This window comes from Paucilactobacillus kaifaensis (assembly GCF_005405145.1).
Lineage (GTDB): Bacteria > Bacillota > Bacilli > Lactobacillales > Lactobacillaceae > Paucilactobacillus > Paucilactobacillus kaifaensis.
Genome location: NZ_BJDM01000007.1, coordinates 1 through 57671 on the forward strand (window position 1 = coordinate 1; position 57671 = coordinate 57671).

Genomic DNA, 57671 nt, shown 5'->3' on the forward strand with positions numbered 1-57671 from the left:
TTAATTGTAAAATAAAAGAACACCCAAAAGGGTGTTCCGATATCGAGATATTCACCAATACTATTTGACGAAGACCCACTTAAATTACCTTAAAGGAGTTCTGCAAATACATCTTCTTGTTGATTCAAGAATTCTTCTCCAGCTTTAATTTCGCTAACTTTCACTCCATCTAACGCTCGTCGCATGAGGCCTTCAATATCTAGTCGTGCTTCATAGTTTCGAGTCCGCTCTAGGTTGGGCTTAGTTTTAGGACTAGGCGGCGCAAAGATAGTACAACAATCCTCAAATGGTAGGATTGATAATTCATAGGTATCAATGTCCTTAGCAATTTTAATGATTTCAGTTTTGTCTAATGACACAACCGGTCGCAAGATTGGCATCGTAGTGACATCATTAATAGCTAACATACTTTCCATGGTCTGTGATGCCACCTGTCCCAGTGACTCACCATTAAAAATAGCTAAACCGTGACGTTTAATTGCCAATGCAGCAGTTAACCGCAGCATGAGTCGTCGTTGAACAGTCATTAGATACCCCTCTGGAACTTGTTCTTTGATTGTCTCTTGAATTTCCGTAAAGGGAACTTGTAAGAATTGAATGCTGCCGCTGTAACGTGCTAGTTTTCCGGTTAGTTCTTTTGCCTTAGCTAGTGCTTGAATACTGGTATATGGTGGACTAAAGAAATGCACCATCTCCATCGAAACACCGCGTTTCATACCCAAATAGCCGGCTACCGGCGAATCAATGCCCCCAGAGAGCATTAACATTCCTTTGCCACCGGTTCCGACCGGTAAACCACCCGCACCCTGGATAACCTGACTGGTCAAAAAGATGCCGTTACCTCGAATCTCGACACGAATAACCAAGTCTGGTTGATGAACATCCACGGTTAAATCAGGAAATTTGTCTAATATATAGCCGCCTAAACGAGTATTCATTTCATTAGTGTCAATCGGAAAATCATGATCGGAACGCCGTGTATTAATTTTAAAAGTCATATTCGGTTTGATCTGTTCACGGATCATTTGTTCAGCAGTTTGCGCTGTTGCTTCAAAAGTTCGATCAACTTTAACGGACGGTGAAAAATTTTGAATTCCAAATACCATTTTCAATCTGTCCATCACAGCATCGCTATCTTCTCCGTTTAAACTTACATGAAGTCGATCACGGTTAGCCTGAATTTTAACAGCATTAAATTCATGTAGTGCCTTACGCACATTGGAACCAAGTCGGTCAATAAACCCTTTTCTATTTTTACCCTTTGTCGACAACTCACCATACCGAACCATAATTTCACTGTATTTCATTATTTTTCCTCCTTCCTAGATTAATCTGTAATTTTTTTAAACTCAGCATAAAGCTGATCAAACACTTGATTAAATCGCTGTGCTTCTTCAAGCGTATTTTGATCACCTAAACTGACTCGGACAGCACTCGTCGCCACATTCTCAGGGACATTCATTGCTGTTAATGTACTTGAGGCCAAATGCTTTTTGGATGAGCAGGCACTCGTCGTAGAGATATAGATGTCATGCTGCTCAAAGGCATGCACAATTGTCTCACCGCGTACCCCAACAATTGCAAAACACAAAATATGCGGTGCAAATTGATCATTATCTTCAGAAAAAATCGTTACGTGATTAAAATTCTTAATATGTTCTGAAATAATATGCTTTATCTTTTGCTCATTAGCGATACTGGTAGCTTCTTTATCCAGTAAAATTCTCAATGCCTTCGCCATTGCAGCAATAGCAGGTAAGTTTTCCGTACCACTTCGTAAGTTTCGTTCTTGGCCACCCCCAGTTAGCAACGGCGCAATTTTTCTACCTTGTTTAGCGTAGATAAAGCCAATGCCACGAGGCGCATGAAACTTATGCCCTGAAAAAGTAACAAAATCAACCCGACCGTTAAAAATCATGGATTGAATTCCCTTACCAATTCCCTGGACCGCATCAATATGAAAATGAATCTTAGGATAGTCTCGTAAAACATCCGCCACTTTAGTTAAAGGTTGAATTGTTCCAACTTCATTATTCACAGCCATTACAGACACGAGAATTGTATCTGGCCTAATAGCGGCTTTCAGATCATCAATCGAAATTTGACCATGTTCATCAACCGGTAAATAGGTGATATCGAATCCCAGTTGTTCTAATTGTTCCATCGAGTTTCTAATCGCTGGGTGTTCAACTGCAGTAGTAATCAAATGCTTACCAAATGCATGTTTTTCCATTGCGGTACCTTTTAGCACCCAGTTATCACCTTCAGTACCACCACTCGTAAACAATATTTCACTGGGCATAACGCCAAGTAATTTGGCAATTTGTGCTCGTGATTGCTCTAGTAAATGCCAAGCAGATTCACCAAAATTATGCAAACTGGAAGGATTACCCCAAAATTGATCACTAACCGTTCTGTAAGTATCGAGCACTTCTGGTAGTGCTTGTGTCGTGGCGCTATTATCAAAATATATCATTTGTCCATCCCTCGTATAGGCATGCATTCCACAAATGAGTAGTTTGACATGCAAGATATGGTTACCAATGGGGATAGACCATCAGTAGCCTAGTTCGACTCGCTTAAAACAGCGCTCCAATTATACCAAATAACTGTGCTAGATGATAGTACGAAGCATAAGATTAATTGTCTTACTCATGCAAATGGACCCATAACAATAATGTTAGATATAAAAAAAGGCAACAGCATTTCATTGCCATTACCAATCTAAGTTAAATCTGCTTTTTGTTCAACATCATCTGAGCTCTTATAATAGCTGTCTTCTAAACGTTTGTAGGCTCCTGGTTCAACCTTATCCAAAACAGTTGCTATCGTCTCTAAACTAGCTGCGTAATCATTTGATTCATTGAACAATTTTTGTGCTTTTGTCGCCGCGGCATCAATCTCCGAATTTTGTTCCCGCAAACGGTTAGCGTACTGCAACAACCGTTCCGCTAACCGAGCGCTATCCTTAATATCATTAGTTTTTTCTTGTAAAGTTTCCAAATCTGCTTGAACAATTAATAATTGCTTGGTAATCTCTTCCATATTAATTTTAATTCGATTAATATCAGCATCTAACTTTTTAATTTCATCGCTCACTACAAAAAAATAATCTAAATAGGACTTAGGTAATCCTGGTAAATTCAGAGATTCAACTTGCCGCTTAATAGCATGAATTTCATTTGCAAATCGTTGTAATGTTTTTTTGGCTCGACGTTCATCATTTTGCAATCCAGCCACGTCATCATTAATTTGAGTTTGTTGTTTTTCAATCTGGGTCAATGTCGTTTGTGCACTTTGTTCTTGCTCTAGAACCTGACTATCCACGGCAGTGCGCTGATGTACGGCAGTTAAGTCATTTTGATAGTTTTTTTCAATCTGCTTAATTTGCTCCCCTAGCCCACGGGCAGTCTCTAGTTCGCCGTGGTCTAGTGTGTAATTTTGACTAAGCCGATCAAGTTCAATTAATAGTTCATGATTTTGATTTTGGGCATGAGTAATAAACTGACCCATTTCATCCATCAACTTTTTAACCACCGGCCGAGCATCAATTTCTTTTTGCATCACAGCATACAGATGATCAATTTGTCGTTGAATATTTTCATTAGCCTTTTGAACTGTTTCAATTTCCAATTGAGCCAGTTTATCCAAAGTCTCCGTTCTTTGTTTATCAACATTTGCAATTTCAGTGGCAATATCTGCATCACTAAACTGGTAACCTTGATTATTAAGCTTGGTATATCCAGCCTGCAATTCTTGCAATTGCTCCGGATACATTACGTCTAAGCTTTGGTATAAATCTGGAATGAGACTAATTGTATTTTCTAATTGATTAGTATTTTTTTCTAGACCACCAAGCACATCTTGTGCTTTAGCGTGATCACCTTCTGAGGTTAATGTACTAAATCGATCAAACTCATCTTCTAGCGTTGATAGCTGCTCTTCTAGCTGATCAATACTAGCACCAAATTTAAAGTTTTCAGATAATAACCGTTTCCGTAAATTTTGATACTTCTTTTCCAGCTTAGAAACCGCTTGACGATGTTGCTGATCAATTTTCTGTAGCTCACTTAATGCATCACGGGTGTGATTAACAATTTTTTCAGTCCCAGAAACTCGCTCACGTAGCTGATTAACCTCTTGACGCACTTTGACAAAGTTAACGCCCCGCACATCTCGTCTAATGTCGTCAGCCAACTCATCAATTTCTTTAAACCGATGATCATTTACTTCCTTATAATCAGCCTGCAATTGTTGAAATTGGTTTAACGACTCACCCGTTAGACTGAGGGTAGCTCCATCACGTAAATTTGCGTCAACATGTAATCCTACTAGTCGCTGTTTCGCAGCCTGCAGGTCATTAATTTGATTAATTGTAATTCGTTGAAAAAGATATAATCCGCCAACAATAATTGCTGCGACAATCACAATCCCAATTAGCACTTGCAGCATTAAAAAATCCCACCTTTTATTTAAGGAAACTTTATCGTTGATTTTTAGTGGCAAGACCGCTAAAATCAATCTTATTTAAAATTATAACATACACCAAATATACCAGCACACTGAATTTTAGTTATGGATATAATCACAACTAGCTAAGGGAGAATATAATTATGAGTGAGCTTTCATTAATGACCCAACAATTGGACGCACTACTATATGATGAGCAAGATCAAACCGCAAATTTGGCCAATGCATCGGCACTATTGATGCAAACCATCGCTGATATTAATTGGGCTGGATTTTATTTATATCAATCAACCAACGATGAATTGGTTTTAGGACCATTTCAAGGCAAGGTAGCCTGTATGCATATTAAGAATGGGTCTGGTGTATGTGGCCATGCATTACAAACAAAGGAAGTTCAACGTGTCGCAAACGTACATGAATTTCCCGGTCACATCGCCTGTGATAGTGACTCCAACGCTGAAATTGTAGTACCTTTGTATGGCAAAAGCGGTCAGGCAATTGGTGTAATGGACCTTGATTCAACGACTTTAGATCGTTTTTCAATAGCCGATGAAGAACAATTAATCGAATTCGCCAATGTTTTAATCCAACATATTGACTCTCACTAGCAAATCGAGGTATACTACTCCTTGTGTAAAATAATGCAGCAGTGAATGGTAAGCTCGTCAACAGATTGGTGCCCAATGGTTCAACTAGTAACCGCGGCTGCAAAGGTGAACGTTGCAGACCAATCTGCACGAATACCGAATTCATAATCGGATTATTTTACTCCAAATAAATTTATTGGAGGATCTCTTATGTCTCGTTATACAGGTCCAAGTTGGCGAATTTCTCGTCGCCTTGGTGTTTCATTATCCGGAACCGGAAAAGAATTAGCTCGTCGTCCTTACGCTCCTGGTGATCATGGAAATGATCGTCGTTCAAAATTATCAGAATATGGTACTCAACTTCGTGAAAAACAAAAGTTGCGTATGACATACGGTATGACAGAACGTCAATTTGCTAACTTATTCGTTCGCGCAGGTAAAATTCAAGAAGGTACTCATGGTACTAACTTCATGGCTTTGCTAGAACGTCGTTTGGATAACATGGTTTACCGTCTAGGATTGGCTACTACTCGTCGTCAAGCTCGTCAATTGGTTAACCATGGTCACATCACTGTTGATGGTAAACGTGTTGATATTCCTTCTTATGAAGTTGAAATCGGCCAAGTCATTGGTGTCCGTGAAAAGTCAAAGAATCTTGTTATTATCCAAAATGCTGTTGAAGCAGTTGTTGGCCGTCCTTCATACGTTGAATTTGATGCTGATAAGCTTGAAGGCTCATTAGTTCGTATTCCTGAACGTGAAGATATGGATGCAGAAATCGACGAAGCATTGATCGTTGAATACTACAACAAACTATAATTTTCAAAGTAAAAAGGTTCGCGAATGCGAACCTTTTTTTGTTACAACCATTTTTGATATATTGGCAATAATTCACCAATCACTGCATTAATCTTTTTCAATTGATTATTGGTATTGTCCTGAAAGAAAATGTCATTGCTATGCCAAACTTGCCCAATTAAAAATTCATCTTTTTTCACTCGTTTATAACGATCAATTGCTGTGTCAATTGTTGCAGCAGTTGCCAATTCAATTTGTCTATCTGTATGATCTTGACAAATGTAGAAGCCATCGCTCAAATTTAACAGTGCAACTTGACTATGTTGCAACCGATCAACGTTTTGGCTGTTGGCTTTAGATTCTCCCAATAATGCTAACCATACAAACATACGATCACGCCATAATCCGACTTCAAAGTGCGGATTTTTTTTATAGCCCCGCTTTTCTGGCCCAAACGCAATCCAAGTGTTAATTGGTGGATTAATTGTTCGCCGCATGTGTTTAGCAATATGAGGATATAAGGTAACATTAGCATGTTCAAACTTTGGCTGTAAGAATTCATTCAACCTTTCAAACTGTGGATCGATTATTGTTCTTATTTTCTCCATTCTGCCAGCTAAAGTTGGTTCCAAAAAAACATCGAAATCTACTCGTGAAAACATTTAACCACCAGTCCCCTTTGTTAAAATTGTCGTTGCATTAATGTTATAATAATTATTAATAGAAAGAAAGGATGTTTTCTTAAATGCCTGATAATAATATTCCGACAGATCAACATCTTCAAAGTGCACTGTATGGTACACCCAAAGTTAATCCTGACGAACAGAGAAAATATTTAGGCACTTTTCGGGAGCGCGTCAGTCTGACAATTAGTGTTGCCCAATTAGAGCAATCGAATTGGGTCCACGCTTTTACCCAAGAAATCACTCAACCGCAGGCAGAAATTATTTTTTTCAATGGTAATATTGAGCAGTCCCAACTAAAGCCATATATTCTTGCTGCCTCAAAAGTGGGCACCAATTTTACCATTAAAACCAATCCTGATTACCATGTTAATGATCAAAACTTAGCTATTGTGGTAGCTGCAAAAAAAGCAATTCATATTAACCCAATCGATGTAGCAAAAAAATATTCTTATGATCAACCTAAGCAAGATCAACAAACAAAAAAAATATCTTTCTGGCAAAAATTATTCAACAAATAGCAATAGTTAAGGAGGAACCGTACATGCAACAACCATTGGCCTATCGTATGCGACCAACTAAATTAGAAGAAGTGGTTGGCCAGCAACATCTTGTGGGCCCTGGAAAAATAATCAATCGGATGGTGAGCGCCAAAATGCTCTCATCAATGATTTTATATGGCCCACCTGGTACGGGTAAAACCAGCATTGCTAGTGCTATTGCTGGTTCAACTAAATATGCTTTTAGGACACTCAACGCAGCAACGGATTCAAAAAAAGATCTTCAAATTGTCGCTGAGGAAGCCAAAATGAGCGGGACAGTAATCCTATTGCTTGATGAAATTCATCGCTTGGATAAGACTAAACAAGATTTTTTATTACCACACCTTGAAAGTGGTCGGATCATTTTAATTGGTGCCACTACTGAAAATCCATATATCACAATTAATCCAGCAATTCGTAGCCGAACGCAAATCTTTCAAGTGTTCCCTTTGACGGAAGAACAGATGGAGACAGCCGTTTCACGAGCATTAACTGACAAAGAACGTGGACTGGGTAATTTACCGATCGATCTTAAACCAGAAGCACTTCAACAATTAGTTCGTGCCACCAATGGTGACTTGCGAAGCGCACTAAATGGATTGGAACTTGCTGCAAAATCAACTCCTAAAAATAAAACTGGTCGAATTGAATTAACCCTGCCAATTATCGAAGAAAGTGTCCAACATAAAGCCCTTTCGTCAGATAAGGATGGTGATGCCCATTATGATGTTATCTCAGCTTTGCAAAAATCAATTCGCGGTAGTGATGTCAATGCGGCACTCCACTACTTGGCTCGTTTAATTGAAGCTGGTGATTTACCAATCATTGCACGTCGATTAATGGTGATTGCCTATGAAGATATTGGCTTAGCTAATCCGCCTGCTGCTAGTAGGACTGTCACTGCAGTTGAAGCCGCGCAAAAATTAGGTTTCCCTGAGGCCCGAATTCCGTTAGCAGATGCCGTCATTGAACTAAGTATTTCACCAAAATCAAATTCCGGAATTACCGCAATTGATCGTGCACTTGACCAGGTTAGCGCAGGCGGTTTTGGTGATGTTCCTGATCATTTAAAGGATGCCCACTATAAAGGCGCTGAAAAGCTGGGGCATGGGACTGAATATAAGTATCCTCACGCATTCAAAAATGACTGGGTTCAGCAACAATATTTACCCGATAAAATTAAACATGCTAAATATTATGAACCAAAACAAAATGGACGGTTCGAGCAAGCATTAGGGCAACAGTATGACCAACTCTTGGCTGCCCAAGAAAATTCGACTCTTGATCAAAAACCGAAACCAAATTAATTGCGCTTCCAGTGACAAAATGCTAACATATAACTAGAAATTCTAAGGTGTACGCGTTGTTCATATTACAGTTTTGCCTTACAGTCTTACTACATTGGGACTAGTGCTAGTCATATGGATAACATGCCTTAACTCTTGGTAGTTAGAAGTATGGCGGTCATGTCCCACCTGTCTTGAACACAGGTCAACACTGAAGAACGATTAACGGCACCACTAGAATTTCCTTAATTTGATTATCTGTGGCAATTGCAAACTTAGTTTTGCGATTGCTTTTTTATTGGAGGATATTATGTTGATCACCGTTTTAATTCTTGCATTTGCACTAATCGCTCTCTATCTTGGTTCATACTTATTGCGCCACAGAAATCGTCCATTCCTAATTTTCGATGCCAATAATAATTCTAGCCTCTCTCATGCACTTTCTTTTTGGGGCACTGAATTGGTTTTAGTAGGTTTAATCAGCCTGGCAGCTGCGTTCATCGGAAGTTTGACCTTAATAATTATTATTCTGATAATTGGCTGTTTTTCTGGAACTTTTATGGCACTAACGTTGATGACTTATCTGCATTAAATCAAGTTTGTAACCGGCAACAATATTTTAGTGTTTCCCTTTTATTTTGGCGTCAAATAACGTAGAATGAAGATAGAAACAAAGTAAGGGGGAATAAAAATGTTACAACAATATCAACATATTCTTGTTCCAGTCGATGGTTCCAAAGAGGCAGAAGTAGCTTTCAAAAAGGCGGTCGCCGTTGCTAATCGTAACGGGAGTGAAACTGAATTACGTTTACTACACGTTGTTGATACACGTGCGTTTCAAAATATTTCCAGCTTTGACACTTCAATGGTTGAACAGGTAACGGAAACTGCTAAGAAGACACTTGATAAGTATGTAGAAGAAGCCAAGCAACAAGGCCTAACAAATGTAAACTACACAATCGAATATGGGGCTCCCAAAACCATTATCGCTCGGGATGTTCCTAATGAAATGAACGCAGACCTAATTATGATTGGTGCAACTGGTTTAAATGCAGTTGAACGTTTATTAATTGGTTCAGTGACTGAATATGTAACTCGGACTGCTGTCTGTGATGTATTAGTCGTTAGAACTGACTTAAATAACAAGCCAATCAAAGATGAAAAGTAACTTAAACTCTTAAAACAAAAAAATAGTCACCAGCTAATTTTACTTTTAGCTGGTGACCATTTTTTATTTTCAAAAATAAACACATTCGCTTTATTAGAAAATCTTACCTACCACCAAGCTTACGAAACTGCTTTATTAACCGTTCACGTAATTCTGCATGCTGCATCACTTTAGTTAAACTAATTGCAATTTGAGAATTTTCTTTCGCATCATCTAGCTGACCCATTGTAAAGTAACTACTTGCTAAAATAGCATAAACATCATCAAGTAGGAATAAGACATTCTGCTTACGACACAATAACAGTGCCTGTTGCGCCAATTCAATTGCTGTTGCCGGTTGTTCAATTTGTTGATTTAACTGTGCTAATGAAACATTCGCCGCAATCATTTGTTGTACACTAGCAGTTGTATTAACAATTTGTAATGATTGTGCTCCCTTTTTGGCAAACAACTTAGCCTGTTCATAGTCACCCTTATAAAACCATGCAGTTCCCGTGGCGATTGTTGTCATTACTTGATAGATATCATCATTATCAACAGCAAACTGCTTCAAAACTAGTTCAAAATTGAAAAGTGCTTCATCATAATCTTTACTTTGATCCAATTGCAGCATTCCAAGAAAATAATAATAACGCTCTTTATCATATTGTCCTTGCAACTGTTTGATACCTACATTGTTCAGCAGTATGGTAGCAGCATCATATTTTTTTTGTAACATCAAATCGTTAATCTCAGTAAAGATATCCGTCAATACTTGATTGTCATCAACTAAAATTTCATCAATTGAAATTCCTAATCTGGCACACAGCTGTGACAAAATTGTCATCCCAGGAATTTTGTTATTTTTCTCAATCAAACTAATCGTTGCCTGCGTACAAATTCCCTGAGCCAATTGTTTTTGAGAAAGGCCCTTACTTTTTCGAAATTTTTTTAATTGATCACCACGTAGTTTCATGTGCATTCCTTACTTTCAACCTCAGATTAACTGCCATAATATATTTTTAACTCTGGTAACAACTTGATTATGTGATCCCATTTTAGCACGAATCAAACTTATTCGATTGGTGATAATTCCATCAACGCCCAATTGTACCATTCGATTTGCAACATCAGGATTATTAACCGTCCAAACATATACTTTCTGGTGCCGTTGATGCAATTGATTAACGATTTGCTGATTAACAGTACGATAATCTAACGAATAAAAATTTACATTTTGGTTTGTTAACCGACTGACTACAAATGGTCGAATTAAACCCAGAGACAATTTAGGATCCTCATGATAAAGTTCTTTGATAATATTGTCATCAACTGAATGAATTTTAGCTTTTTGCTGAATCAGTTGAGCAGCATATTTTGAATCAAATAAGTGCGCCACTTTTTCTGGACTAATACTTTGCGGCTTAATTTCTACTATTAAGGATTGATGATGCTGAATTGAAAACCGTAGATACTGGTTAAAGGTAGTCATCAAGGTGGTAGATCCATTCTCGCTTAATTTAGTATGCCGTAGCTGACTAACCTTTAACTTAGCTACTGTGGTCCGTTGGTGTGCTAAATGATCTAAGTTTGCATCGTGAAAACAGACAAACGAATTATCACGCGTTGCTTGAACGTCCATCTCAATGACTGCTGGATGTGCGGTAACAGTCTTACTTAAGCTTTGCATTGTGTTTTGCACACCGTTACTACCATCGACTCCGCGATGAGATATTATCGTCGGAGTAGTGAGATTATCAACATAATTTAGCTTACTTGTCCAACCTAAAACTAAAAGTATGCCAACCAACATTAAACCGATATCAATCATCAAATGTGATTTTGAATCTAATGGGAGCTTAAAATAAATCATTGTCAACATACTAAGCCAGCAAGCTAATAATAACGTTCCTAAAAACAATAGTACAAAGCCAGCCAACCCATCATTAATGTCAGCTAGTTTGGTACTACATACGTACATCAAGATTAAGCCAACCACACTTGTTAAAATTAACCGGCTGACATTGCGTCCTAGTTGAATGGTTACTAAATTATTGTCATCCTTTGGATGAGCCAGTTGCAGCATTTTTTTTCGGATTAGCTGCCACCACAATAATATTAAAGCACCATAAAAAACTACCAAGATTGGAACAATTACGATTCGGTGCAAGTACATTAATCGTAATAACCATTGTGGTAAAACTACCAAACTAATTAGATAGCTGGTAATTCCAAGTCCACCTAAAGGGAGTAGTATGATCCAGCCAACCAACAGATTGATCCCCACAGTCAACATTACCCGACTGTTATTCTGATGCCAATCTAATTGTGTGCTGATCCACCAAGTAACAATCAAAAAGCCTAAAACTATACCACTCACTTTTACCCAATTTTCAATTTGTCCACTAGCCAATAACCAATTATTGGCAACTAGCAATCCCCATAATATTGCGGTCAATTCAACTCGTTTTGTCATTTCAATCCCCATTATGTAAAAATGGTGCTCAGTTTCTTATAAGAGGTTGAGCACCATTTTTAAATCTTATTTATCGATATTATATTCTTTTTTTCCAACGTGTTCAGTACCTAATTCTTCAAAATCATATTTGATTTCACTATTTCGATTATATTCGGCCAAACCGTATTCAATGATTTGATCAATTAAGTCTGAATACTTAATACCGGAAACTTCCCACATTTGCGGATAAAGACTAATATTAGTAAACCCTGGCAATGTATTTGGTTCACTAAGATATGGAACTCCGTCTTGATCAACCAAAAAGTCAATTCTAGAAAGTCCCTTCATCCCCAAAGCAACATAAGCAGTCAGTGCCATTTCAGTAATTTCTTGTGCGAGCTTTTCTGGCAATATCACTGGTAGTTCAAATACAACTCCACTGGCATCAACAAATTTATTCTGATAATCATAAAAAGGATCACTATCTGGCACTTTAACGGCACCTAGCTTTGATGCTCGCGGTGCTTCATTACCTAAAATTGAAATTTCAATTTCTTTAGGACCATTAATTGCTTCTTCCACCAAAATTTTGAAGTCATACTTAAATGCATCCGCAAGACCATCAACATACTCTTGCTCATTAGTTGCTCTGTGAATTCCAACCGACGATCCCTGATTAGCTGGCTTAATGAAAACTGTCTCACCAAGTTTACTGCTAATTTTTGACCATGTCATCGTTGCTCGATTTTCCGGCGTTACTAGTAAATAGTTTGTATTCCGAACACCAGCCTGATTTAGTATCCGCTTGGTCATGTCCTTATCGAAGGACAGGGCAGATGCCAAGACGCCAGAACCAATATAAGGCTTCTTTAACAGCTTAAATAATCCCTGAACTGTCCCATCTTCTCCTAAATTACCATGGATTACTGGATAAAAAAGATCAATATCTTGGACTTCCTGTAATGCAAGCAACGGTGCTAATGGGTTATGAGTATCGATTTTAAGATATTCATCCGCAACTACCTTATCTTCTGGTTCACCATTAAAAATACGCTGTGAAGCATCGTTACCCAGTAAGATGCCATCCTTGGTAAACATGAATAAACTGACGTCATATTTTTGTTTATCCATTGCATCATAAATGTTATGTGCGGAACGTTTTGAGACGTCATGCTCCGATGAATTACCCCCAAAAAGTAGTGCTACATGAAGTTTTTTATTTGTCTGCATTTTCTATCACACCATTCTTCCGATTTTCTAGAATCTTAAGTTTACCATGATTGGCAAACTTTCGGCATTATTTTAGCGAAAATCTTATTAATCTTTAATTTTTAACCCAAATATTGTTGACCACTAGCAATATACTTGATGATCTCTTGATTGAAATCACCCCGAACTAAAATTGCTTGCATCAAACGAGTATGGTTCAATAGCTGATTCCATTCACCTTCAGTATGCGGTTCAAAATGGTTCATCAACTGACTCCGCCAGGCTTTCAATTGTAATAAAAAGTAATTACGATACAACTCGTTTTTGTTGGTCAGACGAGCTAAATATGCTGCAATTCGTTGTGGCTCGCCAAAAATTAAAGGTGTCTGTAACTGTTTATATCGTTCGATCATAACCGTCATTAAAAATAGTTTATCAGCTCGTGATAATTCATCACGTTGTGACAATTCATCAAGCATATTACCAATATGTGTATAAGCATGACCCCACCCATTTTTTTTAATAAATCCGCGAGTATCAGTTTCCATAATTGTATATAATGCCAACTGATTAACTGCATGGTTAATTAACTCAGGGGTCAAAAAAAAGTACCCAGCCTGGTCACTATAGGTCAGAGTCGACAACAGTAGTACGGCAAATGACCGTTGATAAATAGCGTTGTTTTGCGGTTCTAAAATATGATCAAATAATACTTCATCAGATAATAAATATTTATAAGCCAATGTTAATTGGCGCTTCGAGAAAATCTGAGCTTCCAAAAATTCATTAAATAAGAAGTAAATGCCATGATCCCGTACTTCTGGATTGGGAGAGCCAATGTGTCCAAGTAACAATAATAGATCTTGATCAGATATTTCGGTTAAATTATTATCAGTGTGTTGCTGACGTAGCTGCTTGATTAAATCCAAAACTTCGTCATCATCGCGTGGTAAGTAAACCTTAGTTAATCTAGTTTTTTTAACTGATGCCACCAGCTTGCCAATCTCTGTTCCTAGCGATTGAAAAATTTGGCCTTGATTAATTTGTTTTTTTAGAACACTGAGTTGTGTTATCAATTGTGCTTGCTGACTCACCGTAAATCCCTCTTTTCACTAAAGCTAATAAGTTAATGATAGCACATCATTGTCCTGCAAAGAAACCGTAAGCACATCACCATTATTATCTAATAAAAAAACGAAACAGCCAAGTAAGACTGTTTCATTTGATTTATAAATAATGGTACATTAGCTGTTAGTCACGCCTTAACCGCAACTTTTGACTAACCAAATATGAAATTCCTAAACATACTAAAATCCAAACAATCATAATAAGCGATCCATTTAACAGATTGACCGTGCCATTTTGATTGGAATAGCCGAGAACCACTTTGATAAAGTTAATCACTCCATTCCAATCAACTCTTGCCCTAACTAATGCCCGTGCCAGATATGTCAATGCCACAATCATCACGACTGGAACACCAATTATTACAACTGCTTTACCACGCTTACTTAATAACGCCATCATATAGCCAACGACCAATCCCGTTACTGACACCATTAAAAACGCGATATATAACTGAATAACATTAGCTACGTTAGCGCCAAATGAATGCCCAGCGAGTCCAAACAAATTAGTCAATTGTTCCCCACGTGCAAAGGTCTCAACTATATCGATCACAACAATTACTGCAGTTAGTAAAAGTGTTCCACCAATTTTACCCCACCAGGCGGTGTGCCTGGAAATGCCATTTTGAATGGTCCATTTGAAATAGTCATATTTAAAAATTGCCGCATCAGCGAATAAGAAAAACACTGAAACAATAGTAAAATCCAGACTAGCCAAGTTGAATCTCAAATTACTTAACCCATTAATCGTTAATGAAAATAAATTGGGTAATAAAATTGTGATCCCAATAAACCAGACAAAGGTCCACATTAGTCGAATAATTGATTCCCTAAAATTATACAACACCAAACGGCTAACTTTACCCTTCAACATGCTTGCCACCCCCGTTAGTCAAATAAACAAATAATTTTTGTAAATCAACATGTTCTAACTTTACCGTATCTGGAATGATTCGATTATCATCCAATTGACCATAGACATAGCTCGTTTGCAGTCCTCCTAATAAATTGTGTCCAATTACATTAAGACCAGCCGTATATTCTTCTACCGTCTTCTTAGGACCCGTGACGGCGTAGGAATTAGCAACAATAGACTCTGTTTCACCATCAATTACAATTTTGCCTTTATCTATCATAAAAACATGTTCGACGATGTGAGCAATCTCTTCGATTAGATGGGTTGAAATTAAAAACGTTCGTGGTCGTTCTTCATAAGTTTGCAATAGCTCTTGATAAAATAATTCACGATGGTTAGCGTCTAATCCAAGCACTGGTTCATCAAAAAACACAAAGTTCACGGGCACACTTAGTCCAATAATTAATTTAACAATTGAGTGATAACCGGTTGAAAGGCCACCAAATTTAGCATCTAATTTAAGATCAAATTTTTGGGCTAACTTTCTTGCCAGGCCCCAATCAAACGAACCATAACATAATTCTGTTTGTTTAAATATTTTCTCAATTTTCATTCGTTCAGAATACATATCAATTTCACTCATCAAAAACATATTAGCCAGTGCTCGATCGTTTTCAATTGCGGATTGATTATCCATTTCAACCGCTCCACCAGAAGGAAAAATACGATTAGCAATAATGTTTAGTAGGGTACTCTTTCCAGCACCGTTACGACCAAATAGACCGTAGATGGTATTCGGTTGTAGTGTTAGTGACACATCTTGTAATACATTGTGATGGCCAAATTTTTTCGAGATATTGCTAATTTGAATTTGCGTCATCTTGATACCCCCGTTCGATTAATTGGATTAGTTTTTCTTGTGATAGTCCTAGTTTCTGAGCCTCTGTGACCAGATTCAATATATAATCGGTATAAAAGCTCTCTCTTCTTTGCTGCTCAATTGTTGCCACAGCCCCTACTTTGACAAACATTCCAATTCCCCGCCTTTTTTCAATTAACTCTTTTGCCACCAATAAATTCATTCCCTTTAAAACTGTCGCCGGATTAATGTGAAACTGCTTTGAGATCTCCGTAGTTGATGGAATCTGTTCATTTTCTGCAAAACTACCAGAAAAAATTGCTTCCGTTAGCTGTTCTGCCACCTGCTGGTAGATTGGCTCGGTGCTATTAAAGTTAAACTCCAAGTTTGTCACCTCCAGGATTTCTTGTCTTTATTACTAGTCGTTGATATAACTTAACTGTTAATAGATAATACACACCGTAACAAGCAGTAAACCCGAGTACTGCCCACCACCATTGATCATATGGATCAACCATCAATTTTTTAAACATTTGGAGTCCAAGGGCAACATACACAATTCCGGCTACCCCAGGGATCACAAATAGCACACCAATTTCGTAAGCAATTGCTCGTTTTAATTTTTTATCAGAAACTCCAATTTTAAGTAACATCTGATAGCGAATTCGATCCATCTTAGTTCCTGACAAAACTTTAAACATCAAACATGATGCCAGCATTGTTAAAAAGGCAATTCCTAAAAATAAACCAATAAATTCTAAACCACCAAATAGTGTATTTGAAATTACAAACATTTCGTAACTATTGGTAATCTCATATCCCTGTTTAGCAGCAACTGAATGCTGGTAAGCTTCCAATCGCTTTAACTGTGGCACACTCTGATTCAAGTCACGTACGCGAATCAGTTGCAAAGTACTTTTTGTTCCATTAACTTGATTAAACTGTCGTTCTGGTAAAACGACCAACTTTTTATTTCGTTGAGCTAGTGGTTCTAGCATTAAGAACGCTCGATTATCTACCGTCTGTCCCATCAATTGTTTAATGCTAACTGACTTATACTGTGGTTGCGCAAGTTGCTTATCTGCATTAGCTGGAATTACAGCTTCAATTGGCTGCTGTTTTAATTGGGCCTGATTGAGGTAGACATGGCTTTGATCACTGACTTGAGAATACTCATTATTTTTAGTCAAATCCATTTTAGCAACGATTTTATCTGTTGCCCGCGTTGGATTGGTAATATTCATGCTGTATGCACTTGAGTAACTACTCATGATTGGAATTTGCCGATGGTATCCAACACCGACCACAATTGCTCCCAGTGCAAGTGCAAATAAAATTGTAACCATTGATAAAACGCGGGTATAATTCTCAATTCGAAATCTCAATTGACCAAGGGTAAATAGGCGTATTCCCCTGTAGCTAATCGCTTTTTGCTTAAGCCAATTAATCACCCATGAAAACAGCGAATGAATGACTAAGTATGTTCCGCTAGAGATGGTAACTAACGCAAATGGAATTGCGGCTAATTGTAGCACCTCTATGTGCATCATAGCTGTAAACCCTAATCCTAGTAAAATTAAGCCGCCCATTGATTCCAATATTTTTAATTTATTGTCTTGATTAGGCTGGTTGCTGATTTGATTTGCCTTTAAAATCGAATTCAGCGATTTTTTTCTGACAATCCACTGCGAAACAAGCACACTGCTGATTGCCAACAACCCGAACAAAGCAATCGTTACAAATATAGCTGGCAGTTGTACTACACTTAGTCCAGTTAACGGAAAATGAATCTGATTTGCTAGCCATTGGCTAGCAATCTTCGTTAGACCCATTCCCAACACTAAACCAATCATCGTTGAACCAAGCTGTACAGTCGCGGTTTCCAATAAAATCATTTGACTAATTTTTCTTGGCTTAGCACCAAATATCATAAACAATCCGTAGTCTTGATAACGCATCCCCAGTAAAAATGATTGCGCATAGCTCACGTAAACAATGGTGATAATAGTTAATAAAATTAGCCCAAATGCGAATACCTGTGTAACCGACGAAATATTTATATTAGCTTTTAAAAATTTATCATTAGTGGCTAGCGCAGCAAACATATAAAAAATTGCAGATCCGATGCTCAAACCAGAAAATAACACTAGATAGTCTGACCACCGCCGCTGGATCCCGGCAAATGCTAACTTGCGGATCATAGCTTTCTCCTCCTATCTATAAGTACCTAAGTCAGTTAAAATTTCTTGGTAAAATTCTGTTCTAGTTTTGGAATCACGCTTCAAGGTATTGCCGATCACTCCGTCTTTAATCATCAAAATCCGGTTACAGTAAGACGCCGAAAATGGATCGTGAGTCACTAATAGAATGGACACATTCGAAGCCTGATTAATCTCAGTTAGTAGCTCTAGTAAATCACGAGCACTATTCGAGTCTAACGCTCCAGTAGGCTCATCTGCTAATAATAATTGCGGTTCATGAACCAAAGCACGTGCTGCAGCCACCCGTTGCTTTTGACCACCTGATAACTGAGCTGGATACTGGCTCAAAAAGTCTTCAATGGATAGTTTCTGAGCAACTTGTAAAACAGTAGTATCAATTTGGGCTTTTTTTGTATTAGTCAATGTTAATGGCAGGGCAATATTTTCTGCTGCAGTTAAATTTTCTAATAAACTAAAGTCTTGAAAAATAAATCCCAACTCTTGCGCCCTAAAATCACTTAACTCATTTTTCTTTAAATTCAAAATATCTTGTTGATTAATTCTGATTTCTCCGCTAGTTGGTCGATCTAGTGTAGCAATCAAATTAAGTAGAGTTGTTTTCCCAGAACCGGAAGCTCCCATAATGCCAACAAATTCTCCAGACTGTACTTCCAGATTAATTCCCTTAAGTGCCTCATACTTAGCACTATTTCTCCCACCATATGTTTTAAATAAATTGTTTACTGAAACGACCGCTTTATTATTCATCAGTTCCTCCATAGTTAATTGGTTAATTACTTATATAGCTAACCATATAGGTGAACAATAAATTTGTCAATGCTTTTTTATAAACCGAGAACGTGAACACAAAAAAAGAACCAAGAAAACTAACACATTTTCTCAGTCCTAAATCACCTGTTAAATTACCGTTGCACGTTGTCAGTATTGATAACTGGCTGTGTTCCACGATCAGTGATAATTGAAACTAACATATTGTTAATTAATTGTAACTTTCGCTCATCATCTAATTTAATCGTAGTATCATTTTCTAACTGATCAATTGCATCCTCAGTCATGGAAACCGCCCCTTGCACAATGATTTTTCTAGCAGATAAAATTGCACTTGCCTGTTGACGTTGTAACATTGCATTCGCAATTTCAGTTGCATAGGCTAGATGAGTTAAGCGAGTTTCAATAATTTGGACCCCAGCTACCTGTAATCGATCTTGTAATTCCTTAGTTAAATGATTAGAAACATCATCCGGATTGCCCCGTAATGAAAGAGCTGCATCATCTTCAAAAGTATCATACGGGTACTCAGTAGCCACATGTCGAATCGCCGATTCACTTTGAATCTCAACAAATTGCTCATACTGATCAACATCAAACGATGCTTTGGCACTATCAACAACTTTAAACACAATTACTGCAGCAATCTCAACTGGATTTCCCTTTGAATCATTAACCTTTAAAACTTCACTATTAAAATTTCGAACTCGCAATGATAGTGTTGCCTTATTAGTTAATGGAATCGTTACATATAGTCCAGCATCTCTAATGGACCCTACATAACGACCAAAAAATGTTAGTACCTTAGCTTGATTAGGTGCCACAATTGTTAGTGAACTGAAAATAAATAATGATATTAAAAGCAATAATACTCCGATGATTACGGAGCCTACCTGATTATTATAAAATCCTGCTAATATCATCCAACCACTAACAAACAATACAGCTAGTGCAACAATGATTCCTAAATAACCATTGACGTGAAATGCTCTTTTTTCTGTCATGAAACTTCCTCCATTTCTGTTTCAGTTTCTCTGTTTCAACTCCATTGTAACTTAGTTATACTGTGAACTTCAATTTACTGCCTGACAAATATACTGCGTACTTTTTGCAAGCTACTCTACATTTTATTGCTGAAACGTGTAATTTTTCACTGCTCCCTATCGTATAACACAAAATACCCTATTACTTTAAAAATCAAAGTAATAGGATACTCTGCATTTTTATTGCTGAAACGTGTAATTTTCCACTGCTCCCTATCGTATAACACAAAATACCCTATTACTTTAAAAATCAAAGTAATAGGATACTCTACATTTTTATTGCTGAAACGTGTAATTTTTCACTGCTCCCTATCGTATAACACAAAATACCCTATTACTTTAAAAATCAAAGTAATAGGATACTCTGCATTTTTATTGCTGAAACGTGTAATTTCCCACTGCTCCCTATCGTATAACACAAAATACCCTATTACTTTAAAAATCAAAGTAATAGGGTATTTTGTGTTATACCACGGGAGCAAACCGTGGAAAATTACACTCTGGTTTATAGTGTTGCAAACTTCTCCTTAATTGTATCTGCTGAGTGTTTGAACTTGGCCTCCTCATCATCTGGTAGAGGTAATTCAGTTACTGATTCAATACCATTCTTACCAACAATGGATGGTTGACCCACATATGTACCATATTTTTCACTATACGACGAGCAAGGACATGCCAATTTAGCATCTGACAAAACTGCTTCACTTAGTTTAACTGCACAAGTTGCAATTGCATAACTGGTATACCCTTTCCCTGAGTGAACAGCCCAGCCACCGTGACGAGCTTTATCTTCTAGCTCGGTTAGATCTAACTCTTGATCCTGCGCTAGGTCCAAAATATCCAGCCCATTCACTTGCACCGTCGACCAGGCTGAAAATTGTGATTCACCATGCTCACCATAAACATACCCAGTCACATTTTTAGGATCGACATCAAAGACATCAGAAACGACCTTTTGCATTCTAGCAGTATCTAAGAAAGTTCCTGTTCCAAAACATTGTTGTCTTGATAAACCAGTTTCTCGTTGTAGATAATGCGTAATCGCATCACACGGATTCATTGTATCAATTAACACCCCATCAAACCCTGATGCTTTTATCTTTGGTGCAATATCTTTTACGATTTCTCGTGTGTACTCAAATTCTGCCCAACGGTTTCCAGAAACATTATCAAGCGCATGAATATTACCAGAAGTAACAAATAAGACATCAGTATCCTCCAATTCACTGTAATCCTGAGTTTTAATAATTGTCCGTGTATCTAAGCGTGCCTGAGCATCTTGTAAATCTAGTTGCTCGGCGGTAGCCTTGCCTTCATTTTTATCAATTAAAATTAATTCATCAGCAATCCCCTTACAGACTAACGTATATGCCACTGTTGCTCCAACATGTCCGACACCAATAATCCCAAATTTTCTCATATGTACTTTCTCCAATCTTAGAAAACTATGTGAGTTCTAATCGTTTTCTCATAATAGTAAGTAAGATACACCTGAAACTTTTGATTGTCAACTTAATCTAGTAAAAACATTAATAATATAAAGCACTTAATCAGTTGGAACAACTGTGCTTATAAAAAATAAAAAAGTACAAGCCACCCAGTTCCTGGTAGTCTTGTACTTTAATTTTAGCCGACTAAATTTATCGGCTTTATTTAATAGTTATTTCTATTTTCCATCTGGGTAGGCTGGAATAACGGCACCCTTATATTTTGTAGAAATCCATTTTTGTGTGTCTTTTGATTGTAATGCTTTCATTAACTTCTTAATTGCAGGTTTATTTTTATCGCCCTTACGAACGGCCACAATATTCACATATGGTGATGAATTCTTTTCAAGTGCAATGGAATCTTTACGAGGATCCAAGCCCGCTTGAACCGCGTAATTGGCATTGATTACCACTGCGTCACCTTCATTTTTAGAATAAAATTGTGGCATTAGTTTAGGCTCTAAATCAGTCTTAAACTTCAAATTCTTTTTGTTGTCCTTGATATCGGAAAATGTAGCCGTTGTAACCTTAGTACCAGACTTCAAAGTAATTAACCCTGCATCCTTCAAAATTGTAAGTACCCGACCATAATCAGCAACATTGTTACTTACTAATACAGTTGCTCCATTTGGCAAGTCTGATAAGCTCTTATACTTTTTGGAATAAATTCCAATTGGTTCCAAATGGACCCTACCGGCACTAACTAAAGTGCCGTTATTTTTGTTATTCCAGTTATCTAAAAATGGAATATGTTGGAAATAGTTTGCATCCAAATCTTTGTTAGCTAAATCCTTGTTTGGCAAAACATAATCTTGAAAAACTTTAATTTTAAGATTAATGCCTTCCTTTTTCAATTCTGGTTGCACGTGCTTAAGAATCTGGGCATGCGGAATATTTGAAGCACCGACAGTTAACGTTGTTTCCTTTGATGAAGATTTACCACAACCTACTAATAATAATGATACTGCCACAATAGTGGTTAACCCAGCAATCCATTTTTTCTTCATAATAAAATTCTCCCCCAAATTGTTCTATCGTTTATCGATTCTTTTCACTAAAATATCGCCAATAAACTGGCAAATAAACACAATCAAAACAATAATCACGGTTGCCACTAACGTTACCGCGTTATTATTTGCTTGGAAACCGTCTAAGTAAGCTAAATTCCCTAACCCACCAGCACCAATTGCTCCGGCCATCGCAGTATACCCAATTAACGAAATTGAAGTTACCGTAATCCCAGAAACAAGTGCCGGCATACTTTCGGGTAATAAAACTTTCCCAATTATTTGAGTTCTAGTTGCACCCATTGACTGAGCTGCTTCAATCACACCATGGTCGATTTCATGAAATGCAATTTCTACTAACCGAGCATAGAATGGTGCTGCAGAAATGATCAATGACGGTAAGGCAGCCTTAGGACCAATAATTGTTCCCATGATTGCTTGCGTTGCCGGAAGCAATAGTACGATCAAAATTATAAAAGGAATTGAACGAAAAATATTTACAAATGCAGCTACAACCCAATTCAAGATCCGTGCGCCCCACGAAGAACTGCCATTAGTCTCAAACAATAATAAACCGAGCAAAGCACCTAAAATAGCAACCACAATAATTGAAACCAACGTCATCCACACAGTTTCCCAGGTAGCCGACCACATATTATTCCAATCAACATTGCTAAATCGAAAATATGATGCAAATCCGTTATTATCCACGTTTGATCACCTCCACTTCAACACGCATTGTTTTGAGATATTCCAATGCGCCGTTAATGTTATCTTGCTGCTCTGCAATCAATTGGATATACAATGACCCTAGGGCACCCTCTTGCGTTTGATGGATACTTCCTTCGATAATACTTAAATCAACATCTGGGAATTGACGCAACATTTCAGATACAATTGGCAACTTAGCTTGATCACCATGAAAAGTTAACTTAACAATTACACCGTTTGAATATTTGGTCAACAACTCACTAACTACCACAGTTGTATCATCCAAATTGCTACTGCCCGTTTCTTGATTAACAAATCGCTTCGTAATGGTTTGCTGAGGTCGTTTAAAGACGTCTAAGACTGGCCCTTGTTCAACGATCTTACCAGCATCAAGCACTGCAACTTGATCACAAATTTTACGAATAACATGCATTTCGTGTGTAATTACTACCACTGTTAAATTCAATTGCTTATTGATACTCAACAATAAATCCAATACTTCATCTGTTGTTTGTGGATCAAGGGCACTGGTAGCTTCATCTGACAATAAGATCTCAGGATCATTGGCTAGCGCTCTAGCAATCCCAACTCGTTGTTTTTGACCACCTGATAATTCAGATGGATACGCATTCTCTCGTCCTGCCAATCCAACAAGTTCAGCTAAATGCTGTGCTTTTTCAACCCGTTGCTTTTTCGGTACTTTCGCAATTTCCAACGGAAACTCAATGTTCTCAATTACTGTTCGGGACCAAAGTAAATTAAAATGTTGAAAGATCATGCCAATCTTTAGTCGTTGATTGCGCAGTGCTTTACCACTTAAGCCACTAATTTCAGTTCCATTAATCGTCACTGATCCAGTAGTGGGAAATTCCAAACCATTCAACATACGAATTAATGTGCTTTTCCCCGCACCAGAATAACCAACAATTCCATAAATTTTCCCATCCGGGATATTTAGGTTAACATCCTCAACCGCATGAACCTGGCCCTCTTTTGCATTGAATGTTTTAGAAACATCCTTAAATTCAATCACCGTTTCATTCCTCCTTTTCACCTAATAAAAAAGCTTTTCATCAAAATTGAATAATAAATTCATTCAATAGGACGAAAAGCAACCTTTGCGTGGTACCACCTAACTTTTTAGCAACCTCACGATTGCTAACTCAGCGAGTTAAAAACTCATGTGCGCTAATGGGCAACTACCATTACAAATTAGTTATTCAAAATAACTCATTTACAATTAATTATTTCAAAGACCATCTTCAAAACTACCGCCTAACCTCTTTTCAGCAACTGAGGCTCTCTGTTTAATTGGTAGAAATCTACTCATCTTTTAAATTAAATTTTATATTCATTATTGTTCCTGATTATACTGAGTCAAAATAGACGTGTCAAGCTTCGTTGATCTAATTATTTAACATCTACAATCCAACGTTCATCAGAATTACCAGCATTTAGCGCATCTGGTCCATCACTCAACTTAGGGTTGATTTTTACAATTTCACCTTCAAGTGGGCTTGGCAAGTCAGACACAGCCTTTTCTGCCTCAACTGAAATAAATGGTCCCTGTTCTGTCAATTGTGTTTTTACAGCTGGTACATCGACAAAATTTATTTTACCCAAATCATCCACACCAACATTATTTAAACCAACACGGGTGGTTCCATCCTCTTGTTTTTTAGTCCAAAAATAATTTGTTGCCTCACTCATTGTCGTTAACTCCTTTGATTTTATCTAAATTGTTCATTATTACTAAACATATATGAATGATGATGGTATCTCATTGACATAATAATCCCAATACCAATCATATTACCTAGTAACGATGAACCACCGGCACTAACGAATGGTAACGGAATTCCAGTCAATGGTAACAATCCAATACTCATACCAATATTTTCAAAAACATGAAATAAAATCATCATGATTACCCCGGTCGAAATATACGCATAAAATTCATTACGCGTATCAAAAGTAACCCGGATCATTTGGTAAATCAAGAGCAAATACAACAAGATCAATAATGCTGCCCCAATAAAGCCAAAGTTCTCTCCAATAACAGAAAAAATCATATCAGATTCACGAACCGGAACGTACACCTTTGAACTATTAAACCCAGTACCAAAAATTGATCCTGAACCAACTGCTTTAATGCTTTGCCACAATTGATACCCTTGATTAGACGTATCTTGTGCAGGATGCAACCACGTATCAACTCGAGAAAATTGATATGATTGAAACCCAACATGTTCAAGAATATTCCGTCCCCATGTGGTGGCTACTAGCGTCAACACTGTTGTCCCCAATGCCACCGCTGCAGTTACTCCAGGAACAATAATTTTCCATGTAATTCCGGAAACTAATAACATTCCACCAAAAATAGCCACAAACACTAACGTGGTACCAAAATCATTTTGAAAGTTCAATGAAATAACGATCGGTAGAATCCACAGTACCATTTTACCAATCAACAAAAAATCTGATCTAACATTATGTGTGGCATATTGGTTATTATGAACAGTAATCACACGCCCCATCATTAAAATGTAGGCCGGCTTCATAATTTCAGATGGCTGAAACGTAAATGGTCCAATTGCAAACCAGCTTTTGGCACCCGTACTAACATAATAAGAACGGCTATAAAAAACTAAAATCGCAAACATTAAGAAAATGCCAAGCCAATAAACAACTGGTGCAACTTTCCATAGCTGTTCTGAGTCAAATTGCATGATCACAGCAATTGCTGCCGAACCAATTGCGTACCAAATTAACTGAGTTACAACTTGCCTAACCACACTAGTTGACTGCTTATCATGTGTTGCGGCAACATAAATGGATGCTAGTCCGATTAAACCCAGCAATAAAACACAAAAAATAATGCCATAGTCAATTCGTGAATTTTCTTCTCTAGTGGTTGTTCTTTGTTGCATTACAGAAACTCCTCTTTACTTACACTTACGCCATTATCCCTGATGTAAATGATATTCTTGCAAGACTAATTCGAGGCCCTCTTCTTGAGAACGAGCTCTAAATTGTTCACCATCTTGAACTCTCGCCACAAACCGATCTCCATCCGGACGAATCTCACCAATAACATTCTTGCCAATTAGAATTTCTTGAATTGGCTGTTGGTCGCGCATTGTGTCATGCACTGTTACTTCTACTGTTTTATCTTTTTTGGTCACTTTTTCACCTGATTTAATTCTATTTGATTTTATTACGCAACAAAGAAAAATGCTCTGGGACAGGATCAAATCCACCTTTGACAAATGGATGACAACGTAAAATTCGTGCCATCCCCATCAAAATTCCCAAAACACCAAAACGATCAATTGCTTCCAACATATAATTAGAACATGTTGGCGTGTAGCGACAAGTTGCCGGCCGGCGTGCCGAAATATTTCTCTGATACCAACCGATACACCACTTAACTAATCGTAACATTTTGTCACCTTATTTTTTTCCGTTTTTTTGCATCCGTTCAAGTAATTCTCCAGCACCCTTTGCAACATTGTCTAGCGGGTTCTCAGAGACTACTACTGGAACCTTAAGGTGATCACTGAATAGTTGGTCAATACCATCTAACAATGCTGTTCCACCAGTTAACATGATTCCCCGGTCGATAATGTCCGATGCTAATTCAGGCGGTACCGTCTCTAACACACCAATAGCAGCATTAACGATTTGCTGCAGTGTTTCATGCAATGCCTCTTCAATTTCATTTGCATCAATTTGAATTGAACGTGGCATACCTGTCATTGCATCTCGGCCGCGAACCTCCATGGTTTTAGGATCATCGCTCCTTAAAGCCGTTCCAATTTCCATCTTGATGTTTTCAGCAGAATGTTCCCCAATGACAAGACCATGTTTGTTTTTGATGCTAGCAACAATGTCACTATTCATTTTATCACCAGCAACACGTAATGAATGACTAGAAACAATATCGCCTAATGATAAGATTGCGATATCACTAGTTCCACCACCCATATCAATTACCATATTACCGCTTGGTTTGAAAATATCTAATCCGGCACCAATAGCAGCAACCTTTGGCTCATACTCCAAATAAACCTTGCCCCCACCAGACTGTTCAGCCGCTTGCATGATTGCTTTACGCTCAATTTCAGTAATATTAGTAGGCGCACAAATCATAATATTAGGTTTAGACATAAATCCTTTAACACTTAATTTATTGATAAAATATGCTAACATTTCTTGAGTTACATCAAAATCTGAAATAACCCCATCTTTAAGTGGGCGGATCGCCCGTATATTACTTGGTGTTCGTCCTACCATTCGATATGCTTCTGAACCAACTGCCAATACTTTGTCAGTTTTCGTGTCCACTGCAACGACAGATGGCTCATTCAGTACAACACCTTTTCCTTGTACGTAAATCAGTACATTTGCTGTTCCAAGATCAATTCCGATATCCTTTGCCATTTTAACTTGTTGCTCCCTTCACCTTTTGCTCGACCGGTATTATACCATAATTAGTTAGATCGTGATGTTAACATCATGATCTCGTTTATCATTTTAATTTTGTTTGATTTGACTTATATCAATCGTAGTTACATCATCGACATCAACTCTGTGAATATCAGCACCTAATGCCTGCAACTTACCGTGAAAATTGTAATAGCCACGATCAAGATATTTTAAATTACGAACTTGTGTATATCCATTGGCCACTAAGCCAGCTAACACTAATGCTGCTGCTGCTCTTAAATCAGTGGCAGAAACCTCGGCACCATTAAATTTAGTCGGTCCGTTTAAAATTGCCATTGGGCCTTCAATTCTGAAATTAGCATTCATCCGGCGTAATTCTTCCAGATGCATAAATCGATTTTCAAAGACAGTCTCATTTAATGTGCTGGTGCCATTAGCCATTAATTGTAAAACAGAAACCTGTGGCTGTAAATCCGTGGGAAACCCTGGATGTGGCATTGTTTTAACATTTGCTGGTAATAAAACCGAAGTTCCAATTACTCGAATTCCATCATCTTGTTCAACGACCGTAACGCCCATTTCTTCTAACTTAGAGATTAATGGTTTGTTATGCTCTGCAATTGCATCTTCAATAATAACATCACCATTTGTCACAGCAGCTGCAACCATGAACGTTCCTGCTTCAATACGGTCCTGCACAACGCTGTGGTCACAACCGTGTAAGAATGTAACCCCTTGGATCCGGATTGTCTCCGTTCCAGCGCCGTGAACTCGAGCCCCCATCTTATTTAAGACGTTAGCTAAATCAACGATTTCTGGCTCACGCGCGACATTTTCAATTGTTGTAATTCCTTGTGCTAGCGTTGCTGCCATCATAATATTTTGGGTTGCTCCGACACTAGGAAAGTCTAAATAAATATTAGCTCCAATCAATTGATCAGCATAAGCTTCAACATAACCATCATGTTGTTCAATCCGAGCTCCCAGTGCTTCAAATCCCTTTAAATGCAAATCAATAGGCCGAGTTCCAATCGCACAGCCACCCGGCATAGCAACTTTAGCATGACCACAACGCGCCAACAACGGCCCCATTACAACCATTGATGCCCGCATCTTTGATACATATTCAAATGGAGCTTCAGAGGAAATTTCTTTTGTTGCGTCAAATATAATTTCGTTAGTGTCCTGCCGAAAATCAACGCCAACATTCAAAAATTTAAGCACATTATTCATTGTGAAAACATCCGACAAAATTGGTACATTCGTCAAATGGACTTGACCACTAGATGCTAAAATACTGGCCGCTTGGATTGGTAACACAGCGTTTTTAGCACCTTCAATCTTTACGCGTCCTTCTAAACGATGCCCACCTTTAACGATGATTTTTTCCATGAATATTTCCTCCAGCAATTAATTTTATTTTATTAAAAAAGTTAAATTTCGAATTGAATCAAAAAAGTTCATAAAGAAACTGGCACAAGTATAGCCAATTGCAACGGACAAAAGCACAATTAGCAGTGAAAGTCCCCGCGGCGCCTGCCGAAAAAAACGTTCAAAATGAATTCCCTGAATACACTTAAACGTCATCCAAATAAATCCAAATTGAACGATTAAAGTTAATAAAGCTTCGATTCCTACTTGTTTCATGTTTTACCCCTTTATATCAATTTTAATCATACCATATCATCAGCTAAACTGTCGCGACTCTTAACCAAAGTTTAAAAGACTTAACGACTCACAATTAAAGTCAAAATAAAAAAGACTAACCAAAACTGGTTAGTCTTTTTTATATGATCTATTTTTGAGAAACACTCAAACGATTGACAGCTCGCTTCAACGCCACTTCTGCTCGTGATAATTCATCCTTATCATGAACTTCATGTGCATGTTGAATATGTTGTTCGGCACGAGTTTTTGCACTCTGTGCACGACTAACATCAATTTTCTCTGGCGTTTCAGCACTGTCGGCGACAATGGTAGCTGAATTGTCGCTAAATTCAACAAAGCCACCATTAACCGCAATTTTATCTTCCCCAGAATCCAATTTAACACGCACCGCATCAATTTGCAGTGAGGCTACAACCGGAATGTGGTTAGGTAAAATTCCCATTTCACCATTTTGTGTTTTCAAAATTATCATCGTTGTATCTTTGTCATAAACAGTTCCATCAGGAGTAACAATGGTGACATTAAACATATGATCAGCCATTTAAATCCCTCCTAATTAGTCTGCATTTGCTTTGCTTTTTCAACCACGTCTTCAATTGGACCAACAGAGCGAAAGGCATCTTCTGGTAAGTCATCGTACTTACCATCCAAAATATCCTTAAATCCACGTACTGTGTCCTTTAATGACACGTACTTACCGGGTAAACCAGTAAATTGTTCAGCTACGCTGAAACTTTGTGACAAGAAGAATTGAATTCGACGTGCGCGTGCAACAATCGTTTTTTCATCATCCGACAATTCATCCATTCCAAGAATAGAAATAATGTCTTGTAATTCACGATAACGTTGTAAAACATGTTGCACTTCAGTAGCAACTTCATAGTGCTCTTGGCCAACAATTTCTGGTGTCAAAGCAGTCGAAGTTGACGCTAATGGATCCACTGCTGGATAAATTCCTTGTTGTGTCAACGAACGTTCAAGGTTAGTTGTGGCATCCAAGTGCGCGAATGTAGTTGCGGGAGCAGGATCAGTATAATCATCGGCAGGAACATAAACAGCTTGGATCGAAGTAATTGATCCCTTCTTAGTCGATGTAATTCGCTCTTGTAACTGACCCATTTCAGTTGCTAAGGTTGGTTGATAACCAACGGCTGAAGGAATCCGGCCAAGTAACGCCGAAACTTCCGAACCAGCTTGAGTAAAACGGAAGATGTTATCAATAAATAACAACACGTCTTGTCCCTTTACATCACGGAAATATTCCGCAATCGTTAAGCCAGTTAACGCAACCCGCATCCGGGCACCAGGTGGCTCGTTCATCTGCCCATACACCATGGCAGTTTTCTCGAGTACTCCCGAGGCCTTCATTTCAAAGTACATATCGTTTCCTTCACGAGTTCGTTCACCGACACCCGTAAAGACAGAGATTCCATTGTGACCCTGTGCGATATTGTGGATTAGTTCTTGGATTAACACAGTTTTACCAACACCGGCACCACCAAACAAACCAACTTTTCCACCCCGAACATATGGTGCCAGTAAATCAATAACTTTGATTCCTGTTTCCAAAATTTCGGTGCTGTTACTTAGTTCATCATAATCTGGTGCTTCTCGGTGAATTGGATCGCGTTGTGCATCCGGACCGAACTCTGCGCCACCATCAATAGGTTCACCTAAAACGTTAAATACCCGACCGAGGGTGTCATCGCCTACGGGTACGCTAATTGACGCTTCCGTATTCTCGACATCCATTCCACGCTGTAAACCATCAGTTCCATCCATGGCAATTGTTCGAACCACACCGTCACCCAGTTCAAGGGCAACTTCAACAGTCAAACTATTTCCATCAGCCAATTTAATTTTTAGCGCTGTATTGATATCAGGTAATTCACCGTCCAAGGGGAATTCAACATCGACGATAGGTCCGATAACTTGTACAACTTTACCAGAACTCATTTTGTTGTATCCTCCTATCTTGTAAAAATTTATTCAACCGCCGTCATTCCACCGGTAATTTCAGTAATTTCGGTGGTAATCACAGCTTGACGCGCACGATTATATTGCAACTCTAATGATGAAATAATATCTCGTGCATTATCTGAAGCAGCACGCATCGCATTGGAACTCGATGAATGCTCAGATGTTTTCGCATCTAAAATTGCTCCATAGACCAAACTTTCAGCATATTGTGGTAAAACAACTGAAAGAATATCTTCTTCTGAAGGTTCAAATTCATATTCCGGACCAACTTGATCTGCCTCAGTTTCCTCAGAAACTGTCTGCGCAAGTGTATCTTCAGAAATTGGTAACATTTGAATAGTTTTAACGCTAGATGAAATTCGATTCACAAAATGACTATATGAAACGAATAACTCATCAAAAATGCTATTACTATACATATCAGTTACCGTCTTAACAATTTCCCTAACTTCATTAAATGTTGGAACATCACTGACACCGGTATATTCATAAGCTACGTTCATGCCGCGCTTAGTGAAAAACTCAGTTCCAGTATTACCAACAGTCAGAAAAACACTATTATCAGCTGTAATTTGGTGTGTTCGCATAAAATCAAGCGTCTCTTTAATTACATTGCTATTGTAACTACCAACTAATCCACGATCAGAAGTAATTACTAGAATACCAGTTTTTTTAACTGGCCGTTTTTCAATTAGTGGAGAAACTGCCGAATTGTCGCCAGCAGAAGATGACCCAATAATATGAGATTGTGCAAGATGGGCCACCACTCGTTCTACTTTGGCTGCATACACCTGATATGTCTTCGTATGATGCTGAATTTGATTCAACTTAGAAGTTGAAACCATTTGCATTGCAGTCGTAATTTGACGCATGTTTTTAGTAGTTGCAATCTTATGTTTAACACTTGCAAGTGAAGCTGGCACTTAATCTCACCGTCCCTTCCTACTGGTTAAATCCTAATTACTGGTATCGTTAGTTGCTGCGCTCTTTGCCTCAGTTGGTTGAAATGTTGCAGCAAACTCTTTCAATGCTGAATCAAGGCGATCACCTTCGGGTAACTGAGAGGTCTTCTTGATTTCATCAAATAGGTCTTGGTGACTAGCAGCAAAGAAATCAAACAGTTCACTTTCAAACCGCAAAATATCATCTACTGCAACATCATCAAGATAACCATGAGTTAATGCATACAAAATAACAACTTGTTGTGACACGGATTCAGGTTGATGAAGTCCTTGCTTCAATACTTCAACTGTTCGACGACCCCGATTTAACTTAGCTTGTGTAGCTTCGTCCAAATCAGAACCGAACTGTGCAAAGGAAGCTAGCTCACTGTAAGAAGCCAAATCCAGACGCAAAGTACCGGCAACCTTCTTCATTGCTTTAACTTGGGCATCCCCACCAACACGGGAAACAGAAGTACCAGCGTCAATCGCTGGACGCGTTCCGGCGTAGAATAAGTCAGCATCCAAGAAAATTTGTCCATCAGTAATGGAAATAACATTGGTTGGAATATAGGCGGAGACATCCCCAGCCTGTGTCTGGATGACTGGAAGGGCGGTCATTGAACCACCTCCTAATTCATCAGACAACTTAGCTGCTCGTTCAAGTAAACGAGAATGAGTATAGAAAATATCACCAGGGTAAGCTTCACGACCAGGTGGTCGACGAAGAACTAATGATAATTCACGGTAAGCATCTGCTTGTTTTGATAAATCATCATAAACAATCAAGACATGTTTACCGTTATACATAAATTCTTCACCCATTGCTGCACCAGCATATGGAGCAATCCATAATAGTGGTGCAGGATCAGACGGAGCAGCTGAAACCACAATCGTGTAATCCAATGCACCATAACGGCGTAATGTTTCAACTTGACCACGGACAGTTGATTCCTTTTGACCAATCGCAACATAAATACAAATCATGTTTTGATCTTTTTGGTTAATAATTGTATCCATCGCAACTGATGTTTTTCCAGTCTTACGGTCTCCAATAATCAACTCACGTTGACCACGACCGATTGGAACTAACGCATCGATCGCCTTAATTCCTGTTTGTAGTGGTTCAAAAACACTCTGACGTTGCATAACGCCAGGAGCCTTTTTTTCAATTGGACGTGTATTTTCAGTTTTAACTTCACCTAGTCCGTCAATAGGACGACCAAGTGGATCAACAACCCGTCCTAATAAGGCATCTCCAACTGGAACTTCCATGATTCGGCCAGTTCGTTTGACACTATCGCCTTCACGAATTCCACCGAACTCACCCAAAACAACGATACCAACATCATTGCTTTCAAGGTTTTGAACCATTCCATAGACACCATTATCAAATTCGAGCAACTCACCAGCCATTGCGTTATCAAGCCCGTGAGCACGGGCAATTCCATCACCAACATATGTGACAGTTCCAGTTTCTTCAACTGATAGCTGATCTTGGTAATTTGCTAACTGCTGCTTGATGAGTGAACTGATTTCCTCAGCCTTAATGCTCATAAAAGTTTCACCTCTTCACTAAAGATATAGGTTATTTAACAAGTAAACGACGAATCTGCTCAATCTTAGAACTTAAGCTACCATCAAGCGTTTCATTATTTGCGCTAACGATCACTCCGCCCAAAATTGATGGATCAACTTGTTCATCTATTAGTACATGCTTAGCGCCGATGCGCTTAGCGAAAGTCTGAACAAGTTGATTTTTTTGCGTTGCATCCAACTTAACTGCTGTGACAACCTTAGCATGAACCCGTTGCTTACGTGAATCATACCGTCGTTCAAACTCATCAATAATTGCGACCATATCATCCATACGACCGTAATCAAAAACCATTTTAATCAAGTTAGCCACAACGGTACTAGCACCGTTTGTAAGCACTTGAATCAATGATTGCTTTTCAAAGAGCGATAATTCTGCCCCTGTAAGTACAGCGGCTAAACTATCATTAGTTTGAAATACTTGGCGCAATTGCACCAACTCTTCAAACGTTTCGTCAAGCTGATCTTGTTCAACGACTAATTCAAACAACGCTTTTGCATAACGGTTTGCAATTGTCATTTTATCAAGACTCATCTTTTCCCAACCCTTCAATATAAGAATCAATCAAGGCTTTTTGATCATTGGCATTTAATTCCTTGTGAATGATCTTGGTTGCAATCTCAATAGATAAGTTTGCCACGTCATTTTGCGCACCTTTAAGAGCATCTTGACGTGCTTGTTGTGCATCTTTTTGTGCAGCTTCTTTCAGTGCTTGCGCATCATTTTGTGCTGTTTCAACAATCTGAGCTCGTTGTGTCTCCCCATTTTGCTTAGCATCATTAACGATGCTAGCAGCTTCCTGGCGAGAATTTTTTAACTCTGACTGTCGTTTTTGCGCTAGCTCGTTTGCTTCATTTCGTGACTCTTCAGCACTATCAATATCATTAGCGATCTTTTCAGCCCGATCGTGCATCATTTTCACGACTGGCTTCCATGCAAACTTCTTTACTAATAACATCAAAATCACAAATGAAATTATGTAAAACAGCATATCACCAATGTACAAACCATTTGATTCAGCTAGAACACTTTGTGCAAACATCTATTGACACCTCCCCATAAATGAAATTATTTAAATTAATGATTACTTGTTCATTACAAGGAAACCAATAACGATCGCCAAAATAGGCATAGCTTCAATCAAACCAACACCGATAAACATCGTACCACGTAGTTGTCCTGATAATTCAGGTTGACGTGCCATTCCATCCAGTGTATGTGAGATAACAAGACCGTTACCAACACCGGCACCAATAGCGGCACCCATCGCAGCGATTCCTGCAGCAATTGCTCCCATTATATAAATCCTCCTTAGAGTGTATTATTCCTCGGAAACCTTCCGAGAAATATAAACCGTCGTTAATGTTACAAAGACATATGCTTGAATTGCACCAATGAAAACTGAGAATCCTTGCCAAATGATTTCAAGTGGTAAGGCAACAATCATTGTGAGTGGCCCGTGTGAGAATGCAAGTGAAGCAAGCAGCTTCAATAACAGCTCACCGGCATAAATGTTACCAAATATACGAAGACCTAACGTTAGAAAATTACCAAACTCTTCAAATAGGTTAATTGGTAATAACAACGCAAACGGCTTAACGTACGACTTAACGTAACCTTTAAAACCATACTCTGCAACTCCAGCAAAATGCGCCAACGACATCACCACTAGTGACAAAGTCAATGTGACAACGGGGTCTGCCGTCGGACTTTTGACCAATTCATGACCGTCCCAGCCAAACTGAAATACTAAACCAATTTGGTTAGCAACAAATATGAAAATAAACAAAACAAAGGCAAAAAAACTATATTGACCAGTTTTACTTGCTGGCATTTGTCCTCGAACAATACCATTAGTAAAATCAATCATCCATTCTAAAACATTTTGTCCACCTTTGGGTTTCATTTGGATTTTTCGGGATAAACCAAACAATACGCAAAAAACAATTACGCAAACGATTAGCCCTGAAATCACATTAGTCCAGTCAAACATGAGGCCAAAAAGCTTAAACGTATAAGCTGATTCACCACCCATGTATATTCCACCTCTTTTCTTTATAACAATTAATTTTGGCTAATATATTTATGAAACGACATGCATAAATGCAGCTAAATTACATCTTGCGACGAATCAAAATACAAATGAAATCATACCACCAATCAAATTAAATATCAAAAAAATTTAAAAAAATAAATCACAAAATTAGCACGTGATAAGTATTGCTATGACAGCGTTAAACGACATTAATTAATTTTCGCTAGCTGCCTGTTTGGGTAAAATTAAGTTCAAAATAATTCCTAGAACTGCTGCAACAGCCAATCCTGAAAATTGGTACTGGCCAAGTTGTAAATACGCATTTCCAATTCCAATCACCAAAATTGTGGAAGAAATCATAAGATTTCTCTTCTGGTTAAAATCAACTCGTTTATCAATTAATACGCGAAGACCACTAGATGCAATTACCCCAAATAACAAGAAAGAAATTCCACCAATAACTGGACTCGGAATTGACTCAATCAAGGCACTTAATTTACCCACAAAACTAAAAATAATTGCAAAAAAAGCAGCTCCACCGAGCACATAGACACTATGAACTCGTGTAATCGCTAATACACCAATATTTTCACCATAACTTGTAACAGGTGGCCCACCAACAAAGGCTGCAATTACCGATGCTGTTCCATCTCCAGCAAGCGTATGATTTAGCCCTGGTGATTTAAAAAAGTTTCGTCCAGTTAACTGATTCAAAACCATAATGTGACCTAAATGTTCGGTCATTGTAACAAAGGCAATTGGGGCCATGCTTAGAATTGCTCCCCAGTATAGTTGTGGATGGTAGGTCAAAAAGGGTACTTGAAACGATGGTAAGCTGAACCAAGCAGCATTCATTACCGGCTTAAAATCCACGATTCCCACAAAAACCGCTAACAAATAGCCGACGACGATTCCCAATAAAATAGGAATTAAACCCAAAAATCCGCGTAAGTACATGTTGAAAAAAATTGTTATTAGCAATGTCACAATTGCTACAGCAAAAAATTTCAAATCGTACTTACCAGCAGCATTGATGGTGGCGTCTTTAGCTGCTGTTGTGGCCAAAGACAGACCAATTACCATGACGATTGGCCCCACAATAATGGGTGGCAGCACATGGTCAATCCAGTCAGAGCCAAAAAAACTAACAATTAAAGCCACAATCAGATATACGGCCCCAACAGCAATTGTTCCTTGTGCGATCGCTGGATACCCAGCCGTTTTCATTAGAGCTACCATTGGGACAATGAATGAAAAACTAGAGCCCATGTATGCTGGAATCTTAGCTTTGGTAATTAATATATATAACAACGTCCCGACTCCAGAACTAAATAGTGCAATACCTGGGTTTAACCCGACTAATATTGGCACTAACACAGTGGATCCAAACATAGAAAACATGTGCTGGATTGATAAGCCCACCCATTGGCCAAACTTAGGTCGATCACCAATATCTAAAACGACGTCACGTTGTTGCATTTGTCTACCTCCTCAGAATAAAAAACAGCCATCACAATCCAGTAAGATTGTAAAGGCTGTCTTGATATTTTTAGGTTGCATAATGCAATCGTATCAGGGTTCCCTTTTCAACCTCACTGGATCGAATTAAAAGGATATTTAATTGGACTTAGAATACCCTATTTGCTTGCACCTGTCAATAAGATTCGTTGACGTTGTCCCATTACAAAAGCAGTAATTGGAACGGTCAAAATCACTCCAACGAAGGAAACTAATACCATGATTAATTCCGCCACAAAAATTTTGTTATTAATAACCTCACCAAAAGTATAGTGGAGGCCTGAGAACCAGATAAACAAAGCTAAAAAGCCGCCAAAAAAACCAAAAAACAAAGTATTGAACGTCGTCCCAATGATTTGTTCACCAATCGAAATACCGTTTTTAAATAATTTTTTTGGTACTGTTTGTGGATGCTGCTGGATAATTTCTGCAAGTCCTGCAGCAATTGCCATCGCCGCTTCTGCAATTGCACCAAGCGTACTTAAAACAGTTGTAGTTACGGCAATTTTCAAAAAGTTAATACCAATTAAAATTGACATTCCTTCAAGGTCATCTGAATCTTCTTCACCAAACCCTTGTACCATTGCCCAGTGCTCTACCGGAATAATCAATAATACTAGTACCACTAAAACAATCAACGAAGCATAAAAAGCTGTTTGTGCAGTTACCAAATTGTCTTCACCCATAAATATAGTGATTGCTAATATAACGACCCCCGTAATTAAAGTTACAGCTAATGGTGGCAAGTGAAAAGCCATAAGAATGACCGCCATAAACAAAAAACCAAAATTTAATATTAAACTAAAAAATGACTTGGCTCCTTGTTTACCGCCAACTAAAATCATTACAACTAAAAGAACTAATCCCAACGCGGTAATCGTACTCATGCCTTCACCCGCTTTCCTAATAGTAGCCCAGCTAGCGCACTCGCAACTGGAATTGCCAAGACAATGCCGATCCCACTAATTAAACTTTGAACTGTCCCCAAACTCATGTTCATTGCAAACGTATAGCCCCATGAATTTCCATTTTTAATATACAGTAAACTAGACGTAAAAGTATCTGCCATAAAAATCATGAAGAGAACATTCACGAGCGGTCCCATAATAGTTTGGCCCACCTTACGGCCAGACAAAAATAATTTTTTAGCACTGACATTAGGATCAAGACTTTTCAATTCAAATAAAGTTGCCACAATATCTGTCGATTCATCCATTACAGCCCCCAAAGAACCCAACAGCGTTTCGGCCAAAAACAACGGACGTGGAACTTGTGTCACGTACTGCATGGATTCATAAAACATCCCCCGCTCATGTGTCAAATGAAAGACCGCCAAACTGATCAACATAGCAATACTGGTACCAATAACCGTAGCTCCTAGTGTAGCCAACATTTGTCTATTCAGCCCCAAAACCAATAATAATGTCATTGTGGCAAAAAGCAGCGATAGAACACTAAAAATTAGCATTACGTGTTCACCTTGAAATGATAAATCAATTTGGATTGCAATAAAGAAAACAACGCCATTAAGTAGAACACTTAAAAACGCCAGTGATCCTTTTTTACGCATAATCAAAATTAACAACGCCACTACTAACCACACCAAAAATACCAATACACCATCACGTTTGTAACCACTAATAGTGCCTGATAGTCGCTGATGACTATTTTGGTGGAGGTTGACAAAAACCTGATCACCAATTTTATATTTTTGATCAAGACCACCAGAGTCCGAAAACTGATTGGTTAATACCAATTGTTGGTGCTTAAATTTTCCGTTTAACACTTTTACGGTCAATTTTTGCGATGTCAAATGGTCGACATTATCAAAATTATCCTTTTGTTTTTGTCGCGCGCTATTAGTTACTCGAACAACTTGTACCAATGGTTGCTTGTATAATAGTTGATTATGGGTCACAAACAGCATTGACCCGATACCCAGTACTATCAAGATAATTGCTAGCCATATAGTTCGTTTTTTTTCTTCGTGAATCAATTTTAATTAACCTCGTTCCAAAACTATGTGGTCATTGTACCGCAAAAAAAGGTGGCATACTTTAAGTTAAGGTAAAGCTTGCACCATTTTCTGGCTAACTAAAAAGCTCACCTCTCGGTGAGCTTTTTTGCATTATTTAGTTCCAAACAACCGATCGCCTGCGTCACCAAGACCTGGCACGATATATCCATCCTCATTCAACTTATCATCTAGAGAAGCAGTGTAAATATCAATATCCGGATGCTTTTCTTGCAATGCTTTAACTCCCTCAGGGGCAGCAACTAAACAAACAAACTTAATATTCGTTGCACCACGTTTCTTGAGGGCATCGATCGCCATGATAGCAGATCCACCAGTTGCTAACATAGGGTCAACCACGAACAATTGTCGCTGGTCGATATCAGATGGTAATTTAACAAAATACTCATGGGGCTTTAAAGTTGTTTCGTCACGATACATGCCAATATGGCCAACTTTGGCAGCCGGAATTAATTCCAGAATACCATCAACCATTCCAAGACCCGCACGTAAAATAGGAATAATTGCTACTTTTTTACCAGCAAGTTGTTTTTTGACTGTTTTTGAAATTGGTGTTTCAACTGTGACATCTTCCAATGGCATGTCGCGTGAAACTTCATAGGCCATTAGCGTCGAAATTTCATTGACAGTTTCGCGAAAAATCTTTGTTCCAACACTTTTATCTCGAATTAATGTTAACTTGTGTTGAATCAGTGGATGATCAAGTACTTCAAATTTGCCCATGACAAATAAACACTCCTTTTGAATTTCTTATCTATTGTAACAAATATTCAACACTGAAAAATCGTTTTTTTAATTTCTTTAAACAATTTTGTGTGCTTGTGTTAGTTGAGCAACCTGCTGAGCGACAGACTCCATTTGTGCTTGATCATCTGCATGATTAATTACTTGGAGAATTAGGCGGGCAACCTGTTTTGAATCCTCTGGATCAAAACCGCGACTGGTAATTGCTGGCGTTCCAATCCGTAGTCCGCTGGTAACAAATGGACTTAGTGGCTCATTTGGAATTGATTCTTTATTCGCCGTAATATTAACACTATCCAACAAATTTTGTAGTTCTTTGCCATTTAACGCTGTTTTAGAGATATCAATGGTCATCAAGTGATTATCTGTCCCACCTGAAACAACATGGACATTGTCACTTTCGTTAAATACCTGAGCCATTGCATGGGCATTATCAATTATTTTTTGAGTGTATTTTTTAAATTCAGGTTGTAAATCTTCGTACAATGCCTGTGCTTTACCCGCAATGACGTGTTCAAGTGGTCCACCTTGAGTCCCCGGAAAAACAGCTGAATTAATCTTTTTAGCATATTTTTCTTGGCTCAAAATCAAACCACCACGTGGTCCACGAAGCGTTTTATGTGTTGTGGTTGTGACCACATCCGCAATACCAACTGGGCTAGGATGCAGACCAGTTGCCACTAATCCCGCAATATGTGCCATATCGACCATCAAATATGCGCCGACCTCGTCAGCAATCTCACGAAATTTTTGCCAGTCAATAATCCGGCTATAGGCAGAGGCACCTGCCACAATTAACTGTGGTTGTACTTTTTTAGCTTGTTTTAAAATAGCATCGTAATCTAACATTTCAGTTTCTGAATCCAATCCATACCCTTCAGTATGGTAAAACTTACCGCTAAAGTTAACGGGTGACCCATGCGTCAAATGACCTCCAGCATCTAATCCCATCCCTAGAATTGTGTCACCGGGTTTTAAAAATGCCTGATACACAGCCATGTTAGCTTGTGAGCCAGAATGCGGTTGTACGTTGGCATATTCTGCGTGAAATAATTCTTTGGCATGATCAATCGCTAGTTGTTCCACCTGATCAATAAATTGGCAGCCACCATAATATCGTTTTCCTGGATATCCTTCAGCATATTTGTTAGTTAGCACGGAACCTTGGGCTTCACGAACGGCATCAGAAACAATATTTTCAGACGCGATCAACTCAATAGTGTCTTCTTGTCGGTTTTCTTCACTGGCAACTGATTGCCAAAGCGCTGGATCTTTTTTACTATAATTCATTTTTGGCCACTTCCTTATGTTAGATTACGAAACTAGTCACTCATCCTGATTATATTCTAACTAACTTGCACTAAGAAAAAAACAAGTATGTTAATCAAGTTTAAAATGTTCACCGCCAGCAGATTTATTTAGCCGATTCATATATGCCAATCCTAAGCCTTCTGCAGCAAAGGCTTGGACTAAAATAGTTTTAATGGTTGCTTGATTATCAAATTGACGTAACCCAGCAAATAATTGAGCACTAGCATCCTCCACACCAGCACCAAGCGAAAATGTTTGTAAATTATCAGCCGGTTTTAAGTCGGTTAGCAATCTCTTTTCTGCCATTATACCCACCCCAAATGGTTGCTCTTTTGCCCATTTAATTGCTGCTGACCAATCATCATCTTGATCGACAATATAGACCTGTGCTTTTGGGGCGTAATGTTTATATTTCATTCCTGGTGCCTTAGGAGTTTCATTTTTACCAACTTGATGGTGATTAGTTTCAATTGAACCAATTACAGCTTCAATTTGTGCTTTTGTAACTGCTCCTGGCCTCAAAATTACAGGTTCATCTGTCGACATATCTAATACAGTTGACTCTACTCCTACCCTGGTTGGCCCATCATCTAAAATACCAGCGATTTTTCCGTTTAAATCATGATACACGTGTTGCGCAGTTGTTGGACTAGGCTTTCCCGAAGTATTAGCCGACGGTCCAACTAGCGGACAACCAGCAGCATTAATTAAATCTAATGTAGCTTGATTATCAGGAAAACGAAATGCCGCAGTATTTAATCCACCTGTTACTGTTTTAGAAAAAGCATTTGGCTTAAGGTTAAAAATCATTGTCAACGAACCAGGCCAAAACTGACTCATTAATTTTTTAGCGTTCGGTGAGATGGACTGAACATAATTTGCCACAGTTTCTGTTGAAGCAACGTGCACGATCAGTGGATTATCACTGGGACGTCCCTTTGCTGCATATACTTTTTTAACTGCCTGTTCGTTTGTTGCATCAGCACCCAAACCGTAAACTGTTTCAGTTGGAAAAGCAACTAACTCCCCAGCCTTAATTAAATTTGCTGCTTCGTTGATTTGTGCTAACTTAAAAATTTTAGTTTCCAATATCAGTGTCTCCTTTTAACTCAGCATCCATGCATGAAACATTCTCATTTTGCCACTAATATCATGCCTTGTTTCAAATTTTGCATTACGATTTTTATTTTTAATTAACTCAGTAATCAAGCTCTCTTGTTTATAACCGGTCTCGCCAAATAAATGGCCATTCACATTCAAAACTGAGTCAATCTGTGTCATCATTTGCTGATAAAAACCCATTCCCTGTTGATCAGCAAATAGAGCCAGTTGCGGTTCATATTGGATAACCTGCGGATCCATTTGTGCTGTCTCATCTACGGCAATATATGGTGGGTTTGTCACAATTAAATCAAACTGATGATCCAATAGATTATTAAATATATTGCTTTCAACAAACTCAATTTCTGCAGCTAAATTAGTTGCATTTTGCTTGGCTACCGTCAAAGCTGCGGCTGAAATATCACTGGCAGTCACTCGCCAATTTGGTCGTTCTAACTTCAGCGAAATTCCGATCACACCACTGCCTGTCCCTAAATCTAATACACGCAAAGGTCTATCATTTTGAAATTCAGTCAGCACCCAATCAACTAATTCTTCAGTTTCACTTTCTGGAATCAAAACAGATGGAGAAACATTAAAAGTACGACCATAAAATGGTGCTTTACCGACAATATACTGTGCCGGTTCAAATTGGTTTAATCGTGCAATATCACTTTGAAATAGTTGCCATTCCTCCTCCTGCATCGTTTTTTTTCTTTGCAGTAATAGATCCGTTGTCGACCAACCATGGCGTTGTGACAGGATAAACTCAGGAGCAGTAACATCAATCTTTTTTCCCTGTATATGAGAATAAGCCCAATTAAGGGCTTCTTGATATGTCGGATTACTCATTACGTAATTGCTCCATTTTTTCAGTTTGATCAGCAATTACAAGTGCATCGATAATCTCGTCTAATTCACCATTCATAATTCGGTCCAACTTATTTAAAGTCAATCCTATACGATGATCAGTCACTCTGTTTTGAGGATAATTATAGGTTCGGATTCGTTCAGAACGATCACCGGTCCCAACAGCAGATTTACGCTGTTCATCATATGCACTTTGTTCTTTTTGCTGATAATAATCGTAAACACGAGCCCGCAAAATTTGCATTGCCTTCGCCCGATTTTGCTGCTGCGATCGTTCATCTTGCATTGCAACCACAATTCCAGTTGGTAAATGTGTCATTCGAACGGCAGATGATGTTTTGTTAATGTGCTGTCCACCAGCACCAGAAGAGCGGTAGACATCAGTTCGGATATCTTTTGGATCAATATCAATATCGACATCCTCAGCCTCAGGCATAACACCAACCGTCGCAGTGGATGTATGCACACGACCAGCAGATTCAGTTACCGGAATCCGTTGAACACGATGAGCACCATTTTCATACTTAAGTTTAGAATAAACCTTATTGCCAGAAATCATCAAAACAATTTCCTTAAATCCACCAACTTCAGTATCACTTTTATCGACGACTTCAACTTGCCACCCCTGTTTTTCAGCGTAGCGTGAGTACATTTCAAATAAATCACCAGCAAATAGGCTCGCTTCGTCCCCACCAGCAGCACCGTGGATCTCCATGATAATATTTTTATCATCATTAGGATCTTGTGGCAATAACAAAACTCGTAGTTCTTGTTCCAACTGTTCCTGCTGTTCCTTAGATTCAGCCAGTTCTTCCTTAGTTAATTGCTCCATTTCCGGATCTAGTTTCTCATGTAATAGCTCATCGTCATCCTTAATCTGCTGAGAAACTTTTTTATATTCAGTGTATTTTTCAACGGTTTCACGAATGCTGCCTTCTTCTTTAGACAGTTTCATAAACCTTTGTGTATCAGCAATTATTTCAGGATCACTGATCAATTCGTTTAACTCATCGTACCGATCAGCCACAGCTTGCAGCTTATCAAAAATTTCATCCATGGTTTTCTCTCCTAAACAAGCATAGAGTGTTAATTTGGCCTACAAGATTTGGCTAAAATAACACGTTTCAAAATCAGAGTACTAATCAATCCGAGTAGCATCACAAAGAGGCTGGATAAATTAGCACATTTTAATCTTACTTCAACAACGGGTGAAAATAATGGCGACGGCAAACTGGGTAATACGACTCATTGCCACCAATCATTACTTGTTCTCCGTCGTACACTGGCTTACCATCATGAATGCGTAAATTCATGGTTGCCTTTTTCTTACAAAACCAGCAAATCGTTTTCATCTCTTCTAATTTATCAGAATAAATCAATAAATATTTTGAGCCTTCAAACAATTGGTTACGAAAATCGTTTTTTAACCCAAATGTCATTACCGGAATGTTTAGTTCATCCACAATTTTAGTTAGTTGAATGATGTGTTCCTTTTTCAAAAACTGTGCTTCATCAACTAAGACACACGCTGCATCCGGATTGGTCTGTTCCACGTATTCAAATATGTCGGTTTCATCTAACACAGGAACGGCCGCACGCTCCAAGCCAATCCGACTAGCAATTGTTCCAACTCCAGAGCGCGTATCCAAGCCACTGGTTAAAATAATGACGGACTTGCCTTGCTCTTCGTAATTGTGAGCAACCTTCAAAATTTCGATTGATTTACCTGAATTCATTGCACCATATTTAAAAAATAATTGCGCCACAGTCATTCACCTTTTCTTTGCGTATTCCACCCTAGTATAGCGAAATTAATGTACAAATTGAAGCCTTTAATTCTAGAGTACGCTAAATTCTTTCTTTTTTGCTAAATTCACGCTACAATTAACCGATAATTTCAAAATCAAGTATGATATTAGATAGTGAAAAAACTATTGGAGGATCCTATTAATGTCGCTAAGAAGTTCGATTGCCACCACTGCTGGTAAATCTAGTTACTGGTTTTTACATACTTTTTTACATGGTGGAAGTTCTCTACCTGGCAAAATCACCACAGCCATCGACCCACACATTCTGAAAGCATTTGGTGAAAAATTTGATGTCGTGGTAATCACTGGTACAAATGGTAAAACTTTAACCACCGCATTAAGCGTGCGAGTATTACAACAAAAATATGATTATGTTTTAACTAACCCAACCGGCTCCAACATGGAACAGGGAATTGTTACCACTTTTATCACAGCACACAAATCAAAAAATGGTAAAACACTAGCAATTTTAGAGGTTGATGAAGCGAACGTTGTTAAAGTTACCGAGCATATTAAACCAGTGGCATTCGTTTTCACTAACCTGTTTAGGGACCAAATGGATCGGTATGGCGAGATTTATACGACTTACGATAAAATTTTGGCAGGCGTAAAAATGGCACCCGAAGCAACTATTATTGCTAATGGCGATGCTCAAATTTTCAATTCTAAAGATCTTCCCAATCCAAAGATTTTTTTTGGCTTTAATCACACAGAAAATAAGGATATCAAAGCACCTGCTAACACAGATGGCGTTTTATGTCCTAAATGTAATCATATTTTGCACTTTGGTTTTCTAACATATGGTAACTTAGGAAGTTATTTCTGTCCTAATTGCGGCTTTAAACGCCCTGAATTAACTTATCAGGTAACTAAATTAACTAAGTTAACCCCTACTAACTCAACATTTGAAATTGATCATCATCAATACACTATTCAAATTGGTGGTTTATATAATATCTATAATGCATTAGCTGCATATGCGCTTGGACGTTTTCTAGGAGTTGAACCAGCACAAATTGGAAAAGCTTTTGAATCCGACAGAAAAGTATTTGGACGCCAGGAAACGATCAATGTGGACGATAAAAAAGTAACGTTGATTCTAGTTAAAAATCCCGTGGGCTTAAATCAAGTAATCGACATGATTTTATCTGATCCACAACCATTTTCTTTTGTCGGATTATTAAATGCCAACTACGCGGATGGAATTGATACTAGTTGGATTTGGGATGGTAACTTTGAAAAGTTGCAACAACATGACATCCCTCAATTTATGACTGGCGGTGAACGTTATAAGGATATCACCTTTAGGCTTAAAGTAGCTGGCGTTGATAATCCAATCATCGAGCCGGATTTGACGAAGATAATTGGGAAAATTAAATCTTTGCCAACAGAAAAAGTCTATATTTTGGCAACTTATACCGCTATTCTGCAATTGCGAAAACAGTTGGCCGAACAAGGCTACATTAAGGAAGGAATGAATGCATAATGGCAAAATACTCATTACGTTTAGCACACCTATACGGTGATCTGTTAAACACATATGGTGATGTCGGCAATATTTTGGCCCTTCAATACTATGCAAAACAAATGGATACCGATCTAACCGTCGATGTAATTAGCATGGAAGAATCATTCAATCCAGATGATTTTGATTTAGCATTCTTCGGTGGTGGCCAAGACTATGAACAAATGATTGTTTCCCATGATATCCCAAATAAAAAAGATGGGATCCAACAATTCATTTCAGAGGACAAACCAATGCTTGCCATTTGTGGTGGCTATCAGCTATTGGGGCATTATTATATTGGTGCTGATGGTGAAAAAATACCCGGCATTGGTGTTTTAGATCACTATACATTGAGTCAAGATAATAACCGTTTTATTGGTAATATTACGATTAAGAATGAAGATACTGGTGAAACCTATCACGGCTTTGAAAATCACAATGGCAGAACTTTTCTTGGTAATGGCGAAAAAGCCCTTGGAACTGTTATTTCAGGGCATGGCAACAACGGTGAAGATCACACTGAAGGAGCAATTTACAAACAAGTTTTCTGTTCTTATTTTCATGGACCAATTCTTACCAGAAATGGTGAATTAGCTAAACGAATGATTCTCACTGCATTAAAAAATAAATACCCAGATGCAGATTTATCAGCTCAGGCTAAATTAGAGATTCAACCAACATTTTAATTAACACAAAAAGGCAGGCAAAAACATAGTTTTTGCCTGCCTTTTTAATATTTATCAAATATATTGCTAAAGCGTAGAAAAGGTCAGATTTTCCTCAATATCCATATTTACTAAACTACAAAAGTAGAAAGTAGCATGTAATTATGGTTTCCGCTGCGATACAAAATCGGCTCGGAATCTAAACACCTTTTATCTCACTTTCTTTTTCTTGCAGATATGTTCGCACAATTAAATTTCTTCGCGTAAGAAATTCATCATTATCAGCACTGGGGTGGACTCGGTTTGATAACATGATAAATCCCTGTTGTTCATCACGGTCCAACACCATCCAAGTACCGGTAAAACCAGTATGATAGATCACCAAATGGTTATCAACGGCATCACTTTTCAGCACCCGCCATCCAAATGAACGACCATGAAACCCCGGCATAGGTGTTTGGTCATCAAATAGTTGATCAATTGTTGCAGCAGTCAACAATCCTGCTAAATTGGTTGTCACCATCGCATGACTAAAAATTTCTAAATCAGATAAAGTTGCAAAAAGGCCTGCGCAGCCACAATGTTCTTGTAAAATATATGCCTTCGGGTCATGAACTTGGCCACGAATCAAGCCTCGTTTTAATTGCACTTCAGTCGGGACACAATCCCGTTTATGCGGACTAAACGTTGCTCCCGTCATTTTCAAGGGTTGTAGCACTTGCTGCTCAATTACCTGTTGTACTGGTTGGTGATAAAAATACTCAATAATCCAACCAAGATAAATAAACCCAATGTCTGCATACTTTACACGCTGATTGAAATCCTTACCAACATGTAACTTTAGGAGCTGATTCGTCAGTTCCTCTGCAGGGAGCTGATTACGATTTTTAATGTAACCTTCGATCCCTGATGTATGAGTCAATAAGTGTCGAATGGTCACCCGTTGATCTGTAAATCGGGGTAAATATTGGTGAACTGGAGCTTCAATATTTAATTCCCCACGCTCGACTAATTGCATAATAACAGTTGTAGTTCCAATTACCTTAGTTAGTGATGCGACATCATATTTTGCATTGGCCCATAGTTTCATTTTAGTTGGTACCAATTGTGCATTACCAAAAACTTCTGAGTACTGATTATGCGCATCAAAAATAGTATACGAAACACCTGGTACTACATTTTGGGTTACTAACTGATGTAATTGTTTAATTGTTTTTTCATATTGCACCATGTTGACAACACCTTAAATTTGATTACCCATGAATTGACTGTTATACAAATCAGCATAGAAACCATGTTGTGCGATTAAGCCATCATGATCACCAGTTTCAACAATCTGACCGTGATCCATCACAATGATTTTTTCAGCATTGCGAATAGTTGATAATCGATGTGCGACCACAAAACTGGTTCGGTTTCGTTGCAGTTTGTTCATTGCTTGTTGAATCAAGGTTTCCGTTCTAGTATCTACAGAACTTGTTGCTTCATCTAAAATCAAAATCTCAGGATCCGCAACAAATGCCCGGGCAATCGTTAATAATTGTCGTTGGCCTTGCGAGATATTAGAAGCGGATTCATCCAAAACTGTTTGATACCCATCAGGTAGTTGGCGAATAAAACTATCCGCCCGGGCTTCTTTAGCAGCCGCATACACTTCTTCATCAGTGGCATTTTCTCGTCCGTACTTAATATTATCAAAGATAGTTCCTGTGAATAACCAGGTATCTTGTAGTACCATCGCAAAATGTTGACGAACTGTTTCACGCGATATATTTCGTGTTTCTTTTCCGTCCAGATAAATACGGCCACCAGTAACATCATAAAACCGTTCCAGTAAGTTAATGATAGTTGTCTTTCCAGCTCCGGTTGGCCCTACAATCGCAACCATATGATTAGTGGGTGCCTTCAAATTAAAATCTTTGATTAATGGATTTTCATCGTAACTAAAGGCCACATCGTTAAATTCAATTTTAGTTCCATCATCATCTTTATTGGGCAACTGCTGTTTGGTATCAAGCATTTCTGGTTCATCTAACACCGCAAAAATACGTTCTGCAGAAGCAATTGTGGCCTGAATTGTATTAGTCAAGTTAGCAATCTGGGTAATTGGTTGTGAAAACTGATTGGTGTATTGCAAAAAAGCTTGCACGTTTCCTAAAGTAATTTGTCCTGCCGCAACCTCAATGGTTCCGACAACAGCCACTAACAAGTAGTCCAAATTTCTGATAAAGTTCATCATTGGAAAAATTAGTGTGGAGAAAAATTGAGCCTTCCAAGCTGCTTTATAGTAATTTGAATTTTGCTTTTCAAACTCATTAATAGCTGCTTGCTCATGATTGAAAGTCCGAACTACCGTATGACCTGCATAGTTTTCTTCGACATGATTATTCAGTAATCCTAAACTAGATTGTTGCTTACTAAATAGTTTTTGTGAACGCGGGGCAATTACACCAACGACGATTAAGCTAAGTGGAACACTAACTAACGCAATCAACGTTAATTTCCAACTAATTGTAAACATAATGTATAAAACACCGAAGAAAGTTAACGAGCTGGTAACAATTTGGATCAAACTTTGCTGCAATGTTCCAGCAATATTGTCCATATCATTCACTGCACGACTCATAATGTCACCGTTTGAATGAGTATCATAGTAACTAACTGGTACGCGTTGCATCTTAGCCTTAAAATCTTTGCGCAATTGATAAACGACTTGTTGTGAAATGCGCGTCATCACAATTTGTTGCACCACACTAAACAACGATGACAATCCATATAAAATTCCAACCACAACCATCACATGGATAATCTTATCAAAATCAATTGGCAAACTGGTAACGTGCATCCCAGCTTTAATTTCTTGATATCCTTTGGTGACACCAGCGTAAATTTCAGTAGTTGCCTGCCCCAGAATTTTAGGCGCATTAATTGATAAAATGACAGAAATAGCGGCTAAAACTAGTGATACTATTACCCCGGGAATCCATTTTTTCATATAAGCAAACAAACGCCAAGTAGTCGGCCAAAAATTGTGTGGCTTATCAACAGCTTTACTTGCACCACGATTACGCATTTGCAGCATCCCCTTCCCTAATTTGTGAATCAACAATTTGCCGATAGGTTTCGTTGTTAGCCTTCAATTCTTGATGAGTACCTTGCCCAACCACTTTGCCGTCATCCATTACTAAAATCAAATCCGCATCAGCGACAGTTGACACTCGCTGAGCAACAATTACAGTGACCGCATTTTTGATCCGTTGATCCTGATGCAAAGCCATGCGAAGCTGCGCGTCCGTCTTAAAATCAAGCGCAGAAAATGAATCATCAAAAATATAGATAGCAGCTTCCTTAATAATCGTTCGGGCAATTGCTAAACGTTGTCGTTGTCCTCCTGAAAAGTTACCGCCATCTTGTTCAACAACAGCATCTAGGCCACCATTGCTAGTAACGAAACCTTTTGCCTGTGCTATTTCCAATGCCTGCCACATTTGATCATCCGTAGCTTTTTGATTACCATATTGCAAGTTAGTCCGGATTGTTCCCTTAAACAAGACAGCCTTTTGTTGTGTAATTGAAATTTTCTCATGCAAAGCGTGCTGACTCACTTGTTTGATTGGCTGACCATTAACTAAAATCTGGCCGTCATCAAAATTAAATAGCCGTGGGATTAGATTAACCAACGTCGATTTACCAGATCCGGTCCCACCGATAATAGCGACCGTCTGGCCTGCAGATGCCTTGAAACTCACATCTTGTAATGCTTTTTGTTCAGCTCCACGATATTCAAATTGAACATTATTAAACTCAAGTGATGCCGGTTTATTTTGATCAAATTCTTCAATTTGATCCTGTGGTAAATCTGCGACGCTATTGTCACGTTCAATAACTTCATTGATCCGTGCAGCAGATGCAGAGGCTCGAGGTACGAACACAAACACCATTGAAAGCATCATGAAACTCATTAAAATTTGGGTAGCATAAGTCATAAAGGCCACCAAGTTACCAACTTGCATCTGCATATTCGCAATTAAATGGCCGCCCAAATAAATAATACCAATATTGGAGCCACTTAAAATCAGCGTCATAATTGGAAACATAAATGAAGTGATCACAAACGCCTTAGTAGCTGTTTTGGTATAGTCTCGGTTAGCTGAATCAAACCGATCTTGCTCAAACTTGTCTTGATTAAACGCCCGAATAACCCGCACACCAGTCAATCCCTCACGAAAAACTAAGTTAATCCGATCAGTTTTCTTTTGAATACTCTTAAACAATGGCACGGCAAAGTACATGATCCCTACAACTGCCACTGCTAAAATTGGCAATGCCACCAAGAATACCTGTGTTAATCGTGGTTCACGATTATAAGCTAATACTCCAGCCGCAATCAACATAATTGGCGACTGCAACATCATTCGTAAAATGGTTACCATTACGTTCTGGATTTGGACAATGTCATTCGTTGAGCGTGTAATCAATGATGCATCTCCAAAATCAGTAAATTCACGACTCGAAAAATTTACTACTTTGGTAAACATCTGGGTTCGTAGTTTTTGGCCAACTTTCATTGATTGAGTGGAAGCAAAGTAAACATTCCCAGCAGCTGCTAGTAGACCAATTAACGAAACAATCAGCATGTTGAATCCTTGCCGCCAAATATATGCCTGATCATTTTGGGCAATTCCTTTATCAATTAAGTTAGAAGTTATCGTTGGTAAATACAAATCAGCACTGACTTGAATTAACAAAAATAGCAGTGCCGCAGTAGCCGCCCACCAATTTAAATTTTTTCGTGCAATTTTAATCATCTTCTTGATCACTGTCCTTTGCTATTTGACTAATTTCATGTTTAAATTCATCACGATCTTTCGCATCATAATAATTCATTGTTCGAACCAATTTGGTGAATAACTCCATTAAATGCTGTTGCTCATCTTCAGTCAATTTACCAAAAACCAACTGGTCAATTTGACGACGTAAAATCTGGTTTTCGTGGACCACTTTTTTGCCCTCGGCGGAGATTGTCACCCTTATCACTCGCTTATCGTTGGAGTCGGGAGTTCTGACGACTAGATTTTCTTTTTCCATTTTTTCTAGCAACCCCGTCACTGATGCGGGACGAATCCCAATCATCTGAGCTAGTTCAGCTTGCGATAAGTTGTCGTGCTCCATTAACGCATGCAAGACGTGCCCCTTACCATGATGTAATCCATGTTGATTTTTTACCGTTTTTAAACTAAGCCGCCGCATTAATGTCATCATTTCAAACATTTGATGCGATAACTGTTCATAATTATTCTGCATTTGCTCTAACCTCATCAATATACTTAGGTACCTAACAGTCTATTAAAGTACGCGAAATAAATGCAAATGTCAATTGATATATGCTAAACTACAATGAAAATTAGCTTTAATTGGCCATTAAGGAGTACGCTCATGATCCACTTTAACGCAAGCGAACTATCAACCAAGGAACAATATAAATTAATTAGTGGTAGTGTCATTCCGCGCCCGATTGCGTGGGTAACTTCCCGTGGCATTGATGGGACCATTAACCTAGCACCATTTAGCTTTTTTAGTGGGCTATCAAACCAACTACCACTGCTATCATTGGCTATTCTACGCAATACTAACCAAACAATGAAAGATACGGCTGCCAACATCCTAAACACCAAAGAAGCTGTGATACACACGATTTCAGCCCCACTAGCCAAACAAATGAATTTAACTGCTGCATCGCTAGCTAATAATATTAGTGAGCTAGATCTAACTAACTTAACAACAATCCCTAGCTTAACTGTTCACACCCCGTCGCTTGCCGAGCCGTTAATCCGGTTTGAAACCAAATTATTTCAATACGTTCCGATTAAACAAACTGATGGGAACGTTATTACAGACATGTTTATCCTTCAAGTAACCGACTTTTTCTTTGATCAAACAGTTTTCAACCAAGAAAAAAAATATATTTTGAATCATAACCTGAATCCCATCGGACGACTAGCCGGTAATGAATACACACTGTTAGGTAAAACATTCACCTTGGTTCGTCCCAAATAAAAGATCCGCCACCATACTATTTTAAAGTAAGGCTGGCGGATTTTTTTCAAACTATTTAGTATTTAATTCATCAAACCATTTTTTAGCGTCTTCAATTTCAGGCATTGTTACTTCGTGACTTTTATTATGCTCAAACACAGTCACATCGGCATGTGCCTCTGCTAATTTTTGCTGTAATAATCCAAAAATACGTTCTGGCACGATGGGATCTAAAATCCCATGAGATAGCCAAACCGGACCGATATTGGCCGTTGATGCAGTTTCATTTGACAAGATCATTGGATGCATAAAGATCCCTGTTTTAATAGGTGTTAAATTGTTTAACATCGCATACAAGGCAACATTAGCACCATTGGAGAATCCTAACACAATCATCTTATCGTATTCTAAATGATATTCCTCAGCCAGTCGTTTGATTTCAATCAAAAGTAGATTGGTCTCAGATGCTAAACTTTCCAAATCAAAACTACCATTTGATAGATGGTTAAAATACCGAGTCATCCCCTGTTCAACCAAACGACCGCGGACACCCAACTTGGGATTTTTTGGAGCAATAAAATCTGCAATTTGTAACAAATCCTTTTCGTCTCCACCAGTTCCATGAAGCATTAAAATTGTTGGTAGGTCTGAGTCTCCAGCTTGATAAAAATGCTTAAAAGTTACCATCATTAAGCTCCTTTTGTATCTGTGTTAAATGGAACCAAATGCTCCTCAATATCTTCACGTTGATCCTCTAAGAATGGTGGTAATTCAAGATGAACACCAGCCTCTTCAAATGTTTCATCGACTAAGAAACCAGGGCCATCAGTGGCGATTTCAAATAAAACCCCGGGGCCCGGGCGGAAGTATTCTGATTTGAAGTAAAAGCGATCAACAAACCCAGAATGCATTAGACCAACCTCCTCAATTCGGTTGATCCAGTATTGTAAACTTTCTTCGTTATCAGTTCTAAAGGCAACGTGATGCACAGTCCCATAACCTTGAACTTCATCAGGTTCAACTACATTGGTAGCCATAATTATTTGTGCACCGTGACCACCATCATGTAGCTCGTATAAAACTTCTTGTCCCTCTGTAGCCACCTTAGAAAAGCCCATCACATCAGTCAAAATGTAGTGCATTCTAGTAGGATAATCAACCGTCACAATCGTTGGCCCTAGCGCATAAATAGCAAATTCATCTGGAACTGGACTATAGCGATACGGAGTCCCCGCTTGGACGCCATGATTGATCTCATCTGACACTAATTGGTATCGCTGGTCATCAAAATCATAAAAATTCATCGTTTGGCTACCAAAATGAGTCTCAATGGCATCGTGTTTAATATCAAATTCATCAAACCGCGATTCCCAATAATTTAATGCATCATCAGATGGCACTCGAAATCCGATTCGCGAAACCGTATTTTTGCCCTTGCGACCATTTTGAATGCCAGGAAAATCAAAAAAAGTTAAATCCGTTCCTGCTGAACCCATATCATCAGTAAAGTATAAATGGTAAGTTCGAATATCATCTTGATTAACAGTCTTTTTAATCAAATGCAGTCCCAGCGTGTGGACCATAAAATCAAACATTTTTGGAGAGCTTGATGTAATTGCAGTAATATGATGTAATCCAGTTAAATTTGTGTTCATAATATCGCCTCCGTTAGGTTGATACCTTTTTCTATTTTCTAGAATTATATCACTTACTTTTTGTAAGTAAAGGTTTTTGTTTTACACTCTAACAAACTAGTAAGAATTAAACGTGCACGCACATAAAAGTGGGGTCGAGAAAATTTAACTGTTTTCTCGACCCCACTAACAATTATATTTAACTTTTAGTCATCAACCTTAACAACCCAGCCGTCAGGTCCTTTAACATCCCCAAATTGGATTCCAGTCAAAGTATCATAAAGCTTTTGAGTTACAGGTCCAACCTCGGTTTCACTGTAAAAGACATGTTTTTTACCATTATGAACAATGGCTCCAACAGGTGAAATTACAGCTGCCGTACCACAAGCACCAGCTTCGCTGAAGCGATCCAAATCATCGATATAAACATCGCCCTCTTCAACTTCAAGACCTAATTCATGTTCAGCTAAATAGAGTAATGAATATTTGGTAATACTTGGTAAAATCGAAGGTGATTTTGGAGTAACAAACTTCTTACCATCTTTTGTGATACCAAAGAAGTTAGCAGAACCAACTTCTTCAATCTTCTTATGTTCAACTGGATCAAGATAAATACAATCTGAATAACCAGCCTTATGAGCTTCGTCACCAGGAAGTAAGCTTGCAGCATAATTACCACCAACTTTACTTTGTCCAGTTCCTTTATGCGCAGCACGATCATATTCGGAAGTTGTAAAGTTAGTTGGTGTCATCCCACCCTTGAAGTAAGCACCAACAGGCATGGCAAAAATTCGGAATAAGTACTCGTTTGCGGGGTGAACACCAATGTTGCCACCAACCCCCATCATGATGGGACGAACATATAATGTTCCACCAGAACCATATGGTGGCACAAAATCTTCATTTGCTTTGACTACTTGTTTAACTGCATCCACGAATTTATCAGTTGGAAATTCAGGCATTAACAATCGTTTACAACTATTTTGCATTCGTGCAGCATTACGATCAGGCCGAAATAATTGAACTGAACCATCTTTCGTTCGATAAGCCTTCATCCCTTCGAAGTCTGATTGGCCATAATGTAATACAGTAGAACCTTCATTAATATGTACTTCACTATCTTGTGTTAGTTCGCCATCTGACCACTTGCCGTCCTTCCAAGTTGCCTGAAAACGATATGGTAAATCAAAATAATCGAATCCCAAGTTATCAAAATCAATGTCTGATGCTTTTACTTTTGCCATGTAACAGTGCCTCCAAAATTATGTATTAAATTCTCATTTTCTAATAAGAATTTAATAAAAGTCTAGTCATTTTTTTATCTTATGTCAAGTGCACCGGTTAAATAAATCATTTAATTACTGCTATATTTTCTGCTACATTGCACTTTGATTAGAAATTCAAAACTTGTCGATTTTCATACCTGCAAATATTTGGCAAGTATGGTTAAATGGTTAGTGGACTGTTTTTCAGGAGGATCCATTGATTATGATGAACAAACAATTATTTTTATTTGTCTACGGTTTATTTCTTAGTACTATTGCAGGAATTCTAGTAGGCATATTTTATGCATTACAAAATTTTTTAATTGAATTCTTTTGGCATGGAAATTTCTCACGACCAGTAATAAATGCAATCATTCTTGTTGTCATTGCATTGGTAATTATCATTTCGCGTAGCCTATTTGGCCAATTACCGCAGAATTTCAGTCATGTTCTTGCAGAGATTAAGGCTACTGGAACTGCTAACTATCAATTCGTGTTATTGCAAATGATCATCCCGGCAATTATTTTAGTTAGTGGAACCAGTCTTGGTCCTGAAGCCACGTTGTTAAGTTCAACTGTTTTATATGGTATCTGGATCAGTGATAAATTAAGATATGTTGCACAAAACTTCACCTCTATTAAACATAAAAACATTATTCAAGTCCTAACAATTCTATTAGTCCCGAACCGATTCAGAGTAACTAAAAACAATGAACCTGGTAATAACAATATTTTCGCTAACTACAAGATAACTAAATTAGTTTATCTCGGTAATGGAATACTGTGGTTTACCGTAATCTTTATTCTTTTAAAAATCCCATCAATATTTATTCGAATTGGAAACTTTCAATGGAACGTAGACGACTTAAATTGGTTCATTCCATTACTAGTCGGAAGTTATTTGATTGGCCATTTATACCTTCGGGGAATGATTGAAATTCGCAAGATACTACAATCTCGACTATATAATGAAATTCAAATGGTTTTATTTGGCGGTATAGCAATTTATCTTGCCAGTGTATTTGTACCAGACTTATTATTTTCAGGACAACATAATTTCCATTTATTCACAACTACCTGGGCTGATCAGTCAGTAGTTGCACTCATTTTTGTATCACTTGGTAAACTTCTATTATTAACAATCTGTTTAAACACCGGTTGGATTGGTGGCGATATTTTTCCAGTGATGTTCGCAGCAACCGTTCAAGGACTTGCAATTAGCAAATTAATTCCTAATTTAGATCACA

Annotated in this window: 59 protein-coding genes and 1 other RNA gene (1 of these 60 running past the window's edge); 11 read left to right on the forward strand and 49 right to left on the reverse strand. The window is 38.2% G+C overall.

The annotated features are described in order from the left end of the window. Positions 1-89 precede the first annotated feature (89 nt). From thiI to ezrA, 3 genes are all read right to left on the reverse strand, one after another. Positions 90-1307, reverse strand: coding sequence for a tRNA uracil 4-sulfurtransferase ThiI (thiI, locus tag FFM51_RS04350; RefSeq protein ID WP_137597417.1), 1218 nt, complete (start codon positions 1305-1307; stop codon positions 90-92). 20 nt (positions 1308-1327) lie between these two features. After that, entirely contained in the window at positions 1328-2476 is a 1149-nt protein-coding gene (locus FFM51_RS04355) for a cysteine desulfurase family protein (protein ID WP_137597418.1), read from the reverse strand. Between the two features lie 248 nt (positions 2477-2724). Beyond that, a complete protein-coding gene (gene ezrA / locus FFM51_RS04360) occupies positions 2725-4452 on the reverse strand; it encodes a septation ring formation regulator EzrA (RefSeq protein WP_137597419.1) in 1728 nt (575 codons plus the stop codon). A gap of 161 nt (positions 4453-4613) precedes the next feature. On the opposite strand from ezrA, the gene FFM51_RS04365 reads away from it, so the two are divergent. Beyond that, entirely contained in the window at positions 4614-5078 is a 465-nt protein-coding gene (locus FFM51_RS04365) for a GAF domain-containing protein (protein WP_137597420.1), read from the forward strand. Between the two features lie 189 nt (positions 5079-5267). After that, positions 5268-5876 (forward strand): 30S ribosomal protein S4, encoded by a 609-nt coding sequence (gene rpsD / locus FFM51_RS04370; RefSeq protein ID WP_137597421.1) that lies wholly within the window; start codon positions 5268-5270, stop codon positions 5874-5876. A gap of 41 nt (positions 5877-5917) precedes the next feature. Here rpsD and FFM51_RS04375 read toward each other — a convergent pair whose 3' ends face one another. Then, positions 5918-6517 (reverse strand): DUF1054 family protein, encoded by a 600-nt coding sequence (locus FFM51_RS04375; protein ID WP_137597422.1) that lies wholly within the window; start codon positions 6515-6517, stop codon positions 5918-5920. 83 nt (positions 6518-6600) lie between these two features. Between FFM51_RS04375 and FFM51_RS04380 the strand changes: the two genes are divergently transcribed. The 5 genes from FFM51_RS04380 (at position 6601) to FFM51_RS04400 (ending at position 9534) form a co-directional block, all read left to right on the forward strand. Continuing rightward, positions 6601-7059: a YueI family protein gene (locus FFM51_RS04380; protein WP_137597423.1), complete on the forward strand. Its 459-nt coding sequence runs from the start codon at positions 6601-6603 to the stop codon at positions 7057-7059. Positions 7060-7082: 23 nt separating this feature from the next. Next, entirely contained in the window at positions 7083-8387 is a 1305-nt protein-coding gene (locus FFM51_RS04385; protein ID WP_137597424.1) for a replication-associated recombination protein A, read from the forward strand. A 36-nt stretch (positions 8388-8423) separates the two neighbouring features. After that, a non-coding RNA gene (gene ssrS, locus FFM51_RS04390) (6S RNA) lies at positions 8424-8611 on the forward strand. 65 nt (positions 8612-8676) lie between these two features. Then, positions 8677-8958 carry a hypothetical protein gene (locus FFM51_RS04395; RefSeq protein WP_137597425.1) on the forward strand — a complete coding sequence of 94 codons (282 nt, stop codon included), beginning with the start codon at positions 8677-8679 and terminating at the stop codon, positions 8956-8958. A 99-nt stretch (positions 8959-9057) separates the two neighbouring features. Further along, positions 9058-9534 carry a universal stress protein gene (locus FFM51_RS04400; RefSeq protein ID WP_137597426.1) on the forward strand — a complete coding sequence of 159 codons (477 nt, stop codon included), beginning with the start codon at positions 9058-9060 and terminating at the stop codon, positions 9532-9534. Between the two features lie 103 nt (positions 9535-9637). On the opposite strand, the gene FFM51_RS04405 is transcribed toward FFM51_RS04400, so the two are convergent. From FFM51_RS04405 to FFM51_RS04590, 38 genes are all read right to left on the reverse strand, one after another. Beyond that, complete coding sequence (locus FFM51_RS04405) at positions 9638-10489, reverse strand: helix-turn-helix domain-containing protein (protein ID WP_170999566.1); 852 nt, start codon at positions 10487-10489, stop codon at positions 9638-9640. 21 nt (positions 10490-10510) lie between these two features. After that, positions 10511-11989 (reverse strand): glycerophosphodiester phosphodiesterase family protein, encoded by a 1479-nt coding sequence (locus FFM51_RS04410; RefSeq protein WP_170999567.1) that lies wholly within the window; start codon positions 11987-11989, stop codon positions 10511-10513. Positions 11990-12055: 66 nt separating this feature from the next. Then, complete coding sequence (locus FFM51_RS04415; protein WP_137597429.1) at positions 12056-13201, reverse strand: D-alanine--D-alanine ligase family protein; 1146 nt, start codon at positions 13199-13201, stop codon at positions 12056-12058. Positions 13202-13302: 101 nt separating this feature from the next. Continuing rightward, entirely contained in the window at positions 13303-14274 is a 972-nt protein-coding gene (locus FFM51_RS04420) for a DUF2785 domain-containing protein (protein WP_137597430.1), read from the reverse strand. Between the two features lie 157 nt (positions 14275-14431). Further along, a complete protein-coding gene (locus tag FFM51_RS04425) occupies positions 14432-15181 on the reverse strand; it encodes a hypothetical protein (protein WP_137597431.1) in 750 nt (249 codons plus the stop codon). After that, positions 15168-16043 (reverse strand): ATP-binding cassette domain-containing protein, encoded by an 876-nt coding sequence (locus FFM51_RS04430; RefSeq protein ID WP_137597432.1) that lies wholly within the window; start codon positions 16041-16043, stop codon positions 15168-15170. The genes FFM51_RS04425 and FFM51_RS04430 overlap by 14 nt, the downstream gene beginning before the upstream one ends. Next, positions 16024-16407: a GntR family transcriptional regulator gene (locus FFM51_RS04435; RefSeq protein ID WP_137597433.1), complete on the reverse strand. Its 384-nt coding sequence runs from the start codon at positions 16405-16407 to the stop codon at positions 16024-16026. Before FFM51_RS04435 ends, FFM51_RS04430 begins: the two co-directional genes overlap by 20 nt. After that, positions 16397-18223 carry an FtsX-like permease family protein gene (locus FFM51_RS04440; RefSeq protein ID WP_137597434.1) on the reverse strand — a complete coding sequence of 609 codons (1827 nt, stop codon included), beginning with the start codon at positions 18221-18223 and terminating at the stop codon, positions 16397-16399. Before FFM51_RS04440 ends, FFM51_RS04435 begins: the two co-directional genes overlap by 11 nt. A 12-nt stretch (positions 18224-18235) precedes the next feature. Further along, positions 18236-18991: an ABC transporter ATP-binding protein gene (locus FFM51_RS04445; RefSeq protein WP_137597435.1), complete on the reverse strand. Its 756-nt coding sequence runs from the start codon at positions 18989-18991 to the stop codon at positions 18236-18238. 155 nt (positions 18992-19146) lie between these two features. Further along, on the reverse strand, positions 19147-20016 hold the full coding sequence (locus FFM51_RS04450) for an SPFH domain-containing protein (protein ID WP_137597436.1): 870 nt from the start codon (positions 20014-20016) through the stop codon (positions 19147-19149). 544 nt (positions 20017-20560) lie between these two features. Next, positions 20561-21475: an L-lactate dehydrogenase gene (locus FFM51_RS04455; RefSeq protein ID WP_137597437.1), complete on the reverse strand. Its 915-nt coding sequence runs from the start codon at positions 21473-21475 to the stop codon at positions 20561-20563. Positions 21476-21721: 246 nt separating this feature from the next. After that, complete coding sequence (locus tag FFM51_RS04460) at positions 21722-22549, reverse strand: MetQ/NlpA family ABC transporter substrate-binding protein (protein WP_137597438.1); 828 nt, start codon at positions 22547-22549, stop codon at positions 21722-21724. 24 nt (positions 22550-22573) lie between these two features. Next, complete coding sequence (locus FFM51_RS04465) at positions 22574-23203, reverse strand: methionine ABC transporter permease (RefSeq protein ID WP_170999570.1); 630 nt, start codon at positions 23201-23203, stop codon at positions 22574-22576. 49 nt (positions 23204-23252) lie between these two features. Next, positions 23253-24293: a methionine ABC transporter ATP-binding protein gene (locus tag FFM51_RS04470; protein WP_137597440.1), complete on the reverse strand. Its 1041-nt coding sequence runs from the start codon at positions 24291-24293 to the stop codon at positions 23253-23255. A gap of 377 nt (positions 24294-24670) precedes the next feature. Continuing rightward, a complete protein-coding gene (locus tag FFM51_RS04475; RefSeq protein ID WP_137597441.1) occupies positions 24671-24970 on the reverse strand; it encodes a glycine cleavage system H family protein in 300 nt (99 codons plus the stop codon). 20 nt (positions 24971-24990) lie between these two features. Further along, on the reverse strand, positions 24991-26190 hold the full coding sequence (locus FFM51_RS04480; RefSeq protein WP_137597442.1) for an FtsW/RodA/SpoVE family cell cycle protein: 1200 nt from the start codon (positions 26188-26190) through the stop codon (positions 24991-24993). 33 nt (positions 26191-26223) lie between these two features. Further along, positions 26224-26445, reverse strand: a complete 222-nt coding sequence (locus FFM51_RS04485) for a DUF2969 domain-containing protein (RefSeq protein WP_137597443.1) — start codon at positions 26443-26445, stop codon at positions 26224-26226. Between the two features lie 19 nt (positions 26446-26464). Further along, positions 26465-26704, reverse strand: a complete 240-nt coding sequence (gene yidD, locus FFM51_RS04490; RefSeq protein ID WP_137597444.1) for a membrane protein insertion efficiency factor YidD — start codon at positions 26702-26704, stop codon at positions 26465-26467. A 9-nt stretch (positions 26705-26713) separates the two neighbouring features. Beyond that, positions 26714-27703, reverse strand: a complete 990-nt coding sequence (mreB, locus tag FFM51_RS04495) for a rod shape-determining protein (protein WP_137597445.1) — start codon at positions 27701-27703, stop codon at positions 26714-26716. 93 nt (positions 27704-27796) lie between these two features. Further along, complete coding sequence (murA, locus tag FFM51_RS04500; protein ID WP_137597446.1) at positions 27797-29101, reverse strand: UDP-N-acetylglucosamine 1-carboxyvinyltransferase; 1305 nt, start codon at positions 29099-29101, stop codon at positions 27797-27799. Positions 29102-29125: 24 nt separating this feature from the next. Continuing rightward, entirely contained in the window at positions 29126-29356 is a 231-nt protein-coding gene (locus FFM51_RS04505; RefSeq protein WP_137597447.1) for a DUF1146 family protein, read from the reverse strand. Positions 29357-29504: 148 nt separating this feature from the next. Continuing rightward, on the reverse strand, positions 29505-29918 hold the full coding sequence (locus tag FFM51_RS04510; protein WP_137597448.1) for a F0F1 ATP synthase subunit epsilon: 414 nt from the start codon (positions 29916-29918) through the stop codon (positions 29505-29507). Between the two features lie 11 nt (positions 29919-29929). Beyond that, positions 29930-31333 (reverse strand): F0F1 ATP synthase subunit beta, encoded by a 1404-nt coding sequence (gene atpD / locus FFM51_RS04515; RefSeq protein ID WP_137597449.1) that lies wholly within the window; start codon positions 31331-31333, stop codon positions 29930-29932. 29 nt (positions 31334-31362) lie between these two features. Continuing rightward, positions 31363-32280: a F0F1 ATP synthase subunit gamma gene (locus FFM51_RS04520; protein WP_137597450.1), complete on the reverse strand. Its 918-nt coding sequence runs from the start codon at positions 32278-32280 to the stop codon at positions 31363-31365. A 33-nt stretch (positions 32281-32313) separates the two neighbouring features. Then, entirely contained in the window at positions 32314-33855 is a 1542-nt protein-coding gene (gene atpA, locus FFM51_RS04525; RefSeq protein WP_137597451.1) for a F0F1 ATP synthase subunit alpha, read from the reverse strand. 31 nt (positions 33856-33886) lie between these two features. Further along, positions 33887-34429 (reverse strand): ATP synthase F1 subunit delta, encoded by a 543-nt coding sequence (atpH, locus tag FFM51_RS04530; RefSeq protein WP_137597452.1) that lies wholly within the window; start codon positions 34427-34429, stop codon positions 33887-33889. Continuing rightward, entirely contained in the window at positions 34419-34937 is a 519-nt protein-coding gene (gene atpF, locus FFM51_RS04535) for a F0F1 ATP synthase subunit B (protein ID WP_137597453.1), read from the reverse strand. The genes atpH and atpF overlap by 11 nt, the downstream gene beginning before the upstream one ends. A gap of 42 nt (positions 34938-34979) precedes the next feature. Continuing rightward, positions 34980-35192 carry a F0F1 ATP synthase subunit C gene (atpE, locus tag FFM51_RS04540; RefSeq protein ID WP_041094186.1) on the reverse strand — a complete coding sequence of 71 codons (213 nt, stop codon included), beginning with the start codon at positions 35190-35192 and terminating at the stop codon, positions 34980-34982. A 24-nt stretch (positions 35193-35216) separates the two neighbouring features. Further along, positions 35217-35930: a F0F1 ATP synthase subunit A gene (gene atpB / locus FFM51_RS04545; RefSeq protein ID WP_137597454.1), complete on the reverse strand. Its 714-nt coding sequence runs from the start codon at positions 35928-35930 to the stop codon at positions 35217-35219. A 213-nt stretch (positions 35931-36143) separates the two neighbouring features. Then, complete coding sequence (locus FFM51_RS04550) at positions 36144-37409, reverse strand: solute carrier family 23 protein (protein ID WP_137597455.1); 1266 nt, start codon at positions 37407-37409, stop codon at positions 36144-36146. Between the two features lie 158 nt (positions 37410-37567). Continuing rightward, positions 37568-38335: a YibE/F family protein gene (locus FFM51_RS04555; RefSeq protein WP_137597456.1), complete on the reverse strand. Its 768-nt coding sequence runs from the start codon at positions 38333-38335 to the stop codon at positions 37568-37570. Beyond that, entirely contained in the window at positions 38332-39444 is a 1113-nt protein-coding gene (locus tag FFM51_RS04560; protein ID WP_223875893.1) for a YibE/F family protein, read from the reverse strand. The genes FFM51_RS04555 and FFM51_RS04560 overlap by 4 nt, the downstream gene beginning before the upstream one ends. Before the next feature lie 132 nt (positions 39445-39576). Beyond that, complete coding sequence (upp, locus tag FFM51_RS04565) at positions 39577-40206, reverse strand: uracil phosphoribosyltransferase (RefSeq protein WP_137597457.1); 630 nt, start codon at positions 40204-40206, stop codon at positions 39577-39579. A gap of 78 nt (positions 40207-40284) precedes the next feature. Then, complete coding sequence (glyA, locus tag FFM51_RS04570) at positions 40285-41517, reverse strand: serine hydroxymethyltransferase (protein ID WP_137597458.1); 1233 nt, start codon at positions 41515-41517, stop codon at positions 40285-40287. Positions 41518-41607: 90 nt separating this feature from the next. After that, complete coding sequence (locus FFM51_RS04575) at positions 41608-42627, reverse strand: L-threonylcarbamoyladenylate synthase (RefSeq protein WP_137597459.1); 1020 nt, start codon at positions 42625-42627, stop codon at positions 41608-41610. 15 nt (positions 42628-42642) lie between these two features. Beyond that, positions 42643-43491, reverse strand: a complete 849-nt coding sequence (prmC, locus tag FFM51_RS04580) for a peptide chain release factor N(5)-glutamine methyltransferase (RefSeq protein WP_137597460.1) — start codon at positions 43489-43491, stop codon at positions 42643-42645. Next, positions 43484-44566 carry a peptide chain release factor 1 gene (gene prfA, locus FFM51_RS04585; RefSeq protein ID WP_137597461.1) on the reverse strand — a complete coding sequence of 361 codons (1083 nt, stop codon included), beginning with the start codon at positions 44564-44566 and terminating at the stop codon, positions 43484-43486. Before prfA ends, prmC begins: the two co-directional genes overlap by 8 nt. Before the next feature lie 136 nt (positions 44567-44702). Continuing rightward, positions 44703-45275 carry a thymidine kinase gene (locus FFM51_RS04590; protein ID WP_137597462.1) on the reverse strand — a complete coding sequence of 191 codons (573 nt, stop codon included), beginning with the start codon at positions 45273-45275 and terminating at the stop codon, positions 44703-44705. A 184-nt stretch (positions 45276-45459) separates the two neighbouring features. Between FFM51_RS04590 and FFM51_RS04595 the strand changes: the two genes are divergently transcribed. Both FFM51_RS04595 and FFM51_RS04600 read left to right on the forward strand, forming a co-directional pair. Further along, the gene (locus FFM51_RS04595) at positions 45460-46803 is read left to right on the forward strand and encodes a Mur ligase family protein (protein WP_137597463.1); all 1344 of its coding nucleotides are present in this window, start codon (positions 45460-45462) and stop codon (positions 46801-46803) included. Then, positions 46803-47510: a type 1 glutamine amidotransferase gene (locus FFM51_RS04600; RefSeq protein WP_137597464.1), complete on the forward strand. Its 708-nt coding sequence runs from the start codon at positions 46803-46805 to the stop codon at positions 47508-47510. Before FFM51_RS04595 ends, FFM51_RS04600 begins: the two co-directional genes overlap by 1 nt. Before the next feature lie 178 nt (positions 47511-47688). Here the strand turns inward: FFM51_RS04600 and FFM51_RS04605 are convergent, their stop codons facing one another. From FFM51_RS04605 to FFM51_RS04620, 4 genes are read right to left on the reverse strand one after another with little or no spacing between them, the layout of a single operon-like run. Further along, on the reverse strand, positions 47689-48720 hold the full coding sequence (locus tag FFM51_RS04605; RefSeq protein ID WP_137597465.1) for a serine hydrolase domain-containing protein: 1032 nt from the start codon (positions 48718-48720) through the stop codon (positions 47689-47691). Between the two features lie 12 nt (positions 48721-48732). Next, complete coding sequence (locus FFM51_RS04610) at positions 48733-50562, reverse strand: ABC transporter ATP-binding protein (RefSeq protein WP_414691952.1); 1830 nt, start codon at positions 50560-50562, stop codon at positions 48733-48735. Continuing rightward, complete coding sequence (locus tag FFM51_RS04615) at positions 50555-52297, reverse strand: ABC transporter ATP-binding protein (RefSeq protein ID WP_137597467.1); 1743 nt, start codon at positions 52295-52297, stop codon at positions 50555-50557. Before FFM51_RS04615 ends, FFM51_RS04610 begins: the two co-directional genes overlap by 8 nt. After that, positions 52290-52793: a MarR family winged helix-turn-helix transcriptional regulator gene (locus tag FFM51_RS04620; protein WP_170999568.1), complete on the reverse strand. Its 504-nt coding sequence runs from the start codon at positions 52791-52793 to the stop codon at positions 52290-52292. Before FFM51_RS04620 ends, FFM51_RS04615 begins: the two co-directional genes overlap by 8 nt. A 132-nt stretch (positions 52794-52925) precedes the next feature. Between FFM51_RS04620 and FFM51_RS04625 the strand changes: the two genes are divergently transcribed. After that, a complete protein-coding gene (locus tag FFM51_RS04625) occupies positions 52926-53546 on the forward strand; it encodes a flavin reductase family protein (protein ID WP_137597469.1) in 621 nt (206 codons plus the stop codon). Positions 53547-53597: 51 nt separating this feature from the next. Here the strand turns inward: FFM51_RS04625 and FFM51_RS04630 are convergent, their stop codons facing one another. From FFM51_RS04630 to FFM51_RS04640, 3 genes are all read right to left on the reverse strand, one after another. Beyond that, on the reverse strand, positions 53598-54212 hold the full coding sequence (locus tag FFM51_RS04630; RefSeq protein ID WP_170999569.1) for an alpha/beta hydrolase: 615 nt from the start codon (positions 54210-54212) through the stop codon (positions 53598-53600). A gap of 2 nt (positions 54213-54214) precedes the next feature. Continuing rightward, entirely contained in the window at positions 54215-55180 is a 966-nt protein-coding gene (locus tag FFM51_RS04635; RefSeq protein ID WP_137597471.1) for a ring-cleaving dioxygenase, read from the reverse strand. 185 nt (positions 55181-55365) lie between these two features. Further along, on the reverse strand, positions 55366-56403 hold the full coding sequence (locus FFM51_RS04640; RefSeq protein WP_137597472.1) for a branched-chain amino acid aminotransferase: 1038 nt from the start codon (positions 56401-56403) through the stop codon (positions 55366-55368). Positions 56404-56647: 244 nt separating this feature from the next. Here FFM51_RS04640 and FFM51_RS04645 point away from each other — a divergent pair, with 244 nt between their 5' ends. Then, positions 56648-57671, forward strand: the 5' portion of a protein-coding gene (locus FFM51_RS04645) for a chloride channel protein (RefSeq protein WP_223875894.1). It continues 209 nt past the right edge of the window; 1024 of the gene's 1233 nt are visible here — the first part of the coding sequence; its start codon is at positions 56648-56650; the stop codon falls past the right edge of the window.

Bases quoted from the DNA above. Each gene is read 5' to 3' on its own strand.
- FFM51_RS04385 (WP_137597424.1), top strand. From the start codon at position 7,083: ATGCAACAACCATTGGCCTATCGTATGCGACCAACTAAATTAGAAGAA.
- FFM51_RS04480 (WP_137597442.1), bottom strand. From the start codon at position 26,190: ATGCAACAAAGAACAACCACTAGAGAAGAAAATTCACGAATTGACTAT.
- thiI (WP_137597417.1), bottom strand. From the start codon at position 1,307: ATGAAATACAGTGAAATTATGGTTCGGTATGGTGAGTTGTCGACAAAG.
- atpB (WP_137597454.1), bottom strand. From the start codon at position 35,930: ATGGGTGGTGAATCAGCTTATACGTTTAAGCTTTTTGGCCTCATGTTT.
- mreB (WP_137597445.1), bottom strand. From the start codon at position 27,703: ATGGCAAAGGATATCGGAATTGATCTTGGAACAGCAAATGTACTGATT.
- FFM51_RS04380 (WP_137597423.1), top strand. From the start codon at position 6,601: ATGCCTGATAATAATATTCCGACAGATCAACATCTTCAAAGTGCACTG.
- yidD (WP_137597444.1), bottom strand. From the start codon at position 26,704: ATGTTACGATTAGTTAAGTGGTGTATCGGTTGGTATCAGAGAAATATT.
- FFM51_RS04620 (WP_170999568.1), bottom strand. From the start codon at position 52,793: ATGCAGAATAATTATGAACAGTTATCGCATCAAATGTTTGAAATGATG.
- FFM51_RS04455 (WP_137597437.1), bottom strand. From the start codon at position 21,475: ATGAGAAAATTTGGGATTATTGGTGTCGGACATGTTGGAGCAACAGTG.
- ezrA (WP_137597419.1), bottom strand. From the start codon at position 4,452: ATGCTGCAAGTGCTAATTGGGATTGTGATTGTCGCAGCAATTATTGTT.
- FFM51_RS04355 (WP_137597418.1), bottom strand. From the start codon at position 2,476: ATGATATATTTTGATAATAGCGCCACGACACAAGCACTACCAGAAGTG.
- prmC (WP_137597460.1), bottom strand. From the start codon at position 43,491: ATGAGTAATCCGACATATCAAGAAGCCCTTAATTGGGCTTATTCTCAT.
- upp (WP_137597457.1), bottom strand. From the start codon at position 40,206: ATGGGCAAATTTGAAGTACTTGATCATCCACTGATTCAACACAAGTTA.
- FFM51_RS04440 (WP_137597434.1), bottom strand. From the start codon at position 18,223: ATGATCCGCAAGTTAGCATTTGCCGGGATCCAGCGGCGGTGGTCAGAC.
- FFM51_RS04465 (WP_170999570.1), bottom strand. From the start codon at position 23,203: ATGTGGTCGGCTACCTGGGAAACTGTGTGGATGACGTTGGTTTCAATT.
- FFM51_RS04445 (WP_137597435.1), bottom strand. From the start codon at position 18,991: ATGAATAATAAAGCGGTCGTTTCAGTAAACAATTTATTTAAAACATAT.
- FFM51_RS04505 (WP_137597447.1), bottom strand. From the start codon at position 29,356: ATGAAACAAGTAGGAATCGAAGCTTTATTAACTTTAATCGTTCAATTT.
- atpF (WP_137597453.1), bottom strand. From the start codon at position 34,937: ATGTTTGCACAAAGTGTTCTAGCTGAATCAAATGGTTTGTACATTGGT.
- FFM51_RS04510 (WP_137597448.1), bottom strand. From the start codon at position 29,918: ATGGCTGATCATATGTTTAATGTCACCATTGTTACTCCTGATGGAACT.
- FFM51_RS04635 (WP_137597471.1), bottom strand. From the start codon at position 55,180: ATGAACACAAATTTAACTGGATTACATCATATTACTGCAATTACATCA.
- FFM51_RS04555 (WP_137597456.1), bottom strand. From the start codon at position 38,335: ATGAGTACGATTACCGCGTTGGGATTAGTTCTTTTAGTTGTAATGATT.
- FFM51_RS04375 (WP_137597422.1), bottom strand. From the start codon at position 6,517: ATGTTTTCACGAGTAGATTTCGATGTTTTTTTGGAACCAACTTTAGCT.
- FFM51_RS04550 (WP_137597455.1), bottom strand. From the start codon at position 37,409: ATGCAACAACGTGACGTCGTTTTAGATATTGGTGATCGACCTAAGTTT.
- FFM51_RS04425 (WP_137597431.1), bottom strand. From the start codon at position 15,181: ATGTTGAAGGGTAAAGTTAGCCGTTTGGTGTTGTATAATTTTAGGGAA.
- FFM51_RS04430 (WP_137597432.1), bottom strand. From the start codon at position 16,043: ATGACGCAAATTCAAATTAGCAATATCTCGAAAAAATTTGGCCATCAC.
- murA (WP_137597446.1), bottom strand. From the start codon at position 29,101: ATGGAAAAAATCATCGTTAAAGGTGGGCATCGTTTAGAAGGACGCGTA.
- FFM51_RS04405 (WP_170999566.1), bottom strand. From the start codon at position 10,489: ATGAAACTACGTGGTGATCAATTAAAAAAATTTCGAAAAAGTAAGGGC.
- FFM51_RS04365 (WP_137597420.1), top strand. From the start codon at position 4,614: ATGAGTGAGCTTTCATTAATGACCCAACAATTGGACGCACTACTATAT.
- FFM51_RS04625 (WP_137597469.1), top strand. From the start codon at position 52,926: ATGATCCACTTTAACGCAAGCGAACTATCAACCAAGGAACAATATAAA.
- rpsD (WP_137597421.1), top strand. From the start codon at position 5,268: ATGTCTCGTTATACAGGTCCAAGTTGGCGAATTTCTCGTCGCCTTGGT.
- FFM51_RS04605 (WP_137597465.1), bottom strand. From the start codon at position 48,720: ATGGTGCAATATGAAAAAACAATTAAACAATTACATCAGTTAGTAACC.
- FFM51_RS04415 (WP_137597429.1), bottom strand. From the start codon at position 13,201: ATGCAGACAAATAAAAAACTTCATGTAGCACTACTTTTTGGGGGTAAT.
- FFM51_RS04610 (WP_414691952.1), bottom strand. From the start codon at position 50,562: ATGCGTAATCGTGGTGCAAGTAAAGCTGTTGATAAGCCACACAATTTT.
- atpE (WP_041094186.1), bottom strand. From the start codon at position 35,192: ATGGGAGCAATTGCTGCAGGAATCGCTGCGATGGGTGCCGCTATTGGT.
- FFM51_RS04640 (WP_137597472.1), bottom strand. From the start codon at position 56,403: ATGGCAAAAGTAAAAGCATCAGACATTGATTTTGATAACTTGGGATTC.
- FFM51_RS04395 (WP_137597425.1), top strand. From the start codon at position 8,677: ATGTTGATCACCGTTTTAATTCTTGCATTTGCACTAATCGCTCTCTAT.
- FFM51_RS04630 (WP_170999569.1), bottom strand. From the start codon at position 54,212: ATGGTAACTTTTAAGCATTTTTATCAAGCTGGAGACTCAGACCTACCA.
- atpD (WP_137597449.1), bottom strand. From the start codon at position 31,333: ATGAGTTCTGGTAAAGTTGTACAAGTTATCGGACCTATCGTCGATGTT.
- FFM51_RS04595 (WP_137597463.1), top strand. From the start codon at position 45,460: ATGTCGCTAAGAAGTTCGATTGCCACCACTGCTGGTAAATCTAGTTAC.
- FFM51_RS04460 (WP_137597438.1), bottom strand. From the start codon at position 22,549: ATGAAGAAAAAATGGATTGCTGGGTTAACCACTATTGTGGCAGTATCA.
- atpA (WP_137597451.1), bottom strand. From the start codon at position 33,855: ATGAGCATTAAGGCTGAGGAAATCAGTTCACTCATCAAGCAGCAGTTA.
- FFM51_RS04615 (WP_137597467.1), bottom strand. From the start codon at position 52,297: ATGATTAAAATTGCACGAAAAAATTTAAATTGGTGGGCGGCTACTGCG.
- FFM51_RS04600 (WP_137597464.1), top strand. From the start codon at position 46,803: ATGGCAAAATACTCATTACGTTTAGCACACCTATACGGTGATCTGTTA.
- prfA (WP_137597461.1), bottom strand. From the start codon at position 44,566: ATGGATGAAATTTTTGATAAGCTGCAAGCTGTGGCTGATCGGTACGAT.
- FFM51_RS04450 (WP_137597436.1), bottom strand. From the start codon at position 20,016: ATGACAGAAAAAAGAGCATTTCACGTCAATGGTTATTTAGGAATCATT.
- FFM51_RS04400 (WP_137597426.1), top strand. From the start codon at position 9,058: ATGTTACAACAATATCAACATATTCTTGTTCCAGTCGATGGTTCCAAA.
- FFM51_RS04475 (WP_137597441.1), bottom strand. From the start codon at position 24,970: ATGAGTGAGGCAACAAATTATTTTTGGACTAAAAAACAAGAGGATGGA.
- glyA (WP_137597458.1), bottom strand. From the start codon at position 41,517: ATGAATTATAGTAAAAAAGATCCAGCGCTTTGGCAATCAGTTGCCAGT.
- atpH (WP_137597452.1), bottom strand. From the start codon at position 34,429: ATGAGTCTTGATAAAATGACAATTGCAAACCGTTATGCAAAAGCGTTG.
- FFM51_RS04410 (WP_170999567.1), bottom strand. From the start codon at position 11,989: ATGACAAAACGAGTTGAATTGACCGCAATATTATGGGGATTGCTAGTT.